The organism is Rhodoferax sp. (assembly GCF_034519335.1).
In the GTDB taxonomy this organism is placed as follows: Bacteria; Pseudomonadota; Gammaproteobacteria; order Burkholderiales; family Burkholderiaceae_C; genus Allorhodoferax.
Genome location: NZ_JAXHOL010000023.1, coordinates 1 through 57,179, shown reverse-complemented (window position 1 = coordinate 57,179; position 57,179 = coordinate 1). Strand labels below are relative to the sequence as shown.

General features: G+C 60.6%; 53 protein-coding genes (1 of these 53 running past the window's edge). 13 read left to right on the top strand and 40 right to left on the bottom strand.

Going from position 1 to position 57,179, the window contains the following annotated elements:
• From U5O12_RS09840 to U5O12_RS09820, 5 genes are all read right to left on the bottom strand, one after another.
• Positions 1-1,675, bottom strand: the 5' portion of a protein-coding gene (locus tag U5O12_RS09840) for an acetyl/propionyl/methylcrotonyl-CoA carboxylase subunit alpha (protein WP_322578464.1). Its footprint begins 374 nt before the window's first position; only the first 1,675 of its 2,049 coding nucleotides appear in the window; the start codon lies at positions 1,673-1,675; its stop codon lies off the left edge, out of view.
• 620 nt (positions 1,676-2,295) lie between these two features.
• On the bottom strand, positions 2,296-3,828 hold the full coding sequence (locus U5O12_RS09835) for an acyl-CoA carboxylase subunit beta (protein WP_322578463.1): 1,533 nt from the start codon (positions 3,826-3,828) through the stop codon (positions 2,296-2,298).
• A gap of 42 nt (positions 3,829-3,870) precedes the next feature.
• Positions 3,871-4,896: a methylmalonyl Co-A mutase-associated GTPase MeaB gene (meaB, locus tag U5O12_RS09830; protein WP_322578462.1), complete on the bottom strand. Its 1,026-nt coding sequence runs from the start codon at positions 4,894-4,896 to the stop codon at positions 3,871-3,873.
• On the bottom strand, positions 4,893-7,082 hold the full coding sequence (scpA, locus tag U5O12_RS09825; protein WP_322578461.1) for a methylmalonyl-CoA mutase: 2,190 nt from the start codon (positions 7,080-7,082) through the stop codon (positions 4,893-4,895). The genes meaB and scpA overlap by 4 nt, the downstream gene beginning before the upstream one ends.
• An 88-nt stretch (positions 7,083-7,170) precedes the next feature.
• Positions 7,171-7,797 (bottom strand): TetR/AcrR family transcriptional regulator, encoded by a 627-nt coding sequence (locus tag U5O12_RS09820; protein ID WP_322578460.1) that lies wholly within the window; start codon positions 7,795-7,797, stop codon positions 7,171-7,173.
• Between the two features lie 139 nt (positions 7,798-7,936).
• Here U5O12_RS09820 and U5O12_RS09815 point away from each other — a divergent pair, with 139 nt between their 5' ends.
• The 5 genes from U5O12_RS09815 to U5O12_RS09795 all read left to right on the top strand — a co-directional run bounded on the left by U5O12_RS09815 (position 7,937) and on the right by U5O12_RS09795 (position 14,689).
• The gene (locus tag U5O12_RS09815) at positions 7,937-8,248 is read left to right on the top strand and encodes a c-type cytochrome (protein WP_322578459.1); all 312 of its coding nucleotides are present in this window, start codon (positions 7,937-7,939) and stop codon (positions 8,246-8,248) included.
• Positions 8,249-8,250: 2 nt separating this feature from the next.
• Complete coding sequence (locus U5O12_RS09810) at positions 8,251-9,612, top strand: D-arabinono-1,4-lactone oxidase (RefSeq protein WP_322578458.1); 1,362 nt, start codon at positions 8,251-8,253, stop codon at positions 9,610-9,612.
• 2 nt (positions 9,613-9,614) lie between these two features.
• Positions 9,615-10,880, top strand: a complete 1,266-nt coding sequence (locus U5O12_RS09805; protein ID WP_322578457.1) for an alanine racemase — start codon at positions 9,615-9,617, stop codon at positions 10,878-10,880.
• An 86-nt stretch (positions 10,881-10,966) separates the two neighbouring features.
• A complete protein-coding gene (locus U5O12_RS09800; protein WP_322578456.1) occupies positions 10,967-11,620 on the top strand; it encodes a GntR family transcriptional regulator in 654 nt (217 codons plus the stop codon).
• Between the two features lie 129 nt (positions 11,621-11,749).
• Positions 11,750-14,689 (top strand): putative bifunctional diguanylate cyclase/phosphodiesterase, encoded by a 2,940-nt coding sequence (locus tag U5O12_RS09795; RefSeq protein WP_322578455.1) that lies wholly within the window; start codon positions 11,750-11,752, stop codon positions 14,687-14,689.
• 25 nt (positions 14,690-14,714) lie between these two features.
• Here U5O12_RS09795 and U5O12_RS09790 read toward each other — a convergent pair whose 3' ends face one another.
• The 8 genes from U5O12_RS09790 to hemN all read right to left on the bottom strand — a co-directional run bounded on the left by U5O12_RS09790 (position 14,715) and on the right by hemN (position 22,165).
• Positions 14,715-15,500 carry an N-acyl amino acid synthase FeeM domain-containing protein gene (locus U5O12_RS09790; protein WP_322578454.1) on the bottom strand — a complete coding sequence of 262 codons (786 nt, stop codon included), beginning with the start codon at positions 15,498-15,500 and terminating at the stop codon, positions 14,715-14,717.
• Between the two features lie 284 nt (positions 15,501-15,784).
• Positions 15,785-16,612: a thioesterase family protein gene (locus U5O12_RS09785; protein ID WP_322578453.1), complete on the bottom strand. Its 828-nt coding sequence runs from the start codon at positions 16,610-16,612 to the stop codon at positions 15,785-15,787.
• An 81-nt stretch (positions 16,613-16,693) separates the two neighbouring features.
• Positions 16,694-17,020: a hypothetical protein gene (locus U5O12_RS09780; protein ID WP_322578452.1), complete on the bottom strand. Its 327-nt coding sequence runs from the start codon at positions 17,018-17,020 to the stop codon at positions 16,694-16,696.
• A 27-nt stretch (positions 17,021-17,047) separates the two neighbouring features.
• Positions 17,048-17,938: a DMT family transporter gene (locus U5O12_RS09775; protein WP_322578451.1), complete on the bottom strand. Its 891-nt coding sequence runs from the start codon at positions 17,936-17,938 to the stop codon at positions 17,048-17,050.
• Positions 17,925-18,941 carry a tRNA dihydrouridine(20/20a) synthase DusA gene (gene dusA / locus U5O12_RS09770; protein WP_322578450.1) on the bottom strand — a complete coding sequence of 339 codons (1,017 nt, stop codon included), beginning with the start codon at positions 18,939-18,941 and terminating at the stop codon, positions 17,925-17,927. The genes U5O12_RS09775 and dusA overlap by 14 nt, the downstream gene beginning before the upstream one ends.
• Positions 18,942-18,966: 25 nt before the next feature.
• Positions 18,967-20,031 carry a sensor domain-containing diguanylate cyclase gene (locus U5O12_RS09765; RefSeq protein WP_322578449.1) on the bottom strand — a complete coding sequence of 355 codons (1,065 nt, stop codon included), beginning with the start codon at positions 20,029-20,031 and terminating at the stop codon, positions 18,967-18,969.
• 40 nt (positions 20,032-20,071) lie between these two features.
• Positions 20,072-20,755, bottom strand: a complete 684-nt coding sequence (locus tag U5O12_RS09760; protein WP_322578448.1) for a sulfite exporter TauE/SafE family protein — start codon at positions 20,753-20,755, stop codon at positions 20,072-20,074.
• A 9-nt stretch (positions 20,756-20,764) separates the two neighbouring features.
• The gene (gene hemN, locus U5O12_RS09755; protein WP_322578447.1) at positions 20,765-22,165 is read right to left on the bottom strand and encodes an oxygen-independent coproporphyrinogen III oxidase; all 1,401 of its coding nucleotides are present in this window, start codon (positions 22,163-22,165) and stop codon (positions 20,765-20,767) included.
• A gap of 190 nt (positions 22,166-22,355) precedes the next feature.
• On the opposite strand from hemN, the gene fnr reads away from it, so the two are divergent.
• A complete protein-coding gene (gene fnr, locus U5O12_RS09750) occupies positions 22,356-23,075 on the top strand; it encodes a fumarate/nitrate reduction transcriptional regulator Fnr (RefSeq protein WP_322578500.1) in 720 nt (239 codons plus the stop codon).
• On the opposite strand, the gene U5O12_RS09745 is transcribed toward fnr, so the two are convergent.
• The 9 genes from U5O12_RS09745 to U5O12_RS09705 all read right to left on the bottom strand — a co-directional run bounded on the left by U5O12_RS09745 (position 23,076) and on the right by U5O12_RS09705 (position 30,843).
• Positions 23,076-23,312: a hypothetical protein gene (locus U5O12_RS09745; RefSeq protein WP_322578446.1), complete on the bottom strand. Its 237-nt coding sequence runs from the start codon at positions 23,310-23,312 to the stop codon at positions 23,076-23,078. It abuts the gene before it with no gap.
• A 16-nt stretch (positions 23,313-23,328) separates the two neighbouring features.
• Positions 23,329-23,613, bottom strand: a complete 285-nt coding sequence (locus tag U5O12_RS09740; protein ID WP_322578445.1) for a FixH family protein — start codon at positions 23,611-23,613, stop codon at positions 23,329-23,331.
• 9 nt (positions 23,614-23,622) lie between these two features.
• Entirely contained in the window at positions 23,623-25,092 is a 1,470-nt protein-coding gene (gene ccoG / locus U5O12_RS09735) for a cytochrome c oxidase accessory protein CcoG (RefSeq protein ID WP_416221474.1), read from the bottom strand.
• 24 nt (positions 25,093-25,116) lie between these two features.
• The gene (gene ccoP, locus U5O12_RS09730; protein WP_322578444.1) at positions 25,117-26,031 is read right to left on the bottom strand and encodes a cytochrome-c oxidase, cbb3-type subunit III; all 915 of its coding nucleotides are present in this window, start codon (positions 26,029-26,031) and stop codon (positions 25,117-25,119) included.
• A 19-nt stretch (positions 26,032-26,050) separates the two neighbouring features.
• On the bottom strand, positions 26,051-26,188 hold the full coding sequence (locus tag U5O12_RS09725) for a cbb3-type cytochrome oxidase subunit 3 (protein WP_094478699.1): 138 nt from the start codon (positions 26,186-26,188) through the stop codon (positions 26,051-26,053).
• An 18-nt stretch (positions 26,189-26,206) separates the two neighbouring features.
• A complete protein-coding gene (ccoO, locus tag U5O12_RS09720) occupies positions 26,207-26,833 on the bottom strand; it encodes a cytochrome-c oxidase, cbb3-type subunit II (RefSeq protein WP_322578443.1) in 627 nt (208 codons plus the stop codon).
• A 13-nt stretch (positions 26,834-26,846) separates the two neighbouring features.
• Entirely contained in the window at positions 26,847-28,283 is a 1,437-nt protein-coding gene (gene ccoN, locus U5O12_RS09715) for a cytochrome-c oxidase, cbb3-type subunit I (protein WP_322578442.1), read from the bottom strand.
• Between the two features lie 98 nt (positions 28,284-28,381).
• Complete coding sequence (gene ccoS, locus U5O12_RS09710) at positions 28,382-28,519, bottom strand: cbb3-type cytochrome oxidase assembly protein CcoS (RefSeq protein WP_322578441.1); 138 nt, start codon at positions 28,517-28,519, stop codon at positions 28,382-28,384.
• Entirely contained in the window at positions 28,519-30,843 is a 2,325-nt protein-coding gene (locus U5O12_RS09705) for a cation-translocating P-type ATPase (protein WP_322578440.1), read from the bottom strand. The genes ccoS and U5O12_RS09705 overlap by 1 nt, the downstream gene beginning before the upstream one ends.
• A gap of 104 nt (positions 30,844-30,947) precedes the next feature.
• Between U5O12_RS09705 and U5O12_RS09700 the strand changes: the two genes are divergently transcribed.
• Entirely contained in the window at positions 30,948-31,391 is a 444-nt protein-coding gene (locus U5O12_RS09700) for a universal stress protein (RefSeq protein WP_322578439.1), read from the top strand.
• Between the two features lie 36 nt (positions 31,392-31,427).
• On the opposite strand, the gene U5O12_RS09695 is transcribed toward U5O12_RS09700, so the two are convergent.
• From U5O12_RS09695 to U5O12_RS09655, 9 genes are all read right to left on the bottom strand, one after another.
• The gene (locus U5O12_RS09695; protein WP_322578438.1) at positions 31,428-32,492 is read right to left on the bottom strand and encodes an HD domain-containing phosphohydrolase; all 1,065 of its coding nucleotides are present in this window, start codon (positions 32,490-32,492) and stop codon (positions 31,428-31,430) included.
• Between the two features lie 55 nt (positions 32,493-32,547).
• The gene (locus U5O12_RS09690; RefSeq protein ID WP_322578437.1) at positions 32,548-34,080 is read right to left on the bottom strand and encodes a malonyl-CoA synthase; all 1,533 of its coding nucleotides are present in this window, start codon (positions 34,078-34,080) and stop codon (positions 32,548-32,550) included.
• 44 nt (positions 34,081-34,124) lie between these two features.
• Positions 34,125-34,955: an enoyl-CoA hydratase/isomerase family protein gene (locus tag U5O12_RS09685; RefSeq protein ID WP_322578436.1), complete on the bottom strand. Its 831-nt coding sequence runs from the start codon at positions 34,953-34,955 to the stop codon at positions 34,125-34,127.
• Positions 34,956-34,998: 43 nt separating this feature from the next.
• A complete protein-coding gene (locus U5O12_RS09680; protein ID WP_322578435.1) occupies positions 34,999-36,006 on the bottom strand; it encodes a tripartite tricarboxylate transporter substrate binding protein in 1,008 nt (335 codons plus the stop codon).
• A 46-nt stretch (positions 36,007-36,052) separates the two neighbouring features.
• Positions 36,053-37,552, bottom strand: coding sequence for a malonyl-CoA decarboxylase domain-containing protein (locus U5O12_RS09675; RefSeq protein WP_322578434.1), 1,500 nt, complete (start codon positions 37,550-37,552; stop codon positions 36,053-36,055).
• The gene (locus tag U5O12_RS09670) at positions 37,549-38,217 is read right to left on the bottom strand and encodes a GntR family transcriptional regulator (RefSeq protein WP_322578433.1); all 669 of its coding nucleotides are present in this window, start codon (positions 38,215-38,217) and stop codon (positions 37,549-37,551) included. The genes U5O12_RS09675 and U5O12_RS09670 overlap by 4 nt, the downstream gene beginning before the upstream one ends.
• A 90-nt stretch (positions 38,218-38,307) precedes the next feature.
• Positions 38,308-39,126 carry a prolipoprotein diacylglyceryl transferase gene (gene lgt, locus U5O12_RS09665; RefSeq protein WP_322578432.1) on the bottom strand — a complete coding sequence of 273 codons (819 nt, stop codon included), beginning with the start codon at positions 39,124-39,126 and terminating at the stop codon, positions 38,308-38,310.
• A 53-nt stretch (positions 39,127-39,179) separates the two neighbouring features.
• Positions 39,180-41,039, bottom strand: a complete 1,860-nt coding sequence (gene ilvD, locus U5O12_RS09660; protein WP_322578431.1) for a dihydroxy-acid dehydratase — start codon at positions 41,037-41,039, stop codon at positions 39,180-39,182.
• 66 nt (positions 41,040-41,105) lie between these two features.
• Complete coding sequence (locus U5O12_RS09655) at positions 41,106-41,351, bottom strand: TIGR04438 family Trp-rich protein (protein ID WP_322578429.1); 246 nt, start codon at positions 41,349-41,351, stop codon at positions 41,106-41,108.
• A gap of 96 nt (positions 41,352-41,447) precedes the next feature.
• Between U5O12_RS09655 and U5O12_RS09650 the strand changes: the two genes are divergently transcribed.
• Positions 41,448-41,762, top strand: a complete 315-nt coding sequence (locus U5O12_RS09650) for a c-type cytochrome (RefSeq protein WP_322578428.1) — start codon at positions 41,448-41,450, stop codon at positions 41,760-41,762.
• A gap of 117 nt (positions 41,763-41,879) precedes the next feature.
• Here the strand turns inward: U5O12_RS09650 and acs are convergent, their stop codons facing one another.
• Positions 41,880-43,877, bottom strand: coding sequence for an acetate--CoA ligase (acs, locus tag U5O12_RS09645; protein WP_322578427.1), 1,998 nt, complete (start codon positions 43,875-43,877; stop codon positions 41,880-41,882).
• Between the two features lie 383 nt (positions 43,878-44,260).
• On the opposite strand from acs, the gene U5O12_RS09640 reads away from it, so the two are divergent.
• Together U5O12_RS09640 and murI are read left to right on the top strand one after the other, a co-directional pair.
• On the top strand, positions 44,261-45,814 hold the full coding sequence (locus U5O12_RS09640; protein ID WP_322578426.1) for a fumarate hydratase: 1,554 nt from the start codon (positions 44,261-44,263) through the stop codon (positions 45,812-45,814).
• Between the two features lie 4 nt (positions 45,815-45,818).
• Positions 45,819-46,655: a glutamate racemase gene (gene murI, locus U5O12_RS09635; protein WP_322578425.1), complete on the top strand. Its 837-nt coding sequence runs from the start codon at positions 45,819-45,821 to the stop codon at positions 46,653-46,655.
• A 147-nt stretch (positions 46,656-46,802) separates the two neighbouring features.
• On the opposite strand, the gene U5O12_RS09630 is transcribed toward murI, so the two are convergent.
• The 4 genes from U5O12_RS09630 to istA all read right to left on the bottom strand — a co-directional run bounded on the left by U5O12_RS09630 (position 46,803) and on the right by istA (position 50,388).
• On the bottom strand, positions 46,803-47,012 hold the full coding sequence (locus tag U5O12_RS09630; RefSeq protein WP_322578424.1) for a hypothetical protein: 210 nt from the start codon (positions 47,010-47,012) through the stop codon (positions 46,803-46,805).
• Between the two features lie 203 nt (positions 47,013-47,215).
• Positions 47,216-47,917, bottom strand: a complete 702-nt coding sequence (locus U5O12_RS09625) for a calcium-binding protein (protein ID WP_322578423.1) — start codon at positions 47,915-47,917, stop codon at positions 47,216-47,218.
• Positions 47,918-48,095: 178 nt separating this feature from the next.
• Complete coding sequence (istB, locus tag U5O12_RS09620; protein ID WP_416221475.1) at positions 48,096-48,902, bottom strand: IS21-like element helper ATPase IstB; 807 nt, start codon at positions 48,900-48,902, stop codon at positions 48,096-48,098.
• Positions 48,892-50,388 carry an IS21 family transposase gene (gene istA / locus U5O12_RS09615; protein WP_322578421.1) on the bottom strand — a complete coding sequence of 499 codons (1,497 nt, stop codon included), beginning with the start codon at positions 50,386-50,388 and terminating at the stop codon, positions 48,892-48,894. Before istA ends, istB begins: the two co-directional genes overlap by 11 nt.
• Positions 50,389-50,580: 192 nt before the next feature.
• Here istA and U5O12_RS09610 point away from each other — a divergent pair, with 192 nt between their 5' ends.
• Positions 50,581-51,561, top strand: a complete 981-nt coding sequence (locus U5O12_RS09610; protein ID WP_322578420.1) for an IS30 family transposase — start codon at positions 50,581-50,583, stop codon at positions 51,559-51,561.
• A gap of 440 nt (positions 51,562-52,001) precedes the next feature.
• Here the strand turns inward: U5O12_RS09610 and U5O12_RS09605 are convergent, their stop codons facing one another.
• The 4 genes from U5O12_RS09605 to U5O12_RS09590 form a co-directional block, all read right to left on the bottom strand.
• Positions 52,002-52,439 (bottom strand): hypothetical protein, encoded by a 438-nt coding sequence (locus tag U5O12_RS09605; protein WP_322578419.1) that lies wholly within the window; start codon positions 52,437-52,439, stop codon positions 52,002-52,004.
• A 120-nt stretch (positions 52,440-52,559) separates the two neighbouring features.
• Entirely contained in the window at positions 52,560-52,943 is a 384-nt protein-coding gene (locus U5O12_RS09600; protein ID WP_322578418.1) for a nuclear transport factor 2 family protein, read from the bottom strand.
• Positions 52,944-52,977: 34 nt separating this feature from the next.
• Entirely contained in the window at positions 52,978-53,508 is a 531-nt protein-coding gene (locus U5O12_RS09595; protein WP_322578417.1) for a hypothetical protein, read from the bottom strand.
• Positions 53,509-54,092: 584 nt separating this feature from the next.
• Entirely contained in the window at positions 54,093-54,431 is a 339-nt protein-coding gene (locus U5O12_RS09590) for a hypothetical protein (protein WP_322578416.1), read from the bottom strand.
• Positions 54,432-54,564: 133 nt separating this feature from the next.
• On the opposite strand from U5O12_RS09590, the gene U5O12_RS09585 reads away from it, so the two are divergent.
• Entirely contained in the window at positions 54,565-55,581 is a 1,017-nt protein-coding gene (locus tag U5O12_RS09585) for an IS110 family transposase (RefSeq protein ID WP_322578415.1), read from the top strand.
• 471 nt (positions 55,582-56,052) lie between these two features.
• Positions 56,053-57,063 carry an integron integrase gene (locus U5O12_RS09580; RefSeq protein ID WP_322578414.1) on the top strand — a complete coding sequence of 337 codons (1,011 nt, stop codon included), beginning with the start codon at positions 56,053-56,055 and terminating at the stop codon, positions 57,061-57,063.
• Positions 57,064-57,179: the final 116 nt, after the last annotated feature.

Below are 57,179 nucleotides of genomic sequence, written 5' to 3'. Positions count from 1 at the left end.
CTGTGCCGGTGATGGCAATGTCGTTCAGGCGCGATTTGCTACGAATAACATAGCTGCTCGCGCCCACCCGTACTTGGGCAGAGCCGGTGTCACCCTCAAACTCGTCCACATGCACCGCGGTGTAGCTGTTGTTGCCCGCGGCATCCAGCGTGACGACCACATAGTCTTTGCCTGCGTCCACGGCGTAGCCGGGCAACTGGCCGGACATGCCCGCCGCGCGCTCGCGCGACTTGCGGCGCACAAAGGCGGCCAGCGCGGTGAGGAAGGCGGCATCGTCATGCGGCACGTCTTCCGCAAAGAAGCCCTTGCCGTAGTTCTCGGCGATGAAGCCGGTATTGAAATCACCGCTCACAAACTTGGGATGGGCCAGCAACGCGGCCTGGAACGGGATATTGCTCGACACACCACGAATCACAAAACCGTTGAGGGCCTCGCGCATCTTGGCAATCGCGTCATTGCGGTCCTTGCCATGCACGATGAGCTTGGCAATCATCGAGTCGTAGAACATGGGGATCTCGCCACCGTCCTGAACGCCGGTATCCACGCGCACGCCTTGCAGGTGCGCGGTGTCGCCCTGCCACATGGTTTGGTCCGGCGGCGCAAAGCGCACCAAACGCCCGGTGCTGGGCAGGAAGTTGCGGAACGGGTCTTCGGCGTTGATGCGGCACTCAATGGCCCAGCCGTCGCGCTTCACGTCAGCTTGCGTGAGCGGCAGCTTTTCGCCAGCCGCCACGCGGATCATCAGCTCCACCAGATCCAGGCCAGTGATGCACTCGGTCACCGGGTGCTCCACCTGCAGGCGGGTGTTCATCTCCAAAAAGTAGAAGTCCTGGTCCTTGCCGACCACAAACTCCACCGTACCGGCGCTCTGGTACTTCACGGCCTTGGCCAGTTGCACCGCCTGCTCGCCCATGGCTTTGCGGGTGGCGTCGCTGATGAAGGGGCTGGGCGCCTCTTCAATCACCTTCTGGTGACGGCGCTGGATGGAGCATTCGCGCTCGTTCAGGTAAATCACATTGCCATGGCTGTCGCCTAGCACCTGGATCTCGATGTGGCGCGGCTCCTGCACAAACTTCTCGATGAAGATGCGGTCATCGCCAAAGCTGTTGCGGGCTTCGTTCTGGCAGCTAGCAAAGCCTTCAAACGCTTCCTTGTCGTTGAAGGCCACACGCAAGCCTTTGCCGCCGCCGCCCGCAGACGCCTTAATCATCACGGGGTAGCCAATGCCTTTGGCAATCTCCACTGCTTGTTCTGGGCCACTGATCGCGTCGTTGTAGCCGGGGATGGTGTTGACCTTGGCTTCATTCGCCAGCTTCTTGGAAGCGATCTTGTCGCCCATGGCGGCAATGGAGTGTGCCTTGGGGCCGATGAAGGCAATGCCCTCGTCTTCGCAGCGCTTGGCAAACGCTTCGTTCTCGCTCAAGAAACCGTAGCCGGGATGCACCGCTTGTGCGCCGGTTTGCTTACAAGCGGCAATGATTTTTTCGGCCTGCAAGTAGCTCTCGCGACTGGGAGCGGGGCCAATGTTGACGGCCTCGTCGGCTAGCGCCACATGGCGGGCTTCCTTGTCGGCGTCTGAGTAGACGGCAACCGTCTTGATGCCCATTTTTTTGGCGGTGGCGATGACGCGGCAAGCGATTTCGCCACGGTTGGCGATCAGGATTTTGGTAAACATTTCTAGTCTCCTAACGGTGTGGGGTGTGCCAACTTAGGCATGTGTTTTTTGAGATGGCGTTTTGTCTGAGCTCGCAGCGGCCACGGCGTATCCGCCTCCGCTCATGTCCCCCGCCCTGCGGGCTCCTCCTTGACTTCGCTGCGACGGACACACCATGCCCGCTGCTGCGAAGGCGCGTGCTCTACAGGCCCAGGCATACCAAGCCGCCGGGATCGGGCTGCCTGTGCGTTTTGCGCAGGTCAAGGAGGAGCGCGCAGCGCGGGGGACACGGAGCAAAACGCTCAGGTAACCCGATCCCGCACCAGCGAAAATAGCTGCCCCTCTTCTACGATCAAAAAGATGCAAAGGGTGAAACGAATTCATGATCTCTTCCATTCACCAATCTCCGTAAAAGTAGAGGCGGTGGTCTCGGTCTTCTTCAAAGCCTTTAGGACACCAATTCCTACTCAATACGCGATCGCCTATGACGGCCATTTGGGTGCCTGTAATTACTTGGCCCCCAACTTCAACCGGGCCAATAGCACTATGCGCTATCCGAAGGATGAACTCCTCCGGCGAACCAATGTGAGAGTCAATAGCCCGCAATGCGTCCTCGACACTGCTGACCGTTGCGATGTGCTTCACAGCGGAATGTTCCCGTGCTTGCGCCACGGGTTTTCCAACTTCTTGTCCTTGAGCATGACCAGCGAACGGCAGATGCGTTTGCGGGTTTCGTGCGGCAGGATCACGTCGTCGATAAAGCCACGCGCACCTGCCACAAACGGGTTGGCAAAGCGGGCTTTGTACTCAGCTTCCTTGGCGGCTAATTTCGCAGGATCACCCTTGTCTTCGCGGAAGATGATTTCCACGGCGCCCTTGGCACCCATCACCGCAATCTCGGCATTCGGCCAAGCCAGGTTCACATCGCCGCGTAGGTGCTTGGAGGCCATCACGTCGTACGCGCCACCGTAGGCCTTGCGGGTGATGACGGTGATCTTGGGAACGGTGCATTCTGCATACGCATAAAGCAGTTTCGCGCCATGTTTGATGATGCCGCCGAACTCTTGAGAGGTGCCGGGCATGAAGCCGGGCACATCCACAAACGTGACCACGGGAATATTGAAGGCATCGCAGAAGCGCACAAAGCGTGCGGCCTTGATAGAACTCTTGATGTCCAGGCAACCTGCCAGCACCAGCGGCTGGTTGGCCACGATGCCTATGGTCTGGCCGTCCATGCGCGCGAAGCCGATGATGATGTTCTTGGCGTACTCGGGCTGAATCTCAAAGAAGTCGCCATCGTCCACGGTTTTGACGATCAGCTCCTTCATGTCATACGCCTTGTTGGCGTTCTCGGGCACCAGGGTGTCCAGGCTCAGGTCTTTGCGGTCGATGGGGTCGCCACTCTTGCGTACGGGTGCCTTTTCGCGGTTGTTCAAAGGCAGGTAGTTGTAAAGACGGCGTAGCATCAGCAGCGCTTCCACATCGTTCTCAAACGCCAGGTCGGCCACGCCACTCTTGGTGGTGTGGGTGAGTGCGCCGCCCAGCTCTTCGGCGGTCACTTCTTCGTGCGTGACGGTCTTCACCACTTCGGGGCCGGTCACGAACATGTAGGAGCTGTCTTTCACCATGAAGATGAAGTCCGTCATGGCCGGGCTGTACACCGCACCACCGGCTGACGGCCCCATGATCATGCTGATCTGCGGAATCACGCCGCTGGCCATCACGTTGCGCTGGAACACGTCGGCATAGCCGCCCAAAGAGGCCACGCCTTCCTGAATGCGTGCGCCACCCGAATCGTTGAGGCCGATGACGGGTGCGCCGACCTTCATGGCCTGGTCCATCACCTTGCAGATTTTCTCGGCATGGGCTTCAGACAAGGCACCGCCGAACACCGTGAAGTCCTGGCTGAACACAAACACCAGGCGGCCGTTGATCATGCCGTAGCCGGTGACCACGCCGTCGCCGGGAATCTTCTGCTCGTCCATACCGAAGTCCACGCAACGGTGTTCGACAAACATGTCCCACTCTTCAAACGTGCCTTCGTCCAGCAGCACTTCGAGGCGCTCGCGCGCGGTGAGCTTGCCTTTTTTATGCTGTGCGTCGATGCGCTTTTGCCCACCGCCCATGCGGGCCAGCTCTCGCTTGGCTTCCAGTTGTTCGAGGATGTCTTGCATGTTATCGTCCTTCAGGTCAGAAAATGGAAAGTCTTTTGCTATCTATTTAGGAGCTGCCTGCGCAGTGAGTTCGAGCGCTGAGAGCAGATTTCTTGCTGCAGTGCTGGCAGCCATCTGGCCTGCCTGCACCGCCGCGGTGAGCTGGGGCAGCTGCTCGCGCACCGCCGGGTTTTGTTTGAAGGCTTGCTTCAAGCCTGCGTCGATGCGCTCCCACATCCACGACAGCGACTGGTTCTGGCGGCGCTGGCTGAACAAGCCGTTGGCGGTTTGCAGGGTCTGGAATTCGCACACGGCTTGCCAGAAGGTGTCGACGCCCCGCCCCAACAACGCGCTCAAGCTGATCACTTTGGGGGCCCAGTGCTTGTCGCTATGCGGGTCATTCGGGTTGCCGTGCATGCCCAGCAAGCGCAAGCTGGAGGTGATCTGCGCCTGCGCGCGGGTGGCGGCATCGGCGTCAATGTCGGCCTTGTTGATGACCACCAAGTCGGCCAGCTCCATCACGCCTTTTTTGATGGCCTGCAAGTCGTCGCCCGCGTTGGGCAGCTGCATCAGCACAAACATGTCGGTCATGCCCTGCACTGCTGTCTCGCTCTGACCCACGCCCACAGTTTCGACAATCACGATGTCGTAGCCTGCCGCCTCGCAGACCAGCATGGCCTCGCGCGTTTTCTCGGCCACACCGCCCAGCGTGCCGCTGCTCGGGCTGGGGCGAATAAAGGCCTTCTCGTGCATGGACAACTTTTCCATGCGCGTTTTGTCGCCGAGGATGGAACCGCCGGATACCGAAGAGGACGGGTCAATGGTGAGCACCGCCACGCGATGGCCTTGTTCAATCAGGTACAGGCCCAGCGCTTCAATGAAGGTGCTTTTCCCCACGCCGGGCACGCCACTGATGCCCAGCCGGAACGACTTACCAGTGTGTGGCAAGAGCGCGGTGAGCAGCGCATCACCCTGGGCCCGGTGGTCCACGCGGGTGGACTCCAGCAGGGTAATGGCTTTGGCAATAGCGCGGCGCTGCAGGAGAGACTCGCCCCCCAACAGACCGGCCTGCACGGTTTCAGGTGTCACCCGAGTGCCTTTTCGATCTGGCTCAGCACATCCCGTGCGCTCACCGGGATCGGCGTGCCAGGGCCGTAAATACCCTTGACGCCTGCGGCGTACAAAAAGTCGTAGTCCTGGCGCGGAATCACACCGCCTACAAAAACAATGATGTCGTCAGCACCCTGCTTCTTGAGCTCGGCGATGATGGCGGGCACCAGGGTCTTGTGGCCCGCGGCCAGGGTCGATACGCCGACCGCGTGTACGTCGTTTTCAATTGCCTGACGGGCACATTCTTCGGGGGTCTGGAACAGCGGGCCCATGTCCACGTCAAAGCCCAGGTCAGCAAACGCGGTGGCTACCACTTTGGCGCCGCGGTCGTGGCCGTCCTGGCCCAGCTTGCTGATCATCACGCGGGGGCGGCGGCCTTGTTTGTCGGCAAAGCCGGCGATGTCGGCCTTGAGGGCGTTCCAGTACTCCATGGTGTCTCCTTGGGCGCTGTCGTAGGCGGCTGCGTACACGCCGCTGACCTTGTTGGTATCGGCGCGGTGGCGGCCAAAGGCTTTCTCCAACGCATCACTCACCTCACCCACTGTGGCGCGCAGGCGGATGGCTTTGATGGACAAGTCCAGCAGGTTTCCGGTACCGGACTCTGCTGCAGAAGTGATAGCAGCTAGCGCAGACTCCACGAGCGCGGAGTCGCGTTTCGCCTTGATATCTTGGAGGCGGGCGATCTGGCTTTCGCGCACGGCCACGTTGTCGATGTCGCGGGCTTCGATCTGGTCTTCGTTCTTCAACTTGTACTTGTTCACGCCGACGATCACGTCCTGGCCGCTGTCGATGCGCGCCTGCTTCTCGGCAGCGGCGGCTTCGATCTTCAGCTTGGCCCAGCCGCTGTCCACGGCCTTGGTCATGCCGCCCATGGCTTCCACTTCTTCGATGATCTTCCAGGCGGCATCGGCCATGTCCTGCGTCAGCTTCTCCATCATGTAGCTGCCGGCCCAGGGGTCGATCACGTTGGTGATGTGGGTTTCTTCCTGGATGATGAGCTGCGTGTTGCGGGCAATGCGGGCGCTGAATTCGGTGGGCAGTGCGATGGCTTCGTCGAAGCTGTTGGTGTGCAGGCTCTGCGTGCCGCCAAACACCGCAGCCATCGCTTCGATGGTGGTGCGCACCACGTTGTTGTACGGGTCTTGCTCTGTCAGGCTCCAACCGCTGGTCTGGCAGTGCGTGCGCAGCATCAGGCTCTTCGGGTTCTTGGCGTCAAAGCCCTTCATGATGCGGCACCACAGCAGCCGTGCCGCGCGCATCTTGGCAACCTCTAAATAGAAGTTCATGCCAATCGCCCAGAAGAACGACAGGCGCCCGGCGAAGTCGTCCACATCCAGCCCGGTAGCAATAGCCGTCTTCACGTATTCCTTGCCGTCCGCCAGCGTGAAAGCCAGCTCCAGCGCCTGGTTCGCGCCCGCCTCCTGCATGTGGTAACCCGAGATGGAGATCGAGTTGAACTTGGGCATGTTCTTGGCGGTGTAGCCAATGATGTCGCCGATGATGCGCATGCTGGGCGCGGGAGGGTAGATGTAGGTGTTGCGCACCATGAACTCTTTCAGAATGTCGTTCTGAATCGTTCCCGAGAGCTTGTCTTGCGATACGCCCTGCTCTTCGGCCGCCACCACATAGCCCGCCAGCACCGGCAACACCGCGCCGTTCATGGTCATCGACACCGACACCTTGTCCAACGGAATTTCGTTGAACAGGATCTTCATGTCTTCCACTGAGTCAATCGCCACTCCTGCCTTGCCCACATCGCCCGTGACGCGCGGATGGTCGGAGTCATACCCTCGGTGGGTGGCCAGGTCGAACGCAACGCTCACCCCCTGGCCACCTGCCGCCAGTGCCTTTCTGTAGAAGGCATTGCTCTCCTCGGCCGTCGAAAAACCGGCGTATTGGCGGATCGTCCAGGGGCGCACCGCGTACATCGTCGCCTGCGGGCCGCGCAGATACGGCTCAAAGCCCGGCAGCGTGTCGGCGTGCTTCAGGTCGGCTGTGTCTGCCGCCGTGTAGAGCGGCTTGACCGCGATGCCGTCGGGTGTGATCCAGTTCAGCGCGTCCACATTGCCGCCGGGCGCGGACTTCGCGGCGGCCTTTGCCCACTGCTCCAGGGTGGCTGTTTTGAACATTTCTTCCGGCTGATCCGGCTGGGCAGGTGCTTGCATGCTTATCTCCACAAGTAACGCGGGGCGATGGGTTTCATTATTCATAATTATAAATTAAACAAGAAGACAGACAAGCAGAGGAAACGACTCAGGGACGCAAATCGTCCACCAGGGCCACCACCACCCGGGCCAGCCCCTCGCCAACCAACTCCACGGGCTGCTCAGGCTCATCGAACAGCATCTCCATCAGGCTATAGGCACATTGGATGGCCACGCGCGTCATCGCCCGCACCCGCTCGGGCGGCGCTTGGGGGAAAGCCTCTTGGCACACCGCAGCCAGGGCTGCAGCCATGCTTCGGTGCGATTCGAGCACCACCCCGTGCAAGGCAGGCACAGCCTGCACCGCCCTTGTGATAGACACCCCCGCAGGGTAGGCCCGGGTCACCTCCAGCACCTGTGCAAACAGCTCCAGCACGCTGCGGCCCAGCGCCTGTGGTGGCTGGCGCAGTGTCGCTGGCGTGGCCCAGCCCAACAACACCTGGTTTTGGGCGTCCATCAGCCGGTGCCCGAGCACCGCCAGCAGGTCATATTTGTCGTGGAAATAGCGGTACAGCGTGGGCGGCGTCAGCCCTGCGCGTTTGCAGACGAGGTTTGTCGTCAGGCCGTCCAAGCCGGCTTCGGCCAGCACCTCGGCGGCCACCTCCAGGATGCGCTCGTAGGTTTGCTGGGCCCGCACTTGTTGCGGCGTTGTCGTCTTTTTCGCAAGGTCCGTCATGGGTCAGGAGGGCTTTTGATTCATGGTAGCACCGGCCTGCGGCCTAGGGTTCTCCCCGGTGGGCGGAAGCGTAAAACCCAATAAACTAGTTTTTACTATGTTTTTAGCACGCCGTCTTTTTTGGCTCTCAATAGCAACCTTGTGGCTGCTCACCCTTAATGCGTGCAGCCCCCAGCCCGGCCCAGATGCTCTGCCCCGCGTGGTGCTAGACGCCCGCTTGCAAGGCCTGTACGAGCGTGCGTGCGTCCATTGCCACGCCGCCAAAGGCAGCGGCGCACCCCAGCAAGGTGATGCCGCAGAGTGGGCGCGCCGCGCAAGCCAGGGCGACGCCGCCCTGCTCGCCAGCGTGCGCCAGGGCAAAGGCGCCATGCCGCCCATGGCTTGGTGCGCCGAATGCAACCAAGAGGACTTTCAGCAACTCATCGCCTACTTGCGGGCCCCCAAGGAGTGAGCATGCAACGCCGTCAAATCCTGCAAACCCTGACAGCAACTGCCTTAATGGCTGGCCTGCGCCCCCCGGCTGTCGCCCAAACCGGCACCGCCCCGCAGGGCTGGCACAACTGGTCAGGTTTGCAAAGTTGCCAGCCCCAAGCCTGGAAAGCACCAGCCGACGAGACCGAAGTGCTGCAGCTGCTGCAAACCGCCCCGCCCCCATTGCGCAACCTGGGCGCGGGCCACTCCTTTAGCCCGCTTGTGCCCACCACAGGCAGCCTGCTCTCGCTGGACCGGCTCTCAGGCTTGCGCCAGCACGACCTCAAAACCGCCACCGCCACGCTGGGCGCTGGCACACGCTTGGCCCAGGCCTCACGGGCGCTGGACGCCGTGGGTCTGGCGTTTCGCAACCTGCCCGACATTGATGTGCAAACCCTGGCCGGTGCCATGGCCACCGGCACCCACGGCACCGGCATGCAACTGCCCGCCCTGCACGCGGACCTGCAGCAACTGGTGTTGCTCACCCCCACCGGCCAGCGCCTGGAGTGCAGCCGCCAGCAGCACCCCGAGGTGTTTGCGGCAGCCCAAGTGTCTTTGGGGGCCTTGGGTGCCATTGGCGAAATGACCTTGCGCGTGCGCCCACGCCATGTGCTGCGGCGCAAGGCCTGGTTGCTGCCGACGGAGGAGCTGCTACGCGCCATTCCACGCCTGGCGGCCGCGCACCGGCAGTTTGAGTGCTACCTGCTGCCCCACACAGGCTACGGTGCGGCCATCGTGCACGACGAGGTGCAACAGCAACCTCAGGCACGCACCGAAGCCCCCGACGAGGACGTGCTGGCCGACCTGAAACGCCTGCGCGACTGGTTTGGCCGCTGGCCTGCCATGCGCCACTGGGTGGCTCAGCGCCTGATTGACCCCAGCTTGCAGGAGGAGGCCGTGGACTGGTCGTGGAAACTGCTGTCCACCCAGCGCCCCACCCGCTTCAATGAAACCGAATGCCATGTGCCCCAGGCCGACGGCGTGGCCTGCCTGCGCGAGGTGCTGGCCGCACTGGAGCTGCGCAACGATGTGTTTTTCCCGGTCGAGTTCCGCTTTATCGCCGCCGACGATGCCTGGCTCTCCCCCTTCTACCAGCGGGCCAGCTGCTCGATTGCCGTGCATGCCGCACACGATGAACCTTGGGACTACCTGCTACGTGACATGGGCGTCATCTTCCGCCGCTATGGCGGACGCCCGCACTGGGGCAAGCTGCACGACCGCAGCCAGGCAGAGCTTCGCGGGCTCTACCCGCGGTGGAACGACTTCCTGGCCGTGCGCCGCCAGCTCGACCCCCAAGGCCGCATGCTGAATCCACATCTGCAACGCATCCTGATGGGAGCCTGAACATGCAACGCCGCCATCTGATTTTGGGCGCTAGCGCCACTGGCGTAGCCGCTGCAGTGGCCCTGCGCCCGGGTGACCGCGGGGGCGCCCATGACGCCTACTTCCAGACACTGGCCCATGCCCTGCAAGACCACCCCGCCCAGCCCACCCTGGTGGTGGACAAAACCCGCCTGAAGGCCAATCTGAATCGTATCCGCACGCTGGCCCACCCCAAGCTTCCGCTGCGCGTGGTGGTCAAGTCCTTGCCCTCTCTACCCCTGCTGGACGAGGCCTTGGTCGCCTGGCAAACCGAGCGTGCCATGCTGTTCAATGCGCAGCAACTGGTCCTGATCGCGAAAGCGCGCCCCCAGCTGGACCTGCTGCTGGGCAAACCCTTGCGCGCCTCCGCCGCGCGATGGGCGCTGGAGCAAGCAGGCAACAGCCCGGCCGCACTGCGCACCCAATGGCTGGTGGACAGCCCGGCCCTGCTGGCAGACTACCGCACGCTGGCGCAGGGCCTTGGGCGCCCGCTGCGCATCAATCTGGAAATTGACGTGGGCTTGCACCGTGGCGGGGTGGAAACTGCAGAGCAGATGACTGAGATGTTGGCCCTGCTGCGCGAAGAACCCTTGCTGGAGTTTTCGGGCCTTATGGGCTACGACGCCCACTTGGCGGCTATTCCCGACCTGCCGGGCAACCGCAGCCAGGCCTTGGCCCACGCCCAAGCGCGCTACGCCGACATGCTGGCACTGGCCCGCCAAGCGCTGGGCAGTGCCAGCGCCGCGCCATGGACGCTCAATGCCGCGGGCTCCCCCACCTTCCATTTGCACCATGACCAGCACGCCCCCAATGAACTGTCCGTCGGCTCGGCGGCCGTCAAACCACTGGACTTTGACAAACCGTCGCTGACCAGTCTGGAGCCCGCCGCCTTTATCGCGACGCCAGTGCTCAAAACCATGGAGACCTTCCGACTGCCACGCGGCGCAGAAACTGTCTCTGCCCTCGCCCGCTGGTGGGATGTCAACCAGCGCCAAGCGCTCGCCATCCACGGCGGGCATTGGTTGGCCGACCCGGTGTCACCACCGGGCGTACAGGCCAGCAGCTTGTATGGCCCGTCGTCCAACCAGCAGGTCATGGTGGCCCCACCCTCCGTGGGCCTGCGGGCAGGCGACTGGGTGTTTTTCCGCCCCCGGCAAAGCGAGGCCGTGTTTCTGCAGTTTGGCCCGCTGGCGGTGTTCGATCAGGGTCGCCTGGACGCCCAGTGGCCCGTGTTTCCGGCTTCTGCCTGAGCAGAACTAGCCTCTGCATTATTCGTAATTATGTATTTTGAGACGGCACACCTTTACAATCTGGCAGCCCTGTACACCTGCCATCTATGCCACCTGCCACGCCCCCTCTCGCCCACCGCGCCCTGTACGAAGAAGTCGCTGAGCTGCTGCGCCAGCGCATCTTCAAGCGTGAGCTGGAGCCGGGCACCTGGATCGACGAACTGAAGATTGCCGAAGAAATCGGCATCAGCCGCACCCCGCTGCGCGAGGCACTGAAGGTGCTGGCCACCGAAGGCCTGGTAACCATGAAAGTGCGCCGCGGCGCCTATGTGACCGAAGTGTCGCAGCAGGACCTGGCCGACGTGTACCACCTGCTCAGCCTGCTGGAAAGCGACGCGGCTGGCGTCGTAGCCACCAAAGCCACGGACGCGGAACTCAAAGAGCTGCAGACCTTGCACAAGGCATTGGAAGCCGCAGCCAAGCCCGGCAAGGCCAACACCGACCAGTTCTTTGCAGTGAACGAGAAGTTCCATATGCGATTGCTAGAGATCGCCAACAACCGCTGGCGCGACCAGATGGTCGCCGACCTGCGCAAGGTCATGAAGCTGAACCGCCACAACTCCCTGCTCAAAACCGGCCGTATCGAAGAATCCTTGGCCGAACACCGCGCCATCATGGACGCGCTGACTGCGCGCGACGCCGCGCTGACAGTACAGCGGGTGCGCGAACATTTTGCCAATGGTCTGGAAGCGGCAGAGTAAGTCGAAATTTCACTTGCATAGACATGCCGTAGGCCGTGCATGTATTGGGATACCATCGCGTCTCATCAGTGAGGTCTGGTCCCGCCTGCACGACCCGGAGAGGTTGTACGGCACTCTGTTCTTAAACCCGTGGCAATCCGAAAGCACATCGAAAAATTACTCGATAGGCTCGCATCCGTACTGATCCCAACCCTGCTGGTTGCGATTGCCATTGGTGTGCTCATGTTGAAGCTCACGCAGGTCGATCCGGTGTCATCCGAGGTCCTGCCGATCCGTGTATGGATGCAAGATTCCGTCACACCAGTGCCCGACCACAAGGCTGCGCTGGGCCTTCTTGAAAACAGCACCCCCATAACATCGTATGAAACCAAGCTCGCAACGCAGGACTTCTGGTTTGCGCTGAGCGCGGGTCCGGCTTTCGACGGCAAAAAACAAGTGATTGAGTTTCCATCGCGGCACTTGGTCACACTCTCCTGCTGGGACATCGCTGACGACAGGCATTTGGGTACGGCCTCGCGTAGCGGGGTCGGGGGACAACTGTCTTACAGCCGGGGCGGATTCGCCCTTGCAGGAATCCCTGAACGCTCTTTGGACCAAGTGGTATGCAAGGCTGCGTTCCGTGGTCCGGCCAAGATATCGGCCCGTTCGTGGCCAGTGGACGAATTGCGGAACGCGCAAGCTACCCACAAAAATGCAGGCGCAACTTTGGAGGTGGGTATTGGCGTCCTGGCCCTCTTTATGTTGCTGACCGCCTGGGTGACACGCAGCCGCTTGTATTGGACTTTCGTCGGTTGGCTGTTACTCAATATGCGCATGGCGTCCCTCTCGGCCGGGACGGATTGGGACATGTTTGGCATCGTGATTGATCCATCCATGGTCATAGGGATGCGGCAATGGACGGTCTGCCTGTACTTCTCCATGACCGTTGCGTTATTCAGCCAGCTTTTCAAGAAAGAGTTGGACGAACTTAAAGCAGGCTGGACACTGGTGCTATTGCAAGTATCCGCTGTGGTTATAGTTTCGTTACCCCTATTGCTCACGTTCGAACAAACCTTGCGTGCGATCTGGCCATGCACCGCAGCGGGCACTGCCATCATTGCCTGGTACCTAGCAAAGATTCTGCGCAAGACACCCTCCCGCGTAGCGAGCTGGTACGCGGCGTCGATTGCCATAGCCACCTTGGCCGGCTTGGCCGAAGTCATCGTAGCCGCCACCGGACAGGTCGTGCTGATGGCGGGATTCAACCACGTCACAGCCGCCATTGCCTCTGCACTCCTCGCTTCACTCGCCATGGCCGAAGACATGCGCACCGATCGGCTGGAAAAAATCGAGGCCCAAAAAACCGTTCAAGCGGCCTACAAGGATTCGCCGATTGGCCTTTTTACGGTCGGCAAGGGGGGCCTCTTGCTGAACACCAATCCGGCCTTCCAGCGCATGCTCGCGGGCATGGGCCCCGACGTACCAACCCATGTCGCACAGCTATTCGGGCGCGAGGTGGTTGATGCCATCGCCCAGCTGCAGTACACCGGCGCACACCACTCAGTCGAACTGCAAACCAAAGTCACCAATATCCAGACGCGGCTGGACCACTGGTTCTCCATCAAAGCGTCAACCGCAAATGGCAGCACCGTGGAAGGAACCTTGCAAGACATTACCGAGCGGGTGCGGGCCAATGAGCGGCTGGAGTTCATGGTCAACCACGACCCCCTGACCGGGTGCCTGAACCTGCGAGGTATGACGCGCACGTTAGAACGGTATGAGCGACAGCCCGACGCGCTGGCTTATCTGGATCTGGACCGCTTCAAGTTGATCAACGACCTCTACGGACATACCGCCGGGGACAACGTGCTCAAGCAAGTCTGCCGCCGCATACAAAAACACCTGGGGCCCAACGATATGCTGGCACGGATGGGAGCCGATGAGTTTGTCGTGGCCTTCTCCCAAGCCAGTATGGAAGAGGCCTCCAGCATCTGCAGGGACATCGTCCATGACATTTCCTCGGCGAGCTATCCCATCGACTCGCAGAGTTTTTCCCTCAGCGTGTCGGGTGGCCTCGTGGGCACTGCGCAGTTTAGCGAAGCCCCTTTGAACGAAGTGATTTCCGCTGCGGATACTTTGTGCCGCGTTGCCAAAAGCCGCAGCGGCGAACGTCTGGTGGTGATGGAATCGGGCAACCAGTTCTTTCAGCACCACAAGGAAGAGCTGGACCTTATTGCTGCGCTGGAGCGTGGCGAAACGCCAGCGGGCCTGTTTCTGGTGATGCAGCCTGAGATTTCCTTAACTGCACCTTTCGATTCCTTGAACTTTGAAGTCTTGCTGCGCCTGCGCAAGGCGAATGGTCAGGTACTTCCCGCGGGCATCATCATCAACGCAGCCGAGGCCCACTGCAAGACTGCCATCATTGACCGGTGGGTCGTCAACACCACCATTGCGTGGCTGGAGACACACGCAGCCTCCTTGGTGAACACGCGCTTCGTCGGAGTCAACCTCTCGGGCGGCTCGCTCAACGACGACACATTCACCGCGGAACTGTTTGCACTGTTCGAACAGCATCCGGTTGCCACATCCATGATCTGCATTGAGATCACCGAGACCGTGGCCCTGACCGACATGCACAAGATGCAGCGCTTCATAGATCGGGTGCGCAGCATTGGCGTGAAGGTGGGGCTGGACGATTTTGGCGCGGGCTATTCGTCCTTTGGGTACCTCAAGCAGCTCTCGGTAGATGCCTTGAAGCTCGATGGATCGCTGGTGCGCGATGCCGCACACAGTCCGTCCGGCATGGCGATTGTGGAAGCCCTTGCTGGCCTGGTGAACAGCCTGGGCATGAAATCGATTGGCGAATTTGCCGAGGACCTGCCCACGATCAAAGTGCTGGCAGCAGCCGGTGTCGACTACGCCCAAGGCTACGGCATCAGCAAACCCGTGATGCCCGAGCGCATCCTGGCGGCCAAGAGTGGTGCTGATTTCATTGAAGACCCCGAGATCATGGATTTCATTCGAACCTTGCAGAGAGAATCGACCGACAACATGTCGCTGTTCCCCTCTGCATACATGCCCCTGACTTGAGAACGCCTGGACACTGACCGGACTGTCAGGCCCTCAAGGCCATTGGCTGCGATACCGCGGTGTTGGTGGGCTGCCTGGGCATCAGCCTGCGCTCTGGCAGATAGGTCACAGTGGCACCACCATCTGGGCATTGCCACTCGTAGTTCAAATCCTGCGCCCTGGAAATGTCGATATCGGGATGGTGCGTTTCAAATATGAAGCTATACAGCGGGTGCTGATGTGTCCGCCACAGTTGCTCGGCGTTGCTCGGCGAAAAACTCAACACGCGGTGCGGCACGCCTCCGGCATGCGCCATCGGGTAATACACGCGTGGCTCTTTGACATCTTCGAACAACAAACTGTCATGAATGCGGTCTACATGCCTGCGTGCTGCAACCACCATCCAATCCACGTTCTGGTCCAGGCAATACTGGTGCATTGCTTTGAACAGGGCATTTCGCACGGTGGAGGCACCAAGCCCTCCCTTGACACAAAGCCGTGTCGTTTCCACCATGCGGGTCCCGCGGAAGCGATGGGGTAGCTCTATGGACGCCTGCAGTGGCAAAGGGTTGTACACATTGGCGTGGGTTCGGAGCGTGCCCAGCAAGCTGCCGTCCAGCTTGGACCTGGCGGCAAATACTTCGCAGCCACGAGAGAAATCGGCGGGCTCGGGTTGACCAAGCTGAGCGGCCAAATCGGGCAAGTGTTTACCATAGGTCTGCGCCCGCAAAGTGGCTACTTCTTGAAGCGCTCGACGCGCAACTATTTCGACCCGGAATGGCAAAACCTCTTCGTTTGAGGCGATGTGGGTCGAGCGGGCTGACGGAAACATGGAACACTCCCTAGTTGAATTTAAATTCAGTCTAGGGTTTTCCCCATGCAAGTTAACTGGCAATTAGCATGTTGATTGCGTGGCAATTTGCGGCTTTGAAAATACTGGGATTTGCTACCCACCTTCTTTTCTAAGCACAGGCTTTACCGGCTTTCCTGCGTCTGGGCCTTCAGTACAACGCGCACGAAGAGAAGCTTCCGCGCGGTAGCAGTGACCGGGTGATCGCGACATCCCGGGGGCTGCGTTACCGCTGCTAAATCCGGGCCATTCGGTGGCTGCGTAACTCAGTCACGCTTGCGCACAAACAGGCTCTGCGTGGCCCGCCCAATCAAGCCCGCTTCGTCGTACAGCGCCGACTCGGCCAGACCGCCGCCGTGGCTGGACAAATGGGTGCGCGCATCCAGGCAGATCCACTCGCCCACGGGGCGGCGCAGCAGGTTGATGCTGAGGTCGGAGTTGACGAAAACATGGGTGGAGAGATCGAGGATGGCGCTGATGCCGTTGCCCGAATCGGCCGCCACCGCCACGCGCTGGTAAGGGCTAGGTTTTTGGCCCTGCACCAGTGGGTAGCTCAGGCGGAACCACACCGCACTGGGCCCTGCGAACATGCGGCCGGCAGCCAGCCGGGTCTCCACCAAATCGGGGTAGCCCAGTTCGCCGCGGGCAAACGGAAAGCGCTGCACGGGCGAATCTGCTGGCGACTTGGGCGCCTTGGGCAGCGGGTGGCCGGGCAAACCACTGGGAATGTCCACCTCGCCCTCGCGCTGGAACAGGGCGGTGGCGCGGATCAGCTCTTTGCCATCGGCCAGCGCAATGGCCGAGAAGTGCCCGGCGTTGCGGCCCACATAGTCCTCCTGCACACGCACCTCTATGTCGGCTATCGGCACCGGGCGCAGCAGGTTGGCCGTGAGCCGCGCCATATGTTGCAGGCCGTGACTCTGGGCTGCCGCCTCCAGCGCATAGCTCAGCAGCGCAATGGGGGGCCCGGCGTGCTGCTGCTGCGGGTGCCAGGGGCCGCGTGTGAGCTGGCTGGCGCGGAACACGTGGGCGTCCAGCGCCGTAAAAGCCGCGGCGGGTGCACGCCCTGTTGTCGGTACAACCGTAGTTGACATATCGATCACTCCTCTTTTGATAGCTACTCACGCATATTCCATGGGCGCTAGAGGCCAATTTCTTGACTCATAAATGCCCCCCTAGGCCTGCCACACCCCAAACCCTGCGGCTCGCAGGCTAATCCCCAATTCCACCTCCAGGTCGCGCGCTGCTTCGTAGGGCATAGGGTTGTAGGCCTCGTACAGGTCGGGCAACAAACGCAGGCCAAATTTCAGTACATAGCGGTTCGCCTGGATGCCGGCCTTGTGCTTGTCAAACCGAATATCAGGGTCTAGCCCGGTCATGCCCACATACACGCAGGGCTTGCCGGTGATGTAGCCCGGGTTGGCCCGCATGAACTTGGCAATGTCGAGCACTTTGGGGGACAACTCCACCACGTAGACATGGTGATGCGCGCGCTTGGCCATGGCTGTCTCCTGCGCGTCTGAAGCGTCTTAGCGCCGCGACACCCAGTACACACCGGGCAGAATCAGCGCGGCCCCCACCACATGGTGCACACCCAGCGGCTCACCCAACACGCCCCAGGCAGCCAAGGCTGCGTATAACGGACCCAGGTACAGCGTGACCGCCACCCGGCTCGCGCCCAGCACTTTTTGCGCGGCGCCATAAATCCAGTACGCTCCCAAGCCCGGCGCCAGCGCCGCGGCCAGCACCAGCCAAGTGGCGGCCCACGACCAGGCGGGCGTTTCAGGCAAGCCGGCTTCCCACACCGCGCAAGGGATCAGCACCAGCACGCCACCGGCACAAATGGCCGCCAGCCGCGCGGTGGAGCCCAGCGGGCTGGGCCATAGCTTTTGCAGCAACGCGTAGGCCGCCCAGGCGACCATGGCCGCCACGATCCACGCGTCACCCACCACCCATTGCACCTGGCCCAGTGCCAGCCACTGGCCTTGGACCACCACATGCACCACACCGGCCAGCGCAACCATTACGCCCGCCACTTGTGTCCAGCGGAAATGTTCACCCAACCACAGCACCGCACCCACGGCAATCAGCACCGGCGACGCGGCATAAATGAGGGCGATGTTCATGGCGCCGGTGGTGCGCGCACCCAGGTAAACCCAGGCACCGCAGACCAACATGCCGCAAAAGCCCAACAACACGTACTGGTACCAAACGGCAAGAATGGCACGGCGCTGGGCCCACAGCTCATGCCGTGCCACGGCGCCCAGCAGCATGCCGGCGATGGCCCAGCGCCCCAGCGCCAGCGCATACGGCGCCACGGTGCCGGGCGCCCAGCGCGCGACGATGAAATTCACCGCCCACAACGCAGGAATGAGCCACAGCCCCAGCAGGGCCCAGCGCTCCTGCTCAGGCCGCAGCAAGCGCAGTGCCCCGGGCAATCGCCATCACGTCACGGGCAGGCAGGGTCTTGAGGCGGTGGTCGCTCCACACCTGGCGCCACTTGCGCGCACCCGGCAAGCCGTGGCGCAGGCCCAGCATGTGGCGGGCGATGCTGTACCAAGAGGTACCGTGCTCTGCAGCTTCCCGCTCCATGTACTCCACCATAGCCAATTCAACGCTATCCCTCGTCAGCTCTGCGGGAGCAGCTCCGAAAAACGTAGCATCCCACTCGGCCAGCCACCAGGGGTTGTGGTAGGCCTCGCGGCCCAGCATCACGCCGTCCACATGCTCCAGCTGCTCGGCCACCTGCGCGCTGGTGGTCAGCCCGCCGTTGATGGCGATGGTGAGGTGGGGAAAGTCTTGCTTGAGCTGGTGCACCAGCTCGTAGCGCAAAGGGGGAATCTCGCGGTTTTCCTTCGGGCTCAGTCCCTTGAGCCAGGCGTTGCGGGCGTGGGCGATGAACACGGTGCAGCCCGCGTCGGCTACGGTGCCCACAAAGTCGCGCACAAAGCCATAGCTCTCTTCTTTGTCGATGCCAATGCGGTGCTTCACCGTTACCGGCACGTCCACCACATCCACCATGGCCTTCACGCAGTCGGCCACCAGTGGCGCCTCGTTCATCAGGCAGGCACCGAAGGCACCGCGTTGCACACGCTCGCTGGGGCAGCCGCAGTTGATGTTGATTTCGTCATAGCCCCAGTCTTGGCCCAGTTTGGCAGCCTGCGCCAGGTCCGCCGGCTCACTGCCGCCCAGCTGCAGGGCCACAGGGTGCTCTTCAGCGTTGAAGCGCAGGTGGCGCGGCACGTCGCCGTGGATGAGGGCACCGGTGGTCACCATCTCGGTGTAGAGCAAAGCGTGGCGGCTCAGCAAGCGGTGGAAATAGCGGCAATGGCGATCCGTCCAGTCCATCATCGGCGCGACGGACAGGCGCCAAGGATTGAAAATGGACGTGGGGGTGCCGGACAGTGGCAAGACAGAAGACATGGGCGGGATTATCCCAGCCCGGCCTCTAAAGCTGCAGGTTTACCCGATTTCGGCCTGCTTGCTTGGCTTGGTACAGGGCTTGGTCAGCCCGGTGCACAAGGTCGGCGGGGTCTGTCTCGGCTGCGGCCATGGCAGTGCCAACACTCACGGTCACGGGCCTGTGCAAGCCCTGCAAGGCTTGCACGGCCTGGCGAATGCGCTCCGCCGCAGCCCGTGCGTCTGCCACCTGGGTGTCGGGCAAGATGACGGCAAACTCCTCGCCCCCGTAGCGCGCCACGTGGTCGTAGGCCCGGGCCTGCGATTTGATGGCAGCGGCCACCGCCTGCAGCGCCTGGTCTCCAGCCAGGTGACCATACTGGTCGTTATAGGCTTTGAAATGGTCTACATCCACCATCATGAGCGCCATGGGCGAACGCGTGCGCAGGCTGCGGGCATATTCATTGGCCAGCAACCGGTCAAAGGCACGGCGGTTTTTCAAGTTGGTTAGCACGTCGGTCAGGCTTTGCTCGGACAGCTCTTCGTTGAGCTCCTGCAACTGCTTCTGCGCCTCTTCCAGCTCACGCTGGCGCAGGCCATGTGCGCGCGACAGCAATTCCAGCTCGGCATTGGCGCGGCGCAGCGCCAGCAGCTGCACCACTTGACGCGACAAAGCTTTGAGCGCCTCGGCCTGGGCTTCGGTGAGTTTGCGCGGCACGCGATCAATCACACACACCGTGCCCAAGGCTGCCCCCGACGGCGTGAGCAAGGGGACGCCAGCATAAAAGCGCACCCCTTCGGCCCCAGTCACCAGCGGGTTGTTGGCAAAACGGCTGTCCTCGAGCGCATCAGGCACCTCCATAAGGGCCTCCGGCTCGGTAATGGCATGGGCACAAAACGCGATACCGCGCGGCGTTTCCATCTCGTTCATGCCGACCCGGGCCTTGAACCACTGGCGGTCTTCGTCCACCAGGGAAATCAGGGCAATCGGTGTGTCGCAAATAAACGCCGCGAGCTTGACGACGTCGTCATAGGCCTGCTCTGCGGCGGAATCCAGAATGCCAAAGCGGCGCAACTCTTCCAGTCGCAAAGCCTCAGCAGCGGTTCGATCCATCGGGCGAGCCCTCCAACAGGGGGTGGTTTCTTGATGCGCATCAAGGTGTGATGCACCATGGCGCCTGATTGTGCACCAGCCCCATCCACAAAGCCCATCCCGAACTGGCCGCCAAGGCAACACCCGCCAGCCGCACCCCCCAGGTTCCATCGCCCATTCGGCCACCCTGCAGGCGCAACCACAGCCAGGGCCCCAGCAGCATGGTGACCGAGGTGCCCAGGGCGAACAAGGCCATCACCCCAGCGCCGCTCACCACATCGCCCGCCAGCGCAGCCACCAGCAGGGCTGAATACAGCAAGCCGCACGGCAACAAGGCCCACAGCATGCCCAGGCCCAGCGGCGCGCCGCGGCCCCAACGCAGGCCCAGGCTGCGGGTGCGGCTCCAGATCGCGCGGGCCCCTGTCTGTAGCCACAGTGGCTGGCGCCCCAACCAGAGCAACAACAGCCCCAACACCAGTGCCGCCACGTGCACCATGGACCAGACGGGGCGCAGCGCTGCGCTTTGCACCGTCAGCCAGCCCAGTCCCTGCATGGACGCGGCAGCCAGCGCACCCAGCACGGCATAGCCGAGCACGCGACCGATTTGGAACAGAAAGAGCGCAGAGTTTTGGCGCGGACCCGCTGCCTGCCCGATACCGGCGCAGGCGGCGCCACACATGGCCACACAGTGCGGCCCGCCCACCAGACCCATCACCAGGGCCGTGAGTGCCAGAGAAGATTGCATCAGACGATGCTAAATGATCTTGGAAAAGCGGGCGCGGGTGCGGTCGGTTTGCAAGTATTTGTCAAACACCATGGCCACCGCACGCACAAAAAACCAGCCTTGAGCGGTGACCTGGATGCCTGCATCGTCCACCACCACCATGCCTTGGTCAGCCAGACCTTGCAGTGCCGCCATCTCGCTGGCGAAATAGTTTTTGAAGTCCACCAGATAGGCCAGGTTGATGGACTCAAACTGCAGTTGGCCTTGGCACATCAGCGCCATGATGACAGCGCGGCGCACCAGATCATCGCGGGTGACGGCCAGACCCCGGACCACCGGAAAGCGCCCTTGGTCCAGATAGTCGTAGTACTCATCCAGCGTTTTGGCGTTCTGGCTGTAGGTGGCGCCTATGCGGCCAATGGCCGACACACCCAATGCAATCAGGTCGCAGTCGGGTTGGGTGCTATAGCCCTGGAAGTTGCGGTGCAGCCGCCCTTGGCGCTTGGCCACAGCCAGCGAGTCCTCGGGCAAGGCAAAGTGGTCCATGCCCACATACACATATCCGGCACCGATGAAGGCCGCCAGCGAACGCGACAACATGGACACCTTGGCGCCCGCACTGGGCAGCTCCACCGTGGCAATGCGTCGCTGCGGCTTGAAGCGCTCAGGCAGGTGCGCGTAGGCATACAGCGCGATGCGATCGGGTCGCAACTGGTTTACCTGCGCCAAGGTGCGGTCAAACGACTCGGGGCTTTGTTGTGGCAGGCCGTAGATCAGGTCCACATTGATGGATTCAAACCCGCGTGCACGTGCGGCCTCTACCAGCGCAAACACCTGCTCCGCGGGCTGCACCCGGTGAACTGCTTTTTGCACGGCGGCGTCAAAATCCTGCACGCCAAAGCTCAGGCGGTTAAAGCCCAGCTCGGCCAGCGTGTCCAGGCGCTGCGCGTCAATGGTGCGGGGGTCCACCTCGATCGAGTATTCGCCACCCGGTGCGAGGTGGAAGTTGCGGCGCAGCATCCCCATCAGCTCGTGCAACTCGGCATCACTCAAAAACGTGGGGCTGCCCCCGCCCAGATGCAGCTGGCTGACCGTTTGGCCCGTCCCCATGCGTTGCGTGTGCAAGTCCACCTCGCGACTCAGGTAGCGCAAATACGTCGCAGCCTTGTCGTGGTGTTTGGTGATAATTTTGTTGCAGGCGCAGTAGTAGCAGAGCGACTCGCAAAAGGGGATATGGATATACAAGGACAACGGCAGCGCCAAGGCGGAGGCGCCGCTCCGGCGCTGGGCCAGGGCCTGGGCGTAGTCATCTGCTGTGAAGGCCTCCACAAATCGGTCCGCCGTGGGATACGAGGTGTAACGCGGCCCCGAGACGTCGAATCGGGTCAACAAATTTTCTGAGATGGGCGGCGTGTCGAGGACTGCGTTCATGGATACTCCAAACTGGCCCGGTAAATATCACCCAAACACCTGCTGCCGACATTGATACAGATCAAGTTCCGCGTGGGTGCATGGGCAGATAATTGACTTGCATCAGGGGAACCATATGTTTGAACCAAGCACTCCATCCACCAAGGCAAACGAGGCCAACGCCACCATTGCCATCGCATCCGCAACGCCCCTGACCTCCCAGAGCATCAAGGTCGCCTGCTCCAACTGCAACCTGCGCGAGCTGTGCATGCCCCTGGGCCTGAGTCCCAGCGAGCTGGACAAGATTGATGACGTGGTGGCCAGCCGCCGCAAAGTCAAACGCGGCGGCACCCTCTTCCGCAATGGCGAACGCTTTACCAGCCTGTACGCCATCCGTACTGGCTTCTTCAAGACCTGCGTGGCCTCCGAGGATGGGCGTGACCAGGTCACGGGTTTTCAGATGGCAGGGGAAGTGATTGGTCTGGACGGTATCGTCAACGACCACCACACCTGCGATGCCGTGGCGCTGGAAGATGCCGAAGTTTGCGTGATGCCGTTTGACCGCATTGAAGAACTCTCGCGCGAGGTGAATGCACTGCAACGCCACGTGCACAAAATCATGAGCCGCGAAATCGTGCGGGAAAACGGCGTGATGCTACTGCTGGGCAGCATGCGCGCCGAGGAGCGCCTGGCCGCGTTTCTGTTGAACTTGGTGCAACGCTTGCACGCGCGAGGTTTCTCGCAATCCGAACTGGTGCTGCGCATGACGCGCGAAGAGATCGGCAGCTACTTGGGCCTGAAACTTGAGACCGTGAGCCGAACCTTCTCCAAGTTTGTGGAAGACGGCATTGTGGAGGTCAAGCAGCGCCACGTGCGCATCCTCAACACCGACGCCCTCAAGGACATCGTGAACCCCAAGGTCTGCAACTGATCAGTCGTTAAGCTCCGCGGGGCTGAGGCACAGCAGTGCCGCCAGTCCGCTGGCAACCAGCGTGACCGCCCAAAACGCAAAAAACGCCACGGTGTAAACACCTTGGCGCGAGAACTCCAGAGGCTGCCCCAGCCAGTGCAGCTCATGCGGGTCGACAAACGCAAACACCAAGACCTCCAGCAAACATGCCGTCAAAAAGGCTGGCCACACAATCGCGGTCCATTTGGCTTTGCGCATGGTGAGCCCTCGTTAGTCAGGGTTTTGGCTGAGCAACAGGCGGCTTGACACCGGTGGCCGCGTGGTTGCGCGCTTGCATGGCGGGAGCCAAGCTCTCAGGGGCGCCCTCCAGCGTGCGATTGATCTCAATGCCTTTTTGGTAGTAATTCTGGTCCACCACCGGGTCCGCACCCGACATGGCCAAATACAGGGTCACAAAACCTGCGACCACCACAATGGCAGGGCCAGAGAGCACCAACCAGACATGACCAAATTGCCACCAAGGTTGTGGCGAATGGGAAGCGGAAGTGGAAGAGTCCATATGCAATCCTTAACGGGGAACGATAAACACCGATTTTTCGGTCACTGTGATGTCTTTGGCCGCATTGGCCACTTCAAATTGGATGGGATGGGAGCCCGCGGGTACTGCTTCATAGGGCACTTGCACCCGCACCGCAACCCAACGTGCCTGCGTGGACCCAACTGCCAGCGAAGGCGCATCGAGCTGTGTCGTGATGCCTTCGATACCCGTAGCGCTGATGCTGAAATCCTGGTCTAGCTCAGTGGCATTCATGACCTGCAAGCGGTACACGTTTTCGATCTTGCCCCCCTGCACAATGCGCGCCAGCGTGCCACGGTCACGCACCACATCCACCTTGAAGGGCGAACGCAAAGCCAGACTCACCAACATGGCCACAATTACCGCCAGCAGAATTCCGGTGTACACCAGCACCCGGGGGCGCAGCACGTGGCGAATCGTCTGGGCACGGGTCCAGTGCTGGCTCACGGCATTTTGTGTGGAGTACTTCACCAAGCCGCGGGCATAGCCCATCTTGTCCATCACCGTGTCGCACACATCGGCACACGCACCGCAGCCAATGCATTCGTACTGCAAACCCTTGCGAATGTCGATGCCGGTGGGGCACACCTGCACACACAGGCTGCAGTCCACACAAGCACCCAGGTTCAACGCCAATGGATCGGCCTTGCGCGACCGTGCACCGCGAGGCTCTCCGCGCTCTTGGTCGTAGGTCACGATCAGCGTGTCCTTGTCAAACATCGCGCTTTGGAAGCGGGCATAGGGGCACATGTACTTGCACACCTGCTCACGCATATAGCCAGCATTGCCATAGGTGGCAAAGCCGTAGAACAGAATCCAGAAACTCTCCCAAGGACCCAAGCCCCAGTGCAGGACTTCCTGGCTCAGGGTTTGGATGGGCGTGAAGTAGCCCACGAAGGTAAATCCTGTCCACAGGGAGACGGCAATCCACATGCCCTGCTTGGCCGATTTACGCCACACCTTGTCCCAGCTCCAGGGGGCAGCATCGCGGCGCATGCGGGCGGAACGGTCCCCCTCGGCCAGCTTCTCCATCCAGAGAAAGATTTCGGTGTACACCGTTTGGGGACAGGCATAGCCGCACCAGAGACGCCCCGCAACTGCCGTGAACAGGAACAGCGAGAGGGCAGAGATCACCAGAATGCCGGTGAGATACACAAAGTCCTGCGGGTACAGAACCAAATTAAAAATATAAAACCGCCGCGCGCCGAGATCAAAAAGCACGGCCTGGCGCTGCCCCCACTCCAACCAGGGCAGGCCATAAAACACCAGTTGCGTGAGGAACACCAGCGCCCAACGCCACTTGCTGAAATACCCACTCACACTGCGAGGGTAGATCTTCTTGTGGGCCTCGTACAAGGCCACCATCTCGGCATCGGCTCCGGGCGGTGGCTCTATCGGGCCTCGGTCCGGGGACGGTGCAATTGGAATGACCTTGCGGGTCGAGTCGGGTGCTGTGTTCAACACAATGTCCTGAATACAGGTCGCTTACTTGGCAGGCACGCCGTTGTTGGACATGCCCCAGACATAGGCAGCGAGCACCTGGATCTGCGCTGCAGTCAACTTGTCGGCCTGTGCGGGCATCTGGTTGACCTTGCCGTTGTTGACCATGGCAACAATGGCATTTTCACCGTAGCCATGCAGCCAAATGTCATCGGCCAAGTTGGGAGCACCCAAGGCAATATTGCCTTTGCCATCTGCGCCGTGGCAAGCGGCACAGGCAGCGAACTTGGGTTTGCCCAGCGCGGCACGCACCGAGTCGTGTGGGCTGCCCGACAGGCTCAGTACGTAATGGGCCACATTCTTCACGTCATCCCCAGTGCCGACGGCCGCTGCCATGGGAGGCATCTGGCCGATGCGACCCAAGGTCAGTGTTTCAGCGATTTTTTCTGGAGTACCACCGTGCAACCAATCGGCATCGGTCAGGTTGGGGAACCCCTTGGAGCCGCGGGCGTCTGAGCCGTGGCACTGCGAGCAGTTGTTCATGAACAAGCGCTCACCAATCGCATGGGCCTGCGGGTCTTTGGACACGTCCTCAGGCTTCATGGCCGCAAACTTGGCATACAGCGGGGCCACTTCCTGGTTGCCCTTGGCTACTTCAGCCTGGTACTGCCCCTCTTGGGTCCAGCCCAGTTTGCCAGCCGACTTGCCCAGCCCGGGGTACAGCGCCAGGTACACGCCAGCAAACACAATGGTGATGACGAACAGCCACACCCACCAGCGGGGCAAAGGGTTGTTCATCTCGCGCAGGTCACCGTCCCACACGTGGCCTGTGGTGTTGTCATTGGCAGTCATGGCCTTGGCCTTGCCGCTGAACCACAGCAGCAGCAAACACGCCACGATGCCAATCACCGTGATGGCCGCCACGTAGACGGACCAGAAGTTACTCGTAAAGTCGCTCATTTGTATTCCTTATGCGGGTTCAGTCCTGCTCAAAAGGCAGGTTGGCAGCTTGCGCAAAATCACCCGAGCGGCGCTTGGACCACGCCCACCAGACAATGCCGACAAACACCACCAGGCTGACCAAGGTGGTCACGGAACGCAGGGTATTGATGTCCATGGAAATCTCCCTTTCGCTTTACTTGAGTGCCAAACCAAGGACCTGCAGGTAGGCAATGGTGGCCTCCAGCTCGGTCTTGCCCTTCACCTCTTCTGGTGCTTTGGCAATCTGCTCATCGGTATAAGGCACGCCTACGGTGCGCAGGGCTTTCATGCGGGCTGGCATCTCGGCAGCTGCCACCAGATTTTTTTCGAGCCATGGGTAGGCAGGCATGTTGGACTCGGGAACCACATCGCGCGGGTTCACCAAGTGAATGCGGTGCCATTCGTCGCTGTACTTGCCGCCCACGCGGGCCAGATCCGGGCCGGTGCGCTTGCTGCCCCATTGGAAAGGGTGGTCATACACCGACTCACCCGCCACAGAGTAGTGGCCATAGCGCAATGTCTCGGCACGGAAGGGACGGATCATCTGCGAATGGCAGTTGTAGCAACCCTCGCGGATGTAGACGTCGCGCCCCGCCAACTGCAGTGCGGTGTAGGGCTGGATGCCCTTGATCGGCTCGGTGGTGGACTTCTGGAAGAACAGCGGAACAATTTCCACCATACCGCCCACCAGCAAGACCAGCAGGATCAACACAATCATCAAGAAGTTGTTGGTCTCAATCTTCTCGTGCGACAAGCCAGAGGTTTTGGTTTCGTTAGCCATATTCTTGTTCTCCTTAGGCATGAGCCACAACAGTCGGAATGGTCACCGTAGTGGCCCGACCCGCAGTCGCGGTCTTGAGGGTGTTCCACAACATGATCAGCATGCCGCCCAGGTACAAGAGCCCGCCCAGCAAACGCAGCACGTAGAAGGGATAGGTGGCCTTCACCGACTCCACAAAGGTGTAGGTCAGGGTTCCGTCTGGGTTGATAGCGCGCCACATCAGGCCTTGCATCACACCGGCAATCCACATGGCGGCGATATAGATCACGATACCGATGGTGGCTACCCAGAAGTGCAGCTCAATGGCTTTGACACTGAACATCTGCTTTTGGCCAAACAAGCGGGGAATCAGGTAGTACATGGAGCCCATGGTCACCAGGCCCACCCAACCAAGAGCGCCGGAGTGCACGTGTCCCACGGTCCAGTCGGTGTAGTGGCTCAGGGCGTTCACGGTCTTGATGGACATCATGGGGCCCTCGAAAGTGGACATGCCGTAGAAAGACAAGGACACGATCAGGAAGCGCAGGATGGGGTCGTCACGCAGTTTGTGCCATGCGCCGGACAAGGTCATGATGCCGTTGATCATGCCGCCCCAGCTGGGCGCCAACAGGATCAGGGAGAACACCATACCCACGGACTGGGTCCAGTCGGGCAGCGCGGTGTAGTGAAGATGGTGGGGACCGGCCCACATGTAGGTGAAGATCAGCGCCCAGAAGTGGACGATGGACAGGCGGTAGCTGTAGACAGGACGACCTGCCTGCTTGGGAATGAAGTAATACATCATGCCCAGGAAGCCTGCGGTCAGGAAGAAGCCCACCGCGTTGTGGCCGTACCACCACTGCACCATGGCATCTTGCACACCAGCGTAGGCCGAGTAAGACTTCATGAAGCCCGCAGGAATGGCAGCGCTATTGACCAGGTGCAGGATGGCTACCGCCAGAATAAAAGCACCAAAGAACCAGTTGGCCACATAGATGTGCTTGACCTTGCGGGTACCGACGGTGCCGAAAAACACCACAGCAAACGACACCCAGACCAGCGTGATCAGGATGTCGATGGGCCACTCCAGTTCAGCGTATTCCTTGCCCTGGGTGTAGCCCAGCGGCAGCGAAATCGCAGCAGCCAGAATGACCAGCTGCCAGCCCCAGAAAGTAAAAGATGCCAGCTTGTCGCCGAACAAGCGTACCTGGCAAGTGCGCTGCACCACATAGTAGGCCGAAGCAAACAGACCGCAACCACCAAACGCAAAAATCACTGCATTGGTGTGCAGGGGCCGCAAGCGCCCGTATGAGAGCCATGGGATGCCAAGGTTGAGCTCGGGCCAAGCGAGCTGGGCGGCGATGATCACACCGACCAGCATGCCCACCACCCCCCAGACCACGGTCATGATGGCGAACTGGCGCACAACGCTATCGTTGTAAACCGTCGCCTGTTGATTTGGAAATGCCATATTTACCTCTTCTTGGATTACTGCAAACCGAGTGTCTTACCGCCCCTGCCCGCTCGGGTTGACCCAAATCAACCGGGGGCCTAAAAACCCTGGAACTTTTAGGGATCCCGCAAAATGCGATCGCCTTCAGACTCAATGTCTTCAAACTGCCCGCGGTCAATAGCCCACCACAGCCCGCCCAGAATGAAAAACACCAGCACCACCGACAGTGGGATCAACAAATACAAGATGTCCATCAAACCTCCAAAGACTGCGTTGACATGGGGCGTGGTGTACGCGCCAGGCGCAAAGCATTGAGCACCACCAACAAAGAGCTGCTAGCCATGCCCAACCCCGCCAACCACGCTGGCAAGTAGCCCGCCACGGCCAGTGGCACACAGGCGGCGTTGTAGGCCAGCGCCCACCACAGGTTTTGCCGAACGATGCGCTGCGTCTTGCGGGCCAACTGCAATGCGCCCACCACGGCATCCAGACTCCCCCCCATCACCACCAAATCCGACTGTGCCTGCGCCAGCGGTACCGCCTGCCCAAACGCAAAGGACGTGTGGGCACCCGCCAGCACCGGGCCATCGTTGAGGCCATCACCCACCATCGCGACGGTGTGCCCTTGGGCCTGCAGACGCTGCAAATAGGCCAATTTGTCAGCTGGCGAGCAGCCGCCTTGCGCGTGCGCTATGCCCGCTTGCTCTGCCACCAGCATTACCGCCTCGGGCCGGTCACCCGAAAGTACATGCACTTGAACTCCCTGTGCGCGCAGAGCAGAAACTACGGCGGGGACTTCGGGTCGCAAGTCCTCCTGCAATACAAAAGTAGCCAGCCATCCCTGGCTGTCAGCCAAGTGCACACTCAAGCCCTCTGGCACCACCGGGCTGGCGGTCAACTGACAAAAACTCGCAGAGCCCAGACGCAAGGCTTCGCCCACAACACCGGGCTGTGTCACGTTCAACACCTGGCCCGCGACACCCTGCCCGGCAGACTCCGCCACGGCCTGGCAGCTCCACGCCGACAAACCGATTTCTCGTTCTGCCGCCTGCACCAGGGCTTTGGATGCCGGGTGCAAAGAATGTCGGGCCAGCGCTGCAGCCATGGCCACAGCGTCGGTGCGGCTGACACCTTCACGCGTGTGAACCGCCCGCAAGGCCATGGCATCCCGTGTCAGGGTGCCGGTTTTGTCAAACACCACCGTATCCACGGCGGCCAAAGCCTCCAGACTGGGGAGGTTGCGGACCAATAACCCGGCGCGCGCCAGGGTGCCAGCTGCAGCCAACATGGCCGCAGGCGTTGCCAATGACAAGGCGCATGGGCATGTGACCACCAGCACCGCCACTGCCACCATGAGCGCATGACCAGGGTCTTGCGGCCACCACCAGGCGCAGGCCAACCCAGCAGCCGCCAGCACGGCCAACAAAAAAGGCTTGGCCAGGCGATCCGCCAGCAAGGCGCCGCGCGGCTTGGTCGTGGAGGCGCTCTCCATCAATGCCACGATCTGCGCAAAACGCGTGGCTTCTCCTACGTGGGTGATTTTTATCAGCACCGTGGCATGCAGGTTGTGGCTGCCAGCCACCACTGTGGCGCCCACGCCGCGCGGCAGCGGATGTGATTCACCACTGAGCAAGGCCTCATCCACCAAGGTACTGCCCTGCTCCACCAGGCCATCGGCCGCGAAGGCTTCGCCGGGCTGCACCCGCACCACATCACCGGCGACCAGGCGGCGCACGGCCACACGCTCAAAATCGCCCTGCGCTGTTTGGCGCTCCACACTGTCGGGCAGTCGGTTCATCAGCGCCTCCAGCGCACCGGCGGTGCGGTCACGCAGGCGCAGCTCCAGCCAGCGGCCCGTGAGCAAGAAGAAGACAAACATGGTGAGCGAGTCGAAATACACCTCACGACCAAAGATGCCTTGCGGGTCGAAGGTACCGGCGGTGCTGACCACAAAGGTGATCACCATGCCCAGTGCCACCGGCAGGTCCATGCTGATGCGCAGCTGCGCCACATCGCGCAGCGCACTTTTGAAAAATGGTCCACAGGAAAACAGGATCACCGGCAAGGTGAGCACCCAGGAGGCCCAGCGCAGCAGTTGCTCCATCTCGCCGGTCAAATCGCCAGGCTGGGCCACATAGGCGGGCCACGCGTACATCATGACCTGCATCATGCACAGGCCCGCCACCAGCCACCGCCACAGTGCTTGACGCGAGGCTGCGCGCCTGCGCTCACTGGCAAATACGTCGTTGGCAGGCACCGCGCGGTAGCCCGCCTGCTGCACCGCCTGCATCCAGCCCGAGGGCTGCACCACCGCCGACGACCACACCACGCGCGCACGCTGGCTGGCGGCACTGACCTGCGCACTGCGTACGCCAGGCACTCGGCGCAACGCATCCTCCACCGTCAGGGAACAGGCTGCACAGTGCATGCCTTCTATGACTACGCTGGACTCCCACTGCGCAGGGTCATACTGGTCAGCGCGACTGAAAGCGCCCCACTCCTGCGGGTCGTCCAACAACGCCAGCGTAGCTGCCGAATGGGGCGCAAGCGGTGGTGAGGTCAGAGTTGCAGCAGTCATGGTGGAGAGTGTGCCGAGTCCGATGCATGAAAAGCTTGATTCAGATCAAGTCATCTTCTGGGCGCAAGCGTAATCTGAAAGCTTCCAAGTCACAAGGAGTCTTCATGTACCAGCGTATTCTTGTTCCCACCGATGGCAGCGCCCTCTCCAAAAAGGCCGTGACCAGCGCCATTGCCCTGGCCAAACTCTGCAACGCCGAGCTGGTGGCGCTGAAAGTGGTGCCGCGCTACCCGCAGTCCTACTTTGAAGGAGGCATTGCGCTGGCGCCTGCAGAGGTGAAACAAGTCGAAAAAACCTGGGGCGACGCCGGGCAGGCTGTGGTCGATGCAGTGAAGAAAGCCGCAGCCGCCAAAGGTGTTGAGGCCAAGGCCGTGGTGGTGCGTTCCGATGTGGTGTCCGACGCCATCTTGGCTGCCGCCAAGAAGCACCAATGCGACCTGGTGGTCATGGCCTCGCACGGGCGCAAGGGCATCAAACGCCTGCTGCTGGGCAGCGAGACGCAACACGTGCTGACCCACGCTGCCATTCCCGTGCTGATTTTGAAGTAGATCGAGCTCTAGCCCTCGCGGACACTGCGCAGGCAGCTACAAAATAGAGAGCAATTTCGATTCGCCTGCATCTGCATGCAGGTCGCGCACTGCCAACACATCGTCCCAGGCGTTGAGAAAACTCTGCACGCAACGCGGGTCGAAATGGGTGCCGGAGCCTGCGGTGAGAAAGTCCACCGCAGCCTCCAGCGTCCAGGCTTTTTTGTAGGGTCGCTCGGAGGTGAGTGCGTCAAACACATCGGCCACCGCCACGATGCGGCTGAACAGCGGAATCGCCTCTCCCTTCAGACCCCGGGGGTAGCCGCTGCCGTCAAATTTCTCGTGGTGGCCAAGTGCGATTTCGGCCCCTGCCTGCAGCACCCGCGAGGCACTGCCCTTCAACAACTCGTAGCCATACACCGCGTGCTGCTGCATGACTGCGAATTCGGTTTCGCTCAGACGACCGGGCTTGAGCAAAATATTGTCTGCAATGCCCACCTTGCCGATGTCGTGCATGGGCGCGGCTTCCAGCAACAGATCTTGCTCTGCCTCGCTCAGGCCCAGCCCTTTGGCGATCAAGCGGGAGTAATGGGCCATGCGCGAGATGTGGGCGCCGGTCTCGGGGTCGCGAAATTCGGCCGCACGGGACAGGCGCATCACGGTGTCGCGCTCGCGCGCCAGAATTTCAGCCGTCGCCTTCTGCACTTCATCGGCGAGCCACGCGGCACGGTCGGCCAACTTGGTCCGGGCATCGCTCAAGATCAGCAGGTTTTTGGCGCGTGCCAGAAACTCCACCTTGTCCACCGGCTTGCCCAAAAAGTCATTGGCCCCGGCATCCAGCGCACGGTATCGCACCGGCTTCTGGTCCTTGGCGGTGACCATCATGATGGGGGTGATGTCCTTGCCCGGGATCTGGCGAAACCGTCGGATGAACTCCAGCCCATCCATGCCGTTCAGCGTGTAGTCCACGATCACCAGGTCGACTGGCTTGCCCTTGGCCCACGCCAAGGCCTCCACGGGGCTGGACAGGGGTATGGCCCGGCAGTCCCCCAGCTTTTCCACCAGCTCGCTGAGCAGGGCCAGGGCGGCGGGGGCGTCGTCAACGATGAGTACGTGCTGCATGACCAAAATATGACAAAGACCGGCCTACTGTAGCCGACGCTGGGCCACGCAGGACTTACACAGTGCGGTATTGCTCGCGCAGCAGGTTCTTTTGCACCTTGCCCATGGCGTTGCGCGGCAACTCGGGCACCACCACGCAGCGCTTGGGCACCTTGAAGTTGGCCAGCATGGCCTTCAGGGTGGCAATTACTTGCGTCGGGTCCACCGTGGCACCGGCCAACGGCACGATGACGGCCACGCCAACCTCGCCAAAGTCGGCGTTAGGCACGCCGACCACCGCGCTCTCTGCCACACCGGGCAGGTTGTTGATGTAGCCCTCGATCTCGGCGGGGTAGACGTTGTAGCCACCGCTGATGATGAGGTCTTTGCTGCGGCCCACGATGGTCACATAGCCGTCGGCATCTACGCGGCCCACATCACCGGTCTTGAAGAAGCCGTCGGCAGTGAACTCCTGCGCAGTTTTCTCCGGCATCTGCCAGTAGCCCAGAAACACATTGGGGCCCCGCACCTCAATGTTGCCGGTCTCGCCTTGCGGCAGGGGCTTGCCCGCGTCGTCGCACACGCGCAGCTGCACACCGGGCAAGGGCTGGCCCACGGTGCCCACCTTGCGTTCGCCATCCGCCACGCGGCCGGGGTTGGAGGTGAGCATCACGGTCTCGGACATGCCGTAACGCTCCAGAATCGTGTGGCCGGTGCGGGCCTGCCACTGGTGGTGCGTGTCCACCAGCATGGGGGCGGAACCGGAGACAAAGAGGCGCATGTTTTTGGTGACCTGTGCGGTAAGTCCGGCCTCGGCCAGCAGGCGCACATAAAGCGTGGGCACGCCCATGAAGACCGTGGCGCGCGGCAGGTGCTGCAGCACCACCTTGGGGTCGAACTTGGCACACCAGACCATCTTGCTGCCATTGATGAGCGCGCCGTGGATGGCGACAAACAGGCCGTGCACGTGGAAGATGGGCAGCGCGTGAATCAGCACATCGCCCGGCTGCCAATCCCAATAGCGGTGCAGCACACGCGCATTGCTCAGCAGGTTGCCGTGGCTCAGCATGGCGCCCTTGCTGCGGCCGGTGGTGCCACTGGTATAGATGATGACAGCGAGGTCATCGGGCTTGCGTTGCACCATGGTGTGGGTGGTGGGGAACTGGCTGGCGCGGTCCAAAAGCGAGCCGGTGCGGTCGTCATTGAGCGTGAACACGTGGGCCGTTCCGGCCATGAAGGCCATCTTGCTGACCCACCCAAAGTTGCGCGCACTGCACACCACCATGGCGGGCTTGGCGTCTTCGATGAAATAGGCCATCTCCGCGCTTTGGTAGGCGGTGTTGAGCGGCAGATAAACCAGACCGGCGCGCAGCGTGGCCAGGTACAGCACCAGCGCTTCCACCGATTTTTCCACCTGTACCGCAATTCGGGCGCCCTTGGGCAGCTCCAAAAACTCGAACAGATTGGCCACCATGGCGGTGGCCTGGTCCAGGTCGGACCAGCTGTACTGCAAGCCGCTGTCGGTCTCAACCGCGCAGGCGCTCAGGTCGGCGGGAAAGGCGGCGCGCAGTGCGGCAAAGAGGTTGGCATTCTCGGAGGGGTGGGCCATGGTCGTGTCTCGGGTGTCGGTGGTCAGAGTCGGATGTCGGGAGATTAAAACTGCGGCTTGCGCTTAGCCAGAAAGGCGCTGATGCCTTCGCGATGCTCGGCACTGTCGGCGTAGGCATACGCCGCATCGGGCACGAGCGCCGAATTCGCTATTAAATCAGGAGCTGCTTGCGCATAATCCACGAGGGCTAGAGGCTTATTTGATGCCAAAATAGCACGCAGGGTCTGCTTGTTCAGGCGTGCGGCCTGCGGCGCCAGTCCGGCTATGCGTTGCACCAGCGCCTGGCAGTAGCCCGCCACCTCGGCATCGGCCAGCACCTGGGTCAGAAAACCGTGTGCCAGCATGGCCGATGCATCAAACACCTCGGCCGCGAGCAGCATGGCGCGCGCTACCGTGGTGCCAGCGGCCTGCGCCACCAGCGCAGCCTCTTTGGGTGCCATGGGAAAGCCCAGCCGCGCAATCGGGGCGCCAAAACGGGCCGAAGCACCGGCGAGCCGCAAGTCGCAGCAGCTGGCCATCTCTACGCCCGCGCCCATGCAGTTGCCTTCGATCTGCGCGACGATGGGCACATCACAGTCCAGCATCGCCTGCAGGCCGCCCCACACCTCGTCCTCGTGGAACTGGCGCAGTTCGGCCTCGTTGAAACGGAAGCTGGGGTACTCGGCAATGTCGCCACCCGCGCAGAAGTGACCACCCTCCCCGCGCAGCAGGACGCAGCGGGCTTGCGGGTCAGCCTGCAGGGCGGTGAACACGGCTTTGAGCTCGCGCCACATGGCGCGCGACATGGCGTTGAATTTGCCGGGGTGGGACAGCGTGATGCTGACCACGCCCTGCCCCTCGCCCGCGCCACGTGTGACCAAAATACTTCCTGCCATGCGTGCCTTTTGCTACCTTTTGCTGCCTGTGGGTGTTTCTGTTTCAGTCCAGCTTGGCGCCAGAGGCTTTCACCACCGCGGCCCAGCGCTTTACCTCGGCGGCCACAAAGGCACCGAACTGCGCGGGCGTGAGCTTGCCAAACTCGGCGCCGTTGTTGGCCCAGCTGGCCTTGATCTCGTCGGCGGCGGCCAGGCGGTTTACCTCTTCCACAATGCGCGCCTGCACATCGGCCGGCGTGCCCTTGGGCGCCCACAGGCCGTACCAGGTGGTCACGGTGTAGTCGGGCAGGCCCAACTCACCCGCGCAGGGCACGTCCGGGAAAGCCGGGTTGCGCTTGGTGCCAGACACCATGAGCGCCTTGATACGTCCGCCCTTGATGTGGGCTGCGGATGAACCCAGGCCGTCAAACATCATGTCCACACTGCCGGCCATCAAGTCTTGCAACGCGGGGCCCGCACCGCGGTACGGAATGTGGGTAATGAAGGTATTGGTTTGCTGTTTGAACAGCTCGCCCGCCAGGTGGTGGGATGTGCCGCCACCGGCGGAGCCGTAGTTCATCTTGCCGGGGTTGGCCTTGACCTGCGCCAGAAAGGCCTTGAAGTCGCCCGGCACGTTCTTGGGGTTCACCACCAGCACCTGGGGCACGTTGGCCACCAGTGCCAGCGGGATGAAGTCTTTCTGGATGTCGTAGTCCAGCTTGGGGTACATGCTGGGGGCAATGGCGTGGTGCACCGCGCCCATGAACAGGGTGTACCCGTCAGGCGCCGCCTTGGACGCAATGCTGGCGCCCAGTGTGCCGCCCGCGCCACCGCGGTTGTCAATCACCAGCTGGGTGCCGGTGAGCTTGGCAAACTGGGCCGCCATGGGGCGCGCAAACGCGTCGGTACCACCACCGGCCGGGAAAGGCACCACCAGGCTCACAGGCTTGGCAGGCCACTTGGCCTGGGCCAGCGCGGCCAAGGGCGCCAGCGCCCAAGTGGCCGCGGCGGCGGCGCCGGTGGCAAGAAGGCTGCGACGGCTGGTGCCATCAGGTTTGGGGAATCGGGTCATGCTTGTCTCCTGTTTGTTATCGGCTGGGCACACACTAAAAACACGCTCAAAAAAACAGCTCACTGATGGCCGGAGCCACCGGAATCTTGCCCTGGGACAGCAGCTCGCGGTGCTTGTCCAGGCGCTTGAGGTCGTAGAGGTAATTGACCATCAAACCATACGATTGTTTGAGGCCCTTGGGCGAGGGGTCGCTGGCCCAGTTGAGCCGCTCCACGCGGGCGCCATTGCCCAGGTGAAAACGCGCCACCGCGTCCAGCGGACGGCCCTGCACGGTCTCTTGCCCCAGGTACTGCGCGGCGCAGCGCAGCAGCATCAGGCGCACGGCGGACGCCGGTTTGAGCGCCAGCGGCGACTCGGCCGCTGCCAGAAAATGCGCAGCGGAGGCAGGCTCAAAACCCACGGCGCGCCCCAGCTCCGCATGACTCTTGGCGTCCAGGCGCTCCAACGCAGCCGCCGCGTTTTTTCCCAACCAGGACCGGAACCCCGGAATCGGCGACAACGTGGCAAAGGTCTTGAGTTTGGGAAATTCGGCCTTGAGTGTTTCCACCACCCGTTTGATCAACGAGTCGCCAAAACTCACGCCGCGCAGACCTTCCTGCGTGTTGCTGATGGAGTAAAAAATGGCGGTGGTGGCAGCGCCCAGATCTGAGGCATCGGCCGACTCATCCAGCAGCGGCGTGATGCTGTCGGCCAGCGCATCGACCAGCGCCACCTCCACAAAAATCAGCGGCTCGTCGGGCAGGCGCGGGTGGAAGAAGCCGTAACACCGGCGGTCCGAGTCGAGCCGATTCTTCACATCGGCCCAACTCTTGATGTCGTGCACCGCCTCGTACTTGATGAGTTTTTCCACCAGCGAGGCCGGCGAGTCCCAGCTGATGCGGCGCAGCTCCAGAAAGCCCACATCAAACCACGTGGAGAACATGTACTCCATCTCCACATCCAGCGCCTGCAGGCGCTTGTCGCCCTTCAGGGCCGGTTGCATCTCGGCGCGCAGGTTCACCAAAAAGCGGATGCCGGTGGCGTCGGCGCTAAAGCGCTGCAGCACACGCCGGCGCGGCGACACGGTGGCGCGGCGGTAGTGCACCTCGGCAGCGGCCTCGTCGGGTGTGCCCAGTGCGGCGGCAAACTTCGCTTGGGCGGCCTTCACCTTGTCCGGGTCGGCCATGAACATCTCGCTCATCAGCAGCCACATGTCCTGGCGCCGGGCCGGCGTGGCACCGGCGTACCACGCCATCAGCGCAGCCGCACGGCGTCCGCCCTCCACTTCGCTCACGCGGTCGTCAATCACGGCCTGCAGCTCCTGCAGCGTGCGGCGCAGCATGCGCGGCGACAGTGCCTCACCGGTGTGGCGCAAGGTGGCCTGCAGGCGCGCCCGGGTGCTGCGCTGGCCCACCGGCGCCTTGGCAGTGCCAGCACCTCCGGCGCTTTTTGCTACATCTTTAGGAGCTATTGGCGCAGACTCCACGGGCTCCGAGGCGTCTTTTGACTTGGAACTTTTGGGCATGAGCCGCGCCACATTGCGATTGATCCACGAGTCCTGGTTCATGCGAGCAACCTGCTTTTCTGGCTACGGGAGAGTTCGCGCAGCGCATCGCGCTGGCGCAGCAAATGGGTGCGCATGGTGGCGTCGGCGGCTTCGCCATCACGCGCCTTGATGGCGGCAAACACAGCCAGATGCTCGCTCAAGCTTTGCTCCAGGCGCCCCGGCGCATGCAACTGCTGCAAGCGCGCAAGCTTGAGGATTTTGCGCAAATCGGCAATCACCTGGGCCAGCCAGCGGTTGTTGGCCAGGGTGATGATGGCTTCGTGGATGGCGTAGTTGACCGCGTAGTAATCGGTAATGCGCTTGGCTGCGGCGTGCTGCTGCAGGCTGGTGTGCAGAGTCTCCAGCGCGGCAATGTCCGCATCGGTGGCATTGTGGCTAGCCTCCAGCGCACAGCGGCCTTCGAGCAGTGCGATCACGGGGAAGATCTCGTCCAGGTCCTGCTCGGTCACCTGGCTCACAAAACTTCCACGGCGTGGCTCATGGCGCACCAGGCCTTCTGCCGCCAGCACCTTGAGCGCTTCGCGCAGCGGTGTGCGTGAGATGGCCAATTCAGCACACAAGGCCACCTCATCGATGAAACTGCCCGGTGCCAGCGCTCCATCAAAAATCCGCGCCCGCAGGCCATCGGCGACCTCGTCGTGCAGGGAGTTGTGGATCAGTCGCATCGCCGTAATTTTCTGTAATTACGGATAATTACAAACCTGCAGACCGCGATGGTCAAGCCATTTCGGCCCGGTGTTTACCCTAGCAGGCGCTCAGGGTTTGGTGGTTTGGCGGCCGGCCCACAGCCACAGGCCGACGCCCCCCACCATCATGGGCACGCACAACCACTGGCCCATGCTCATGCCGGTTTGCTGCTGCAGCCACAGCAGGTGGGCATCGGGTTCACGGAAGAACTCCGCAACAAAACGGAAGACACCGTAGCCAAACAAAAATGCCGCAGCCACTTGCCCCTGCTTGCGCGGCTTGCTGGCGTACCACCACAGCAACATAAACAGCAGCAGGCCTTCCAAAAGAAACTGGTAGACCTGCGAGGGATGGCGTGGTGCATCCCCCGCGCCGCGAAATACCATTCCCCAAGGCAGCGTGGGGTCGGCCAGGCGCCCCCACAGCTCACCATTCAGGAAGTTGCCCACCCGTCCGGCAGCCAACCCTGTGGGCACGCAAGGCGCCACAAAGTCGGCCACTTGCCAGAACGAGCGGCCGCGCGACCGTGCAAACCAGACCATGGACGCAATCACGCCCAACATGCCCCCGTGAAAGCTCATGCCGCCCTGCCAGACAAAAAACACCTCCAGCGGGTGGGTGGCGTAGTAACCCGGCTTGTAAAACAGACAGTAGCCAATGCGCCCGCCCAAGACCACGCCCAACACGCCCAGAAACAGGATGTCTTCCACATCCTTGAAGCTCCAGGCGGCCTGCCCCTGCAAGGCGTTGTACGGTGCCTGGCGCAAGCGGCGGCTACCCAAGAACAGGAACAGCGCAAACGCCGCGAGGTAGGTCAGGCCATACCAGTGCACGGCCACAGGGCCGAGCTGGAGGGCAACAGGGTCAATTTGAGGGTGAATCAGCATGGGCAGCATTGTGCCCCGGCCCGGAGGCCGCTCAGGCCCCCAGGCGATGAATCTCAGTCGTCGAGCAGGGACAGGTCGCGCACCGCGCCCTTGTCGGCTGACATCACCAGCTTGGCATAGGCTTTGAGAGCGGCTGACACCTTGCGTGGGCGTGGCTGGGCGGGCTTCCAGCCCAGCGTGTCCTGCTCCACACGGCGCTTGGCCAACTCTTCGTCTGACACCAGCACATTGATGCTGCGATTGGGGATGTCAATGCGAATGCGATCGCCATTGCGCACCAGGCCAATGGCACCACCCGCCGCCGCCTCGGGCGAGGCGTGGCCGATGGACAGGCCGGATGTACCGCCCGAGAAACGGCCATCGGTCAGCAGCGCGCACGCCTTGCCGAGGCCTTTGGACTTGATGTAGCTGGTGGGGTACAGCATCTCTTGCATGCCGGGGCCGCCCTTGGGGCCTTCGTAACGCACGATGACCACGTCACCGGCCACCACCTTGTCGGCCAAGATATTGGCCACCGCCTCGTCTTGCGACTCCACCACGTGGGCAGGGCCTTCAAAGACCAGCAGGCTGTCGTCCACGCCTGCCGTCTTCACTACGCAGCCATTGAGCGCGATGTTGCCGACCAGCACGGCCAATCCACCCTCTTTGCTGAAAGCATGGTCAAACGAACGGATGCAACCCTCGGCGCGATCGGTGTCCAAGCTGGGCCAACGGGCGGCCTGGCTGAACGCCACTTGCGTGGGAATGCCACCGGGGCCGGCCATGTAAAAGGTCTTGACAGCGTCCGATGGATTGCGGGCAATGTCCCAAGCATCCAGTGCGTCCTTCATGGTCTTGCTGTGCACGGTGGGCACATCGGTGTGTAGGCGACCCGCACGGTCCAGCTCACCCAAAATGCCCATGATGCCGCCTGCGCGGTGCACGTCTTCAATGTGGTATTTGTTGGTGTTGGGCGCGACCTTGCACAACTGCGGCACGATCTTGGACATGCGGTCGATGTCGGCCATGGTGAAGTCGATTTCCGCTTCCTGCGCAATTGCCAGGATGTGCAGAATGGTGTTGGTGGACCCACCCATGGCAATATCCAGCGCGATGGCATTCTCAAACGCCTTGAAACCCATGGAACGCGGCAGGATGCTGCTGTCTTCTTCTTCGTAATAGCGCTTGCACAGTTCTACGGCCAGGCTGCCAGCGCGCTTGAACAGCTGCTCGCGGTCAGCGTGTGTGGCCACCACGGTGCCGTTACCTGGCAAGGACAGGCCCAACGCTTCGGTCAGGCAGTTCATGGAGTTGGCGGTGAACATGCCCGAGCACGAACCACAAGTAGGGCAGGCAGAGCGCTCCACTTCGGCCACATCGGCGTCGCTCACCTTGTCGTCGGCCGCCATCACCATGGCATCAATCAAGTCCAGCTTTTTGAACTCGATCTTTTGGGTGGTGGGGTTGAGGAGCTTGACCTTGCCCGCCTCCATGGGGCCGCCGGACACAAACACCACGGGAATGTTCAGGCGCATGGCGGCCATCAGCATGCCAGGGGTGATCTTGTCGCAGTTGGAGATGCAGACCATGGCATCCGCGCAGTGGGCGTTGACCATGTATTCGACACTGTCAGCAATGATGTCGCGGCTGGGCAGCGAATACAGCATGCCGTCGTGCCCCATGGCAATGCCATCGTCCACGGCAATGGTATTGAATTCCTTGGCCACACCACCCGCCGCTTCAATCTCGCGCGCCACCAGCTGGCCCAAGTCTTTGAGGTGCACATGGCCGGGCACGAACTGGGTAAAGCTGTTGACCACGGCGATGATGGGTTTGCTGAAGTCAGCGTCCTTCATGCCGGTGGCGCGCCACAAGGAGCGTGCACCCGCCATGTTGCGGCCGGCGGTGGAGGTCTTGGAACGGTAAGCTGGCATGGTGATTCTTGAAGATTCGGGGGGTGGATGGGCTAAAAACCAGCTGCAATTATGTCCCAGCGCCTCTTATCGGCGCTTCTTGCTGCCCAGAGTGCCTATGGCTTTGCGGTTTCTATCGATGCGCTCTTGTTTGCGTGCGTTTTCACGCTCCATGGCCTTGCGCTTGGTATACCCGGAACTGTCGGCCCAGGCCCACCACGCCACGGCCAAACCGAAAGGCGCGAGCACGGTCAACCAGGACCAGGCAGCCACTGGATCCACTTCCAGGTACTTCAACAACAAAAGCACCAAACCGATTCCCAGAAAATACATGACTGTCTCCTACTGGATTGCGCCAGCGCAAGCGTGGCGTCAACCTCTGTTACTACAATGGCGTTGAAGCACTGTAAACCAACCCACGAGGTCTCAATGAAAAAGTCCCTGATCACTTTGGCATTCGGCGCAAGCGCCATCCTGTCGGCTGCTCCCGCCTTTGCAGACTTGGCGCTGGCCACCTCCAAGAACTGCATGGCCTGCCATGCCGTAGACAAGAAACTGGTTGGCCCCGCCTACAAGGATGTGGCCGCCAAGTACAAGGGCGACAAGACCGCCGTGGACAAGCTGGCCACCAAAATCATCAAGGGCGGCAGCGGTGTCTGGGGTGCTGTGCCCATGCCTGCCAACGCCCAAGTCAACGAAGCAGACGCCAAAAAGTTGGCCGCCTGGGTGCTGGCCACCAAGTAAGGCCCGAGGAACAGCGGCCCGCTTGCAAAAGCCGGCCGCCCAAATAAAAAGCCGCCACACGCAAGTGCAGCGGCTTTTTATTTGGGTGGGGCGATTGACATCGCCCCACATGGCCAATCAGTAAGCTTGGCCCAATTGATCGAGAATCGCCGGATTCTCCAGGGTCGAGGTGTCTTGCGTGACCGCTTCGCCTTTGGCTAGCGAACGCAGCAGGCGGCGCATGATCTTGCCGGAACGGGTCTTGGGCAGGTTCTCGCCAAAGCGGATGTCCTTGGGCTTGGCAATCGGGCCAATTTCCTTCGCTACCCAGTCGCGCAGTTCCTTGGCAATCGCTTTGGCTTCGTCGCCCTTGGGCATGGGGCGCTTGAGCACCACAAATGCGCAGATGGCTTCGCCAGTCAGGTCATCAGGGCGGCCCACCACGGCGGCTTCAGCCACCAGGTCGGTCTTGGCCACCAGCGCGGATTCAATTTCCATCGTGCCCATGCGGTGGCCCGACACGTTGAGCACGTCGTCGATACGGCCGGTGATGCGGAAATAGCCACGGTCGGCACTGCGCACCGCACCGTCACCGGCCAGGTAAAGCTTGCCGCCCATCTCCTCGGGGAAGTAGGCTTTCTTGAAACGCTCGGGGTCATTCCAGATGGTGCGGATCATCGACGGCCAAGGGCGCTTGACCACCAAGATGCCGCCGGTGCCGTTGGCGATGTCATTGCCCACCTCGTCCACGATGGCAGCCATGATGCCGGGCAGTGGCAGCGTGCAGCTGCCGGGCACCAGCGGTGTGGCGCCGGGCAGCGGCGTCATCATGTGGCCGCCGGTTTCGGTCTGCCAGAAGGTGTCCACGATGGGGCAGTTTTCGTGGCCCACGTTCTTGTAGTACCACATCCACGCTTCGGGGTTGATGGGCTCGCCCACTGAGCCAAGGATGCGCAGACTGGACAAGTCGGAGCGGTCCGGGTGCACTGCGGCATCACTTTCAGCGGCCTTGATCAGCGAACGAATGGCGGTGGGCGCGGTGTAGAAAATCGTGCACTTGTGGCGCTCGATCATCTGCCAGAAGCGGCCCGCGTTCGGAAAAGTCGGCACGCCTTCAAAGATGATTTGTGTGGCACCTGCAGCCAAGGGGCCGTAGGCCACATAGGTGTGGCCGGTGATCCAGCCTATGTCGGCGGTGCACCAGAACACGTCTTCGGGCTTCAGGTCAAAGGTCCAGTCCATGGTGAGCTTGGCCCACAGCAGGTAACCGCCGGTGGAGTGCTGCACGCCCTTGGGCTTGCCGGTGGAGCCCGAGGTGTAGAGGATGAACAGCGGGTGCTCCGCGCCCACGGGCACGGGTGCGCATTCAGTGCTCTTGCCAGCCAGGGCTTCGTCAAAGGTTTTGTCGCGGCCGGGCACCATGTTGCAAGCAGTCTTGGTGCGCTGGAAAACGTACACGGTCTTGATGGTGTCACAGCCCCCCAAGCCCAGGCCTTCGTCCACGATGGCCTTGAGCGGCAGCTCTTTGCCGCCACGCATCTGGTAGTTACTGGTGATCACCGCCACGGCACCCGCGTCGATGATGCGCTCTTGCAAGGCCTTGGCCGAGAACCCGCCAAACACCACGCTGTGGGTGGCGCCAATGCGCGCGCAGGCTTGCATGGCAATCACGCCCTCCAGCGTCATGGGCATGTAGACCAGCACGCGGTCGCCCTTTTTCACACCATCGGCTTTGAGCGCATTGGCGAACTGGCTCACGCGGGCCAGCAGCTCTTTGTAGGTGGTCTTGGTGACGGTTCCGTCATCGGCTTCAAAGATCACGGCCACCTTGTTCTCGGTGGGCGTGCCGATGTGTTTGTCCAGGCAGTTGGCCGAGGCGTTGAGCTCGCCATCGTCAAACCACTTGTAAAAAGGCGCGTTGGATTCGTCCAGCGTGCGGGTGAAGGGCTTGTTCCACACCACGTTATCGCGGGCCAAGCGAGCCCAGAAGCCTTCAAAGTCCTTGTCCGCTTCGGCGCACAGGGCGTTGTAGCCCTCCATGCCTGAGATGCGAGCGGCTTTGACCATGGCCTCGCTGGGGAGGAACACGCGGTTTTCAACCAGCAGGGATTCCATGGCAGATGTCGATGTACTCATATTTTTGTCTCCTCGAACGTATCAAAACTGCCCGGACTGTGGTGGCCTGCACTTACAAGCCACTGACTGGCGGCTAGCTTACAAAACCACACGAAATCCGCCTCCAAGGCGCTAGCCCGCAAATACAAGCCAATTTGGCACCTAGCCCTTATGGAATATGCGCAAGCAGCTACTCATTTGATAGCAAAAGAAAGTCCCGACAGCATGTGGCGTCCGCTTACGGCCTCGCCCACGGCAAATAGGCACCACGGTACACGCCTTTGTAAGGCACACGGAAGGCTCGGCAGGGGTTGACCTGTCAAAATAGCGGCTGGAAGACTTTCAGCATAGCCCTCAATCAAAGCAATGCCCAGCCACGGGGATTGCGCTCACCGCCCACCGCCATGACGACCTCCATCCGCCAAGCCGACCTGATCGAATCCATCTCTGCCGCGCTGCAGTACATCAGCTACTACCACCCGGCCGATTACATTGCCCACTTGGCCCGCGCCTACGAACGCGAGCAAAGCGCTGCCGCCAAAGACGCGATTGCCCAAATCTTGACCAACAGCAAGATGAGCGCCACGGGCCACCGCCCGATCTGCCAGGACACCGGCATCGTCAACGTGTTCCTGAAGGTCGGCATGGATGTGCGCTGGGAAGGCTTTACCGGCAGCCTGGACGACGCTGTCAACGAAGGCGTGCGCCAGGGCTACAACCACCCCGACAACACCCTGCGCGCCAGCGTGGTGGCTGACCCCGAGTTCCAGCGCAAGAACACCAAGGACAACACGCCCGCGGTCATCTTCACCGAGATCGTGCCCGGCAATACCGTCGAAGTGACGGTGGCCGCCAAGGGTGGTGGCTCCGAGAACAAGAGCAAGATGTACATGCTCAACCCCGGCGATAACGTGGTCGACTGGGTCTTGAAGACGGTGCCCACCATGGGCGCGGGCTGGTGCCCACCCGGCATGCTGGGCATCGGCATTGGCGGCACGGCCGAAAAAGCCGTGCTGATGGCCAAGGAAAGCCTGATGGACGACCTGGACATGTACGAGCTGCAGGCCAAGCAGGCCAGCGGCGCCGAGCTTGACAACGTCGAAAAGCTGCGCCTGGAGCTGTTTGAGAAGGTCAACGCACTGGGCATTGGCGCGCAGGGCCTGGGTGGACTGACCACGGTGTTGGACGTCAAGATCAAGATGTACCCCACCCACGCGGCCAGCAAGCCGATTGCGATGATTCCCAACTGTGCGGCCACCCGCCACGCGCACTTTGCCATGGATGGCAGCGGCCCGGTCTACCTGACTCCGCCCTCATTAGACCTATGGCCCAACGTGAACTGGACCCCCAACACCGAACTCAGCAAGCGCGTGGACCTGAACACCCTGACCAAGGACGAAGTGGCAAGCTGGAAACCCGGCCAAACCCTGCTCTTGAACGGCAAGATGCTGACCGGCCGCGACGCCGCGCACAAGCGCATCCAGCAAATGCTGGCCAAGGGCGAAAAGCTGCCCGTGGACTTCACCAACCGCGTCATCTACTACGTGGGCCCCGTGGACCCCATCAAGGGCGAAGCGGTGGGCCCCGCTGGCCCGACCACCGCCACCCGGATGGACGGCTTCACCGAAATGATGCTGGCCCAAACCGGCCTGATCTCCATGGTCGGCAAGGCCGAACGCGGCCCGGTCGCCATCGAAGCCATCAAGAAGCACAAGAGTGCGTACCTGATGGCCGTGGGCGGCGCGGCCTACCTCGTCAGCAAGGCGATCAAGGCTGCCAAGGTGGTCGGTTTTGAAGACCTGGGCATGGAAGCGATTTACGAGTTCGACGTGGTCGACATGCCCGTCACCGTGGCCGTGGATTCGGGCGGCACCAGCGCCCACATCACCGGCCCCGCCGAGTGGCAAAAGAAGATCGCCACCGGCGAGTTCAAGAGCATTCCCGTCACCTCGCGCTAAGCCCTTGGTAGTCGCAGCGACAAAGCCCTCTGTCAGCCACCCCATCGGGGTGTTTGACAGCGGCGTGGGCGGCTTGAGCGTGCTGCGCGCGCTGCGCGCAGAGCTGCCACACGAACAGTTTGTCTACGTGGCCGACAGCGGCAACGCGCCCTATGGCGAGAGGGATGATGGCCACGTCACCACCCGCTCCCACGCCATCACCGACTACTTGCTGGGCCACCACCAGATCAAGGCGCTGGTGGTGGCCTGCAACACGGCTACGGCGGCGGCCATCAAAACCTTGCGCGCGGCCTACCCGAGCATTCCGCTGGTGGGCATTGAGCCCGCACTCAAACCTGCGGCGGCGGCCAGCCAGACCAAAACCGTGGGGGTCATGGCCACCCGCGGCACGCTGCAGAGTGAGAAGTTCCAGGCCCTACTCGCGTCATTGCACGGACAAGCCACCTTTGTACTGCAGCCTTGCGACGGCCTGGCGATTGCCATTGAGCACAATGACGCTATCAAAATAGAAGCGCTTTGCACAGATTACACGGGGGCTATGGGCCAATTTGGCTTGAATTCTGGCGCCATGGACACACTGGTGCTGGGCTGCACCCACTACCCCTTTGTGGAGCCGATGCTGCGCCAGTCCATCGGCGAACACGTCACCCTGCTGGAAGGTGGCGCCCCGGTGGCACGCCAAACCCGGCGGCTGCTGGAGGCCGCGGGCTTGCTGGCAAGCCAAGAATCCGCATCGACCGCGCCCACCCGCTTCTACACCACGGGCCCAGTTAACGACTTGCGCGATGCAGCCGCTCGCTGGTTGCAGCTTGACACCGAGGTCAACGCCTTGGCGGTTTGAAGCAGGGAAATGAAAGTGTCGCTGGTAGCATAAACGTGCCGCTTAGGGCGGCATAACTGTGCCGCATAGGTCGAAGAGAGATACTTTGGGCCCATATGAAGGCCTAAGCGGTATATTTAGTTCATTAGTTCGTCAGCCCCCAGTGGCTCATTCCAAAGGATTCACTCCACCGATAGGAGTGATAGACGTGGCGGCATTGAATGTCATCAGGCGTTGGGCATTGTGAGAAGGCATGTCCATCCGCGAGATTTCATCCAGACGCATTGCCACTCCACTGCTTAGCGAGTGCTCTTCCTTGGTGGCTTTTACTATTGAATTTTGTGAGGCTGCGTATTCCAGATCAATACAGCCAGTCATTCCAGTCCAAACCCGCCGCCTGTTCTGATTCAAAAGCGCTACTTCGTCCAATCCAAACTAGGCCACCCATTCCAGTAGAGACCCACCACTCGGGCGGGCATTGCTAAAGATCTTTGGCAATGGACTAGCGCGCCGGTTCATTGACATGCCGCCCTACCGTACTCTAGGGCGCAATACGATGCGCACTGCGCCCTCTCTCCGGCTTACTGCCAGCTCGCCGCAATCACCGGCGCCAGCGTATTCGCGTAGTCCGCCGCCAGCGTCGTCTGCCCCGCAGTCGGGGGCGCAAACGCCGCCATCGCATCCACCAGGTTTTGCACTTGACTATCCAGTAGGACTTTGCCATCGCTGGTCTGGATCTGCTCTGCATGGTATTGGCTGCCAGGATACTGGGATCCAGAATACCAGTCCTTCAGGGTGATGCTGTCCGTGGTGCCGATGACGTTGATGTTCAGGTCGTTGCCGGTATGGGTAAACCACAGCTGGCTGGAACTGATGTTCTCCAAGACCAACTGGTCTTGGCCCCCCGCATCCAGCAGGCTATCTTGGCCATCCCCGGCTGCAAAGAAATACGTGTCATTGCTCCACTGGTCGGCAATGATGGTGTCATTGCCCAGACCTGCACGGACCGTATCATTGCCTCCGCCCGTGGTGATGGTGTCATCCCCAGCGCCGGCATTGATGGTGTCTGCCCCCCAACCTGCCGAGATCAAATCGTTTCCAGCGCCGCTGTTGATGACGTCGTTGCCCCATTCTGCCGTGATGGTGTCATTGCCACTTCCCGTGATGATCGTGTTGTTACCACCACCCGCGTTAACAACGTTGTTGCCATCACCAGCGTTGATGTTATCGGCGCCCCAGCTTGCGGTGATTGCATCGTTGCCCGCTTGTCGGCGCGCATCCAATATTCCTCAGCAGTGCGCGATGAACGAATACTCAGGGAATGCAGCCAGTCTTGAACGACTGACCTGTGGATAAGTTTATCCCAACGGTAGTTTTGTGATGAACTTTCTGTTCATTCAAAACCAGCGTGGGAAGCCGCGCAGGGCGTAGCCCGAAGCGGATTTCCACGCTGAGAACGTCTCAGAATGGCTCCTCTTTTTCAGTGGCTTTGGGCCGCTTGGTTTGTTCCCTTGCCTTGATCCTGGATTTGGCAGTTGCGCTGCTGTGGCGGAATCGGTATGACTCGTTTCCAGTCTCCACAATGTGGCAATGGTGCGTAAGCCGGTCCAACAGTGCCGTAGTCATTTTCGCGTCGCCAAACACGCTGGCCCATTCCGCGAACGTCAGGTTGGTGGTGATCATGACGCTGGTGTGCTCGTACAGCTTGGACAGTAGGTGAAACAGCAAGGCACCTCCAGCCTGGCTAAATGGCAGGTAGCCCAACTCATCCAGAATCACCAAGTCCATGCGCATCAGTGCAAAGGCCAGCTTGCCTGCCTTGCCCGCAGCCTTCTCTTGCTCCAGCAGGTTTACCAGATCCACTGTGGAGTAAAACCGCACCCGCTTGCTGTGCTGGGTAATCCCCGCCACGCCCAATGCTGTTGCCAGGTGTGTCTTGCCGGTTCCCGTGCCTCCGATGAAGACCACGTTGTGTGCAGCTTCTGTGAATGACAAGGTTGCGAGTTCTTTGATCAGACCTTGGTCCACCTTGGAATGATCGAACTCAAACCCTGCCAGATCACGGTGCACCGGGAACTTGGCACTGTGCAATTGGTAGCGGATGGACCGCATGGCACGGTCGGTGTGTTCCATATCCAGCAAGTGCTCTACCAGCCATCGTGCGGTTTGCAGACCCGCAGAATTGCCCTGTGCGACCAGGTCATCCCAGGCGCTGGACATACCGTACAGGCGCAAGTCCTTCAGCTCTGTGGCGACTTCACGCATGATTCACCTCCGCACGCAAGGTGTCATACCGACCAGCATCAGCAATGGGCTCTTCATTTACCTCCAAGTGGGTCTCTACGGATTCGGGGGGCGTCGCTGACTTCAGCCGGTTCAGCACGTTTTCAACATGCTCGGCGCTTGGGTTGCCCGACTCCAGGACCAGTTCCACGGCCACCAGCACCGCTTCCAGACCGGACCTGGGAACGGCCGCCAGTACCTTGGCCATGACCCGATCGCCCCCTTCATGTTTGAGCAGCAAAGCCCGCAACCGCATGAGCGGTTGCGGCATGTCTGCAAAGGGCGCGCCGTTGCGCAGGGCACCAGGCTTGCGTTCGATGATCGGGATGTAGTGCTGCCAGTCGTAGCGTGTTTGCTTGCGCTCAAAGCAGCGCACATGGCTGGCCACCAAGGCGTCGTGCGCGACGAAGTCAATGCGTTCCGGGTACACCCGCACACTCACAATCTGACCGACCAGTTCACAGGGTACGGAGTAACGGCTTCTGTCATAGATCACCAAGCTGGTGCTGCTGACCTTGCCCAGCGTTTCCACATACCCGTCAAATGGCGCCACCATGGGCATGAGGCTGCTTTGCTCATGCTCGAGTATCTCCGCGATGGTGTGCTCTGTGAATTCCGTATGCCGCAGTTCGTTCCACAGAGCCCGGCACCGTGCCAGTAGCCACAAGTTGAGCTCGGTGAAGGAGCCGAACCTCTCCTTGGCTGCGTCCTGCCAAATCCGCAACCGACTGTCCTGCACGTTCTTCTCCACCACGCCTTTCTCCCAGCCACTGGCGACATTGCAGAAGTCCGGATCAAACAGGTAGTGCGAGGCCATCGCTGCAAAGCGTGTATTGACGACGCGGCTCTTGCCCTTGTTGACCTTGTCCACCGCCGTGCGCATGTTGTCGTAAATGCCCCGTCTGGGGATCCCGCCCAGCGCCATGAACGAACGGGTGTGCGCATCGAACAGCATTTCGTGGCTCTGGGTGGGGTAGGCCTGCAGCACAAAGGCACGGCTTGCACACAACTTCAGGTGTGCGGCCAGAATCTTGCGCCACACCCCGCCCACGAGCAGCCGCTCCTCGCTCCAGTCAAACTGGAATGCTTCCCCGAGCTCAAACCGCAAAGGAACAAAGGCCTTGACCACGGATTGACCACCAGCCTCTCGCCACTTGCGAACAAACTCGGTGACGCGGCTGTAGTCTCCGTCAAATCCCTGCGCCTGGATGTCCTTGAATAGCCTCAGTGCAGTGCGCCGGTCACGCTTGGGGCGCCGACTATCCACCTCCAGGGCCTTGGTCAGTTGCGCCGCAAACGGCGCAATCTTGGTGTCATCTGCTACTCGCCGCGGGTACTTCGGTTCCGTGCGTTCAGCCGCATTGAGCCATTTGCTGATCGTCTTTCGGGTAAGCCCCGTGCGTCTTTCAATCTCCGATACCGACAACCCGTCACGGTAAAACAAGCGTCGAACAATGCCCAAATCTTTCATGGTGATCATCTCCTTCGGTCCTGCTTAAAAAAGAAGCAGGCAGGTTAATCACCCTGAGTAATTTTTAGCGCGCGCTACTCATGAATACTGGCGCGGATTCAAGTCCGAAGTGCAACTTTGTAATTAACCGGTTGGGTGGGCGAGATGTGAGAGCATCCGAGCCCCTCGACCGCCAAGTCAAAGTTGCCCTGAATGACCTATACACATCTCACCCAAGACGAACGCTACCAGATTGCCATCCTCGCCAAAGCCCATCATGACCAAAGTAGCATTGCGCAACTGATGGGGCGCCACAAGTCAACCATTAGTCGGGAGCTGCGCCGCAACCGGGGTTTGCGCGGCTACCGCCCCAAGCAAGCCCATCAGCTCTCACAGGAGCGTATGTCTGCCTGCCAAAACGGCCGCAGGATTGCTGATGCGATATGGGTCGTGGTGGATAGCAAACTTGACCTTGCCTGGAGTCCCGAACAAATCAGCGGCTACCTTGAAGTCAATGGGCAACCGGGCGTCAGTCATGAGAGCATCTATCAGCGGATCTACGCCGACAAACGATGCGGTGGCACTTTGCACCAGACGCTACGCTGCCAAAAGGCCCGCAAGAAGCGTTACGGGGGCCGTGAGCGGCGTGGCACCATTCCCAATCAGGTCTCGATAGAGCTACGCCCCGACATCGTGGACCAGCGCGCCAGATTTGGGGACTGGGAGGCTGATCTGGTCATCGGTGCAGGGCAGAAGCAGGCGCTGGTGACGATGAACGAGCGCACCTCTCGCTATTCTTTGATCGCCCACGTGCCATTCAAGACGGCCCAAGCCGTGGGCGACACCATGATTGCCTTGTTGCAGCCGTTCGCACATTGCGTGCACACACTCACGACGGACAATGGCAAGGAGTTTGCGCAGCATGAGCGTGTGGCCTCATCCCTGAACGCAGACTTCTTCTTTGCGCATCCCTATGCCTCCTGGGAGCGCGGGGCCAACGAAAACATGAACGGTCTTATCCGTCAGTTCTTCCCAAAGAAGATGGCCTTTGATTCCATCAAGCAAAAGGACATTGCCTTTGCCATGGATCGCCTCAATCATCGTCCCAGAAAGTGCCTGGGCTTCAAGACGCCCCATGAAGTTTTTATGAACCAGTTACAGTTCCATCAACAAGCCGTTGCACTTCGAGCTTGAATCCGCCACTTCAAAATGGATACACATAGAACTGCCAACGATATAAAACATAAAAAGTTTGATATTTGCAGCTCGACTGACACCTCTGCAGATGTGCTTGCAAGTGGCGGTCTCTCAGACATAAACGTGGCAACCAAAAAATTCATCAGGACATTTAACCGCACAAGTAAGAGCGCAGCCCATTTGGCTCTCCTTGTGCCGTTATAAAGAAATATGGAGCAAATTGCGAAGAGGGTTGCCGGTATCGCAAACTCAAGATCGGTAGAAAAGCTTTTATATAGCCACAGTAGCGAAATGCAGCCGACTAAGATGGACGAAGCCTTATCGAGTCTCAATTTTTCCACCCTTGCTTGTATAACGTTGAAGGCCACTGGAATGCAACACTCGTCGCGCAGCGACAACCTGATGTTGTGTTTCCATGTGGGCCGACCTGTTGGGCGTCATGGTTGAAGATTGAACGGGCCAATGCAAGTGTTTAGGTCTTCCTTTTCGCACAAAAGAAACATCTTGCCTGCCCGGTGAAGTGCAATGAAATTGGTAGCGACATGACCAACCTCCATGATTGATCCCATGCAATCTGGTTTGCCATTGTCTCTAGTGATTTTGTCTACCCATTTGTAGAAGCCTAGCGAGCTAGGACTGGCCGAAATTTCAAACTCAGACTCGGCAGCCTGCGCGCCACTAGTACCCGCCATGGTTCCATCTTGGTGAATGTTGTAAAGCTCAAAGCACTGCGCCTGAGGAAGATCGATTTTCCAACTGCCAATAAGCGGGTGATCTTTAGGCAGTGGGGTGCGCTTTACCTCTTGCGCCAACACGGAGATAGGCAAGCTGACAAATGCAGCGAGTAAAGCAATACTGAGAAAGCGTTTATTCATGCGAAATACCCTAATGTATGGTGAGAGGATGCGGTAGCTGGCGTCCAACGTGGAGGTAAGCGGCGCTGCGCGGCTTCATCGCGCAGCGTACGCTTGACCGTAGGGTTAGACCACACCGCGCTACCCTTCTGGAACCAAGCTGCTATGGCCCGCGACTACGTGCCAGCTTTCGCTACTTGCGGGCGCCCAAACGCGGGTGTATCTGATACTCGCCGAGAAGAGCTCGTTGGCGTAGACACCTTCTGTCCTCATCTTCACAGAGACTACCGCGAATTGATCGTGGACGACAACCGCTTGCTCAGATGGTTCGAGCTTTGTGAACTTGAGCAGGCCCGAGCCGTGTGCTGAAAGGTCGGCCTGCTTGCTCAGCAGCTGGCCAAGATGATTCGTGAATAGGAGGTCGCCTGAAATCAATCGATCGAGCGATGCAAGGTCAGAGCCCAACATTGCTTGCCGAAGGCGCGACTCGGCTTGGATGATCACGGTTTCACTGGCAACGGACATATGTTTGGGACCTCGTGTGGTCTAACGTTCGCGCTCAGCGGGCGGCGAAGCCGTCCGCTGGAGCAAAGGGTTGAACGGCAGTGTGCCGAATCTGGCGCTGTGAAAAGCCGCTGTTGCCGACCAGGCGCGGAAATTTACTGCCATCAAGCGCATTGCGTAGCCGCTCGCAAACGGCGTGCTGAGAAGCGCCGATCTGGATTTCGCAGGCATTGAAGTAAGACCAAACGCGTTCAGCAACATCGCCGATCTGGGTACCCGAACACCTGATGAACAACTCGATCAAGTCCAGCTGATCCGTTGGATCGTTGTAGGTGTCGATGGCTATTGCGCTGCCGTCGCTGTTGGTCCAGTCAAATACATGAACATCACCGCAGCCAGCGCGAGCGAAGTCGCCGAAATAGGCATTGGCGAGCGGCACAAGGTCGACACAGGCCCCCAGCGCATCAAGAACGGCCTGCAGCTTCGGATGATTCACCTCCGGCCCATCGGAAACTGACGACCACGTCATCAGGTCGCTCATCGAAACGACCAAACGAAATTCGCAACTGACGATCAGCGTCTTCAAGTTGCAGTTCAACGTTGGAGGCCACTGGCACGCAGCATGCGCCGCGCAGCGGCAACCTGCTGCTGGGTGTCCATGTGGGCCGAAATGTTAGAGCACATCTGGCCCCCTTACGTGCATTTGCGTCCGCCGTAGTATCGCAAACCATGCGATAGCGCCAGCTAGGACGGCTACGCCGAAACTATCCCACGACCCTGCCACATACGCCATGTAAAAGGCTACCGCAACGCCACCACCGAGGACCACTGACGCAACGGTTGCACGATGAGAAGGAGCGAGAAGAACGGAAACCACAAGAATTAATGCGGCCGCAATTCCAGCGCACCCTGCGATGATGCCGCCCTCGACATATCGGTACCAGTACGCCGTGCACATTCCTGAGACCATATCCTCAGCAGGACAGAAGCGAGTAGCCACGTCACTCAAACCAAATCCGAGAAGGAACGTAAGAGCCCACGCTGCAACTATTGCAGGAGGTATCGCAAGCCAACGCAGCGTGGTGGTCATTTGATGTGCTTTAACGTAAAGGTGAGCGAGCGCCGTAGGCGGTCCGCTCGACTGGCATGTTAAAGAGCATTGCAGCCACTTCAGCGTTCCACAAGATCAACAATAGACCAACGCGCATCGCGTTTCTTTGCGACGACGGTAAAACAACGCGCTTCGGGCGCACAGAGCACAAACAATGCCTCACCCGAAAAATCGCTTTGAGCAAAGCGAAATGAGGCAAACCGCTTTAGCTCAACCGCAGTGGGCTGTACGTTGAGCTTGGAACCAACTGCGGAACGACCCAGCTCATATGGTTCGGAGGTCGTGATCCAAAGTTGTCCCAGAGCAGCAATAGCTATGAACATGGCAATGACGAACGCGATGGTCCCAAACAGCTTGCGCTTTGTCATTGAGGCCCAAGGTGAAGTGAACAGATCCATATGCGCTTTAACGAATGAAAGGGACTTCCCCGTCCCAAACAAGCCGCGTCCCGTCAGGGTTGCGGTTTACGGCAACTAAGTGCCAAGATGGAGAGGCAAATCTTTTCATCAACTTGTTTTGAGAGGGGAAATCATGACTATCGTAACCGTTGGAATCGATCTGGCAAAGAATGTCTTTGCCGTTCATGGCGTAGACGAGACGGGCAAGCCCGCTCTGGTGCGCCCCAGTGTTGCGCGCGGCAAGCTGCTGGAAATGATAGCGAAACTACCGCCGTGTCTCATCGGAATGGAAGCCTGCTCGGGCGCACACCACTGGGCACGTGAATTTGAGAAGTTCGGCCACACCGCTCGTTTGATGGCACCCAAGTTCGTGGTGCCATATAGGCTGTCGGGTAAGCGTGGCAAAAATGACGCAGCGGATGCAGCCGCCATCTGTGAAGCAGTTACCCGACCAAATATGCGCTTCGTGCCGATCAAGTCGCTGGAGCAACAAGGGCACTTGCTGGTGCATCGTGCCCGACAAGGCTTTGTCGAACAACGCACCGCAACGATTAACCGCATTCGTGGTCTGCTTTCTGAGTTTGGTGTGGTTTTGCCCCAGAAAGCTGCCGTCGTTCGACGTGAGGCACTGCATCGACTTGAAGATTTGCCTGGCTGGATCAACACCGTAATCGGGGACCTGCTCAGCGAGGTAAGCCGCCTGGATGAGCGCGTCACCCAATACGACCAACACATCGCCACACTGGCCAAAGCAGATTTAGCTACACAGCGTCTGATGCAATTACCCGGAGTGGGGCCGACGACAGCTACGGCACTTGTCAGCACCATTGGCAATGGACACGACTTCAAGAGTGGTAGGCAGCTCAGTGCTTGGCTAGGCCTTGTTCCGGGGCAATACAGCTCAGGTGGTAAGCAGCGCTTGGGTCACATTACCAAAGCTGGCGATCCGTATTTGCGCTCATTGTTGGTATTGGGTGCACGGGCCGTGCTGGTTGCTGCGAAGAATAAAACGGATTCAGTAAGCAAATGGGCCATGAGCTTAGCCGAGCGGCGAGGCTACTGGAGAGCGATTGTGGCTATTGCCGCTAAGAATGCGCGAATGTGTTGGGCAGTGCTCAACCGGGGGGATGCGTTCTGTTTGCCCACCTGAGCTTTGAATATTAAAAACAGGGTTCGTTGATGTCACCGCGTGAAAGCTAGTGTTGATGTGCAAAAGGTTGGACCTGCGTGGGGAGTGACTGACTACATTACGGAGACACCTCGGTGTGCTCGGCTAACGAATGAGTCCCCCACGTGCGTCTTTCATCAGGGTCCGCAGGCGTCATGTCTGCAGCAATGACCGTTTGTAGTTTCGCTGTCCGCACCTCTTGTCACTTGAAAAGCACAGCTCAGCGCAGAACTTGGAGCCAAAAGCAGTGCGGGGTCAATCGCTTGCGCGATTCAACCCCGGTGGATTTTTGTTTGACAAAAGTGGGGAAGCCCTTGTAGTAATGTAGTTAGGTCATACCGGTGGATACACCAGGGACGCGACGATACATCTTTTTTGAAAAAACAGCGAAACCCGCTTGTCTGCTGGCTTTGGTGTCCATATACTGGATGAATAAACAGGTATAAATTTTCCATGAAACCCGGCGCTCCTCCGTTGCAGTCTGCCCGCTTGCTCGATCAGGTACGCGAGCGGGTTCGGTATTTGCACTATAGCTTGAAGACGGAAAAGGCCTACCTGTACTGGGTGCGCTTTTTCGTCCGTTGGAGTGCCACCCAGCTTGGCGGCATGCGCCATCCCAGAGACATGGGTGTTCAAGAGGTGGAGGCGTTTCTGTCCATGATGGCCAATGAGCGCAAGGTATCAGCGTCCACTCACAACCAGGCGCTCAGCGCCATCCTCTTTTTGTACCGAGAAGTACTCAACATCGATTTGCCATGGCTCAACAATATCGGCCGTCCCCATCAGACCAAGCGCATCCCGACGGTGTTGACCAAAGAGGAGGTCGCAAGCCTTTTGGTGCAGATGGAAGGGACCACTGCACTACTTGCTCGATTGCTGTACGGCACCGGTATGCGTTTGATGGAGGGCTTGCGCTTGCGCGTCAAAGACGTTGACTTTGACCGCCATGCCATTGTTGTGCGCGAGGCGAAGGGCAATAAGGACCGGGTCGTGATGCTGCCGCATTCGCTTGAAGGCGCCCTCAAACGGCAGATGTTAATCGCTCGAAGTCTGTGGGAGGCGGATCGATTGGCTCAGCGCGGCGGCGTAGACACGCCCCACGCACTGGAGGTCAAATATCCGAAGGTGGGTAACACATGGGGTTGGTTTTGGATGTTTCCGTCGCCCACGTTGTCGACCGATCCACGTAGCGGTGTGGTTCGCCGCCATCACTTATTCGAGGAACGCCTGCAGCGTGCCCTCAAAAAGGCGGTTGTACAGGCGGGCATCGCTAAGCCCGTATCCGTTCACACCTTGCGCCACTCATTTGCAACGCACCTACTGCAGGCGGGCACCGACATCCGCACCGTGCAGGAGCTTCTGGGGCACAGCGACGTGAGTACGACCATGATTTACACCCATGTATTGAAGGTGGCCGCAGGAGGTACAGCCTCGCCATTGGATTCACTTTTACCCATCCAATGACGGGTATCGAGAAGCGACTCAACGGGCAACCAACTGCAAATTGGAATAAATAATCGCGGCCGAGGATTTAGAAGTGACCCGCCGGTTAGCTGACGTTGGCGATTGGCTGGTTATGG

What these genes read in the sequence shown, in the direction of transcription:
- U5O12_RS09835 (WP_322578463.1), bottom strand. Translation starts at nt 3,828, where the DNA reads ATGCAAGACATCCTCGAACAACTGGAAGCCAAGCGAGAGCTGGCCCGC.
- scpA (WP_322578461.1), bottom strand. Translation starts at nt 7,082, where the DNA reads ATGCAAGCACCTGCCCAGCCGGATCAGCCGGAAGAAATGTTCAAAACA.
- U5O12_RS09820 (WP_322578460.1), bottom strand. Translation starts at nt 7,797, where the DNA reads ATGACGGACCTTGCGAAAAAGACGACAACGCCGCAACAAGTGCGGGCC.
- U5O12_RS09810 (WP_322578458.1), top strand. Translation starts at nt 8,251, where the DNA reads ATGCAACGCCGTCAAATCCTGCAAACCCTGACAGCAACTGCCTTAATG.
- U5O12_RS09805 (WP_322578457.1), top strand. Translation starts at nt 9,615, where the DNA reads ATGCAACGCCGCCATCTGATTTTGGGCGCTAGCGCCACTGGCGTAGCC.
- U5O12_RS09800 (WP_322578456.1), top strand. Translation starts at nt 10,967, where the DNA reads ATGCCACCTGCCACGCCCCCTCTCGCCCACCGCGCCCTGTACGAAGAA.
- U5O12_RS09790 (WP_322578454.1), bottom strand. Translation starts at nt 15,500, where the DNA reads ATGTTTCCGTCAGCCCGCTCGACCCACATCGCCTCAAACGAAGAGGTT.
- U5O12_RS09785 (WP_322578453.1), bottom strand. Translation starts at nt 16,612, where the DNA reads ATGTCAACTACGGTTGTACCGACAACAGGGCGTGCACCCGCCGCGGCT.
- U5O12_RS09780 (WP_322578452.1), bottom strand. Translation starts at nt 17,020, where the DNA reads ATGGCCAAGCGCGCGCATCACCATGTCTACGTGGTGGAGTTGTCCCCC.
- dusA (WP_322578450.1), bottom strand. Translation starts at nt 18,941, where the DNA reads ATGTCTTCTGTCTTGCCACTGTCCGGCACCCCCACGTCCATTTTCAAT.
- U5O12_RS09765 (WP_322578449.1), bottom strand. Translation starts at nt 20,031, where the DNA reads ATGGATCGAACCGCTGCTGAGGCTTTGCGACTGGAAGAGTTGCGCCGC.
- U5O12_RS09760 (WP_322578448.1), bottom strand. Translation starts at nt 20,755, where the DNA reads ATGCAATCTTCTCTGGCACTCACGGCCCTGGTGATGGGTCTGGTGGGC.
- hemN (WP_322578447.1), bottom strand. Translation starts at nt 22,165, where the DNA reads ATGAACGCAGTCCTCGACACGCCGCCCATCTCAGAAAATTTGTTGACC.
- U5O12_RS09745 (WP_322578446.1), bottom strand. Translation starts at nt 23,312, where the DNA reads ATGCGCAAAGCCAAATGGACCGCGATTGTGTGGCCAGCCTTTTTGACG.
- U5O12_RS09740 (WP_322578445.1), bottom strand. Translation starts at nt 23,613, where the DNA reads ATGGACTCTTCCACTTCCGCTTCCCATTCGCCACAACCTTGGTGGCAA.
- ccoP (WP_322578444.1), bottom strand. Translation starts at nt 26,031, where the DNA reads ATGAGCGACTTTACGAGTAACTTCTGGTCCGTCTACGTGGCGGCCATC.
- U5O12_RS09725 (WP_094478699.1), bottom strand. Translation starts at nt 26,188, where the DNA reads ATGGACATCAATACCCTGCGTTCCGTGACCACCTTGGTCAGCCTGGTG.
- ccoO (WP_322578443.1), bottom strand. Translation starts at nt 26,833, where the DNA reads ATGGCTAACGAAACCAAAACCTCTGGCTTGTCGCACGAGAAGATTGAG.
- ccoN (WP_322578442.1), bottom strand. Translation starts at nt 28,283, where the DNA reads ATGGCATTTCCAAATCAACAGGCGACGGTTTACAACGATAGCGTTGTG.
- ccoS (WP_322578441.1), bottom strand. Translation starts at nt 28,519, where the DNA reads ATGGACATCTTGTATTTGTTGATCCCACTGTCGGTGGTGCTGGTGTTT.
- U5O12_RS09705 (WP_322578440.1), bottom strand. Translation starts at nt 30,843, where the DNA reads ATGACTGCTGCAACTCTGACCTCACCACCGCTTGCGCCCCATTCGGCA.
- U5O12_RS09700 (WP_322578439.1), top strand. Translation starts at nt 30,948, where the DNA reads ATGTACCAGCGTATTCTTGTTCCCACCGATGGCAGCGCCCTCTCCAAA.
- U5O12_RS09695 (WP_322578438.1), bottom strand. Translation starts at nt 32,492, where the DNA reads ATGCAGCACGTACTCATCGTTGACGACGCCCCCGCCGCCCTGGCCCTG.
- U5O12_RS09690 (WP_322578437.1), bottom strand. Translation starts at nt 34,080, where the DNA reads ATGGCCCACCCCTCCGAGAATGCCAACCTCTTTGCCGCACTGCGCGCC.
- U5O12_RS09685 (WP_322578436.1), bottom strand. Translation starts at nt 34,955, where the DNA reads ATGGCAGGAAGTATTTTGGTCACACGTGGCGCGGGCGAGGGGCAGGGC.
- U5O12_RS09680 (WP_322578435.1), bottom strand. Translation starts at nt 36,006, where the DNA reads ATGACCCGATTCCCCAAACCTGATGGCACCAGCCGTCGCAGCCTTCTT.
- U5O12_RS09675 (WP_322578434.1), bottom strand. Translation starts at nt 37,552, where the DNA reads ATGAACCAGGACTCGTGGATCAATCGCAATGTGGCGCGGCTCATGCCC.
- U5O12_RS09670 (WP_322578433.1), bottom strand. Translation starts at nt 38,217, where the DNA reads ATGCGACTGATCCACAACTCCCTGCACGACGAGGTCGCCGATGGCCTG.
- lgt (WP_322578432.1), bottom strand. Translation starts at nt 39,126, where the DNA reads ATGCTGATTCACCCTCAAATTGACCCTGTTGCCCTCCAGCTCGGCCCT.
- ilvD (WP_322578431.1), bottom strand. Translation starts at nt 41,039, where the DNA reads ATGCCAGCTTACCGTTCCAAGACCTCCACCGCCGGCCGCAACATGGCG.
- U5O12_RS09655 (WP_322578429.1), bottom strand. Translation starts at nt 41,351, where the DNA reads ATGTATTTTCTGGGAATCGGTTTGGTGCTTTTGTTGTTGAAGTACCTG.
- U5O12_RS09650 (WP_322578428.1), top strand. Translation starts at nt 41,448, where the DNA reads ATGAAAAAGTCCCTGATCACTTTGGCATTCGGCGCAAGCGCCATCCTG.
- acs (WP_322578427.1), bottom strand. Translation starts at nt 43,877, where the DNA reads ATGAGTACATCGACATCTGCCATGGAATCCCTGCTGGTTGAAAACCGC.
- U5O12_RS09640 (WP_322578426.1), top strand. Translation starts at nt 44,261, where the DNA reads ATGACGACCTCCATCCGCCAAGCCGACCTGATCGAATCCATCTCTGCC.
- U5O12_RS09630 (WP_322578424.1), bottom strand. Translation starts at nt 47,012, where the DNA reads ATGACTGGCTGTATTGATCTGGAATACGCAGCCTCACAAAATTCAATA.
- istA (WP_322578421.1), bottom strand. Translation starts at nt 50,388, where the DNA reads ATGAAAGATTTGGGCATTGTTCGACGCTTGTTTTACCGTGACGGGTTG.
- U5O12_RS09610 (WP_322578420.1), top strand. Translation starts at nt 50,581, where the DNA reads ATGACCTATACACATCTCACCCAAGACGAACGCTACCAGATTGCCATC.
- U5O12_RS09605 (WP_322578419.1), bottom strand. Translation starts at nt 52,439, where the DNA reads ATGAATAAACGCTTTCTCAGTATTGCTTTACTCGCTGCATTTGTCAGC.
- U5O12_RS09600 (WP_322578418.1), bottom strand. Translation starts at nt 52,943, where the DNA reads ATGTCCGTTGCCAGTGAAACCGTGATCATCCAAGCCGAGTCGCGCCTT.
- U5O12_RS09590 (WP_322578416.1), bottom strand. Translation starts at nt 54,431, where the DNA reads ATGGATCTGTTCACTTCACCTTGGGCCTCAATGACAAAGCGCAAGCTG.
- U5O12_RS09585 (WP_322578415.1), top strand. Translation starts at nt 54,565, where the DNA reads ATGACTATCGTAACCGTTGGAATCGATCTGGCAAAGAATGTCTTTGCC.
- U5O12_RS09580 (WP_322578414.1), top strand. Translation starts at nt 56,053, where the DNA reads ATGAAACCCGGCGCTCCTCCGTTGCAGTCTGCCCGCTTGCTCGATCAG.